A 57,671-nucleotide genomic window follows, 5' to 3' on the forward strand; every position below is an offset into this window, starting at 1 on the left:
GCCGAAATAAAGAAAAAGGACAGAATGTACCTCTAGCGGGGATACCTTATCACTCGTCAGCATCTTATATGGCTAAACTTGTAAGGAAGGGATACAAGGTCGCAGTATGCGAGCAGGTAGAAGATCCGAAGACTGCCAAGGGAATAGTAAAAAGAGAGGTAGTAAAGGTAATCACTCCGGGAACTGTAATTGATACTGATTATCTAGATGATAAGAGTAACAATTATTTGCTCTGTGTGTATATAAAAGGCGACAGAGCCGGGATAGCCTATGTGGATATAACCACGGGAGAATTTAAAACCACAGAATTGGAAGGGGACGATATAATATCTAAGGCACTTAATGAGGTGCATAAGATATCTCCCAACGAGATCATAGTAGAGGAAAAAAGCTATGAGAATTATGCTGATAAATTTAAAAATTACGCAGCTATCAGTGAACTGACTATGCAAAAAGTTTCTTTTGTAAAAAACAGTGAGGAGATATTAAAAGACTACTTTAGAGTGATATCTTTAGACAGCTATGGACTTCAGGGGAAGAAGGAAGCTGTGGCTGCAGGGGCTATGGCGCTAGAATATATCCTTGAATTACAAAAATGTAATGAGCTGCCTATAAATAAGATTTCCTATGAAAATAGTGAAGAACATATGGAGCTAAATCTGACTACCCAGAAAAATCTGGAGCTTATTCATAATCAGAGAGAAAAATCTAATCTGGGAACTCTTTTATGGGTGCTTGACAGCTGTAAGACCTCTATGGGAACGAGAATGCTTAAAAGTTATATAAAAAATCCCCTGCTCAAGGTCGAGGAGATTGAAAAAAGGCAGGAGGATATAGGGTATTTTATAGATGAGGTCCTTATCCGTGAAGAGATAAGAGAGATTCTGAAAAATATATATGATATAGAAAGACTCATCGGAAAGGTTATAATGGGGACGGAAAACGGACGTGACCTTATTGCTCTCAAGAAATCCATAAGGGGAGCATTGGAAATACTAAAAATACTTGGAAACAGACAGCTATTTGACAGTGACCTTGAAAAGCTGATAGAGGTGTATAACCTTATAGAAAAATCCATAAATGAGGAACCTCCTTTCTCTGTAAGAGAGGGTGGAATGATAAAAGGCGGATATAACTCCGAGCTAGATGATCTCCATGATATCTCTAAAAGCGGTAAAAATTATATATTGGATATAGAGACAAGAGAACGGGAGAAAACAGGGATAAAAAACCTCAAGGTGAAATACAACAAGGTATTTGGATATTTTATAGAGGTGACAAGAGCCAACTCAGCCCTTGTACCTGAGGAGTATATAAGAAAACAGACTCTGACAAATGCTGAAAGATATATAACACCAGAACTAAAAGACTATGAATCTAAGGTTTTAAATGCCAAGGAAAAGATAGAGGCCTTGGAATATCAGATTTTTAAAGATATATCTTCTGAAATAAAAGAGGAAAATAGAGTTTTTCAGGAGCTGGCACAAAATCTAGCTTATCTGGATGTGGTGACCTCACTCTCAGACGTAGCCATAAAAAATAATTATGTAAAACCTGAAGTTTTTGAAGGGTTTTCAATGGAGATAAAGGGCGGCAGACATCCTATAGTGGAAAAACTCGTAGGACCGGGAGAGTTTGTGAAAAATGATATACTGTTGGATGACGATAAGAGTATAATAATACTGACCGGGCCAAATATGGCTGGAAAATCAACTTATATGAAGCAGCTTGCCCTTATAATACTCATGGCACAAATAGGTTCTTATGTTCCGGCAGAATTTGCCAAGATAGGAATAGTGGATAAGATATTTACAAGGGTAGGAGCAAGTGACGACCTGGTAAGTGGACAGTCAACCTTTATGGTGGAGATGAGTGAAGTGGCAAATATAGTCAACAACGCCACAGAAAAATCCTTTGTGATTTTGGATGAGGTGGGAAGGGGTACTTCTACTTTTGACGGTATATCAATAGCCAGCTCAATAACAGAGTATATTCATGATAAGATAGGATCAAAAACTGTCTTTGCCACTCACTATCATGAACTTACTGAATTAGAGGGAAAACTGGAAAAAGCTGAAAACTACAGGATAGAGGTAAAAGAGACGGAAAATGATGTGGTCTTTTTGAGAGAGATAGTAAAAGGGGGGGCCGATAAGTCCTATGGAATAGAGGTAGCGAGGCTTGCAGGTCTTCCTAGGGAGATACTAAACAAGTCAAAGGCCACTCTAAAATCTCTCGAGGCCAAAAGGGCTTTGATTGAGAAAAAAATGAAGGGTGAGCAACTCTCTTTATTCGGGGGAGTGATAGAAGCTGAGGAGATCCCTTTAGAAGAGGAAAAAAGAGTGTTGACCTTAGAAGAGGAAAAAGCAATTGAGATCATATGTGATACAGATCTTAATTCCCTTACTCCCCTTGATGCCCTGGTAAAACTCAGTGAATTGAAAAAAATGTTGAAATAGGAGGCAGTTATGCTCAAGAAGGGTATCTACATTTTAGCGGGGATCCTCGTAATTGTTTTGGGATACTTGAACTATTTTAAAGAGGAAAAAGCCATCGAAGTAAAGACAGACAATAAGATAGAGACGTCAGATGTCAACTATGAATCTGAAGGATACCGTATAGAGGCCGGAACTCAGATAGATGATTTAGACACCAAGGAGACCAGTTTTAAACTGGCAAAAGCTTTTTTTGAAGATATGAGTCTCAAGGGAGACAATGTATTTATAGACAGCCTGAAAAACCTTGTCCTGAATGGAAATATAGAGGGAGTAAGTGTAAACGGATGGAAGTTTAACGCTGAAAATGCAAAATACAACAATGATCTTTCTAAGATACGTTCTGATACAGGTGTGACGGCATCTAATGATGAAAAAAAATAAAAGTTTCTGGGAAAACCTTTGAGACAGACATGAAAATGAGTTACGTAAATTTAGATGGCGATATACTGATGGAAAGTGAAAAAATAAAAGTAAGTGCAGACAAAATAAGATACAGTGATGATACCAAGATCGCAGACATAATAGGAAATATAAAGGTAAAGGGGGAAAATCTCAGTGAAGATACCCCGGGCTCTCTAGAAGGGAGTTTTAAAAATGCCAGATATAATTTGGAATCTAAGGTTTTAGAAGCCTGGGATCCCTTTGTAATAGATTACAACGGAATTAAATTATACGGAGACAAACTAATATATTATGAAGAAACAGGAAACTTTCTTGTCTCTGAAAATGTTCATGCTGAAAAAGACGGATTTACCCTTTATATGGATAGTATAGAGCATAAATCAGCTGAGAATACTGTAATTTTTCACTGTGAAATTCAAGGTGGAGACGATATATACTCCATAAAAGGAAAGAATGGATACTATGACACCTTAAAAAAACAGGTGGAACTAAAAGGAGACGTCGTTGTAAGCTCTAAAGACGGAAAAGAGCTAAAGGCTGACAGAGGAATCTACGAAACTGAGACAAAGGTCTTGTATGCCTACGGAGATACAAAAGATGTAATCTATAAATCTCCTGATGGCAAGGTAACTTCTAAAGAGATAGTATATAAAAGTGAAACAGAGGAACTTTTCCTAAATAAAAAATATACTTTTTCAAACCAGGAATATACCAGCAAGGGTGAGAAGTTTTATTATAATAATCTCACTGGAGCAGGAAAAGCTGAAAAGGGAGATATAAAAAGTAAAGAATTCTACGGAAAAGGGAATCTTTTGGAGTTCAACACCCAAGAAAAATATTATGAGGCTGTGGGAGATGCTTATTTTGAAAATTCAGATTATTCTGTAGAAAGCTCTAAGCTCACCTATGATCAGAACTCAGGTCAGGTCACAGTCCCAGGAAAATATACTGCCAGAGGGAAAAATAAAAATGAGATTTTTAAAGGACTTGAAGCTACCTACAACACCCAGTCTGGAGATTTTGTATCTCCTGGAAAGTTTTCTGGTGAAAACTCCGATTATAATTTTGAAGGTGTAGACCTCACATATAATAAAATCAGCGGAATAGGTAAGATAGACAGAGATATAATAATAACAGGGAAAAGAAATGGTACAAAGATCACAGGAGACAGAGGAAACTTCAAAAACGGTGAGTTTGCAGATATTATAGGAAATATAATAGTGGAAAGTAAAGATATCACAGCAACAGGAAACAAGGCCACATATAAGCAACAGGAAGACAAGGTTTACATTCCTGGAAATATAAAACTCAAGGGTAAAACATCAGACTTTAACGGAATTATGAGAGACGGAGTTTTCGATACAGAAAAATCTGTCTATACAGGAAAGGCCTTTGAGGGTAAGAGTGACACTGCCACAGCATCAGGAGATTTCATAAAATATTATACTGAAAAAGATTCCTTTGAACTTACTGGAAATGTAGTATTGAAAGATCCAGAAACAGAGATAAGAGGCTCACAGGCTGAGTATTTTATTGATTCAAACGAGATGCAGGCAAAACAGCCTTTCAAAGTATTTTATGACAACCTTGTCATAAACTCTGCAAAGGGTAAATTTAATATGGACAGCAAGTCTTTAGACGGAAATAAAGTAGTAATTACCTCAAACAACGATGAAAAACTTCAGGGAGATCATGTTTTTGGTTCTTTTGCAGATAAAAAAGTTGACTTTGTGGGAAATGTAAAGGCATCAATGTATCAAACTGATAAAAAGACCGGAAAAAAAGAACCTGTTAATTTTGAGGGAAACTCTGCAAGGGTTTACTTTATAGAGGATAACGGGTATAAGGCAAATAGAAGTGAGATAAAAGATAATGGAGTATTCAGATACAGCGGGATGACGCTGCATTCAGACTACCTGGAACTAGACCTAGTGAGAAATCTGGCCCTAGGAAGAGAGGGGAGCCGGTTAATCATGGAAAACGGAACTGAGGTGACATCTGATATAGTAGATGTAAATCTTACTACAGAGGTGGCAAATCTTATAAATAATGTGGAAATAACAAATTTCAGTCAGGAATCAGGATATACCAAGGCTACTGCAGACAAAGGTATAATCAGAAATAAAGAAAAAATTGCAGAACTTGAGGGAAATGTAAAGGCTGAGAGTGCTACTGCGACTATAGAGGCTGACAAGGGTATTTACGATATGAATACCAATAAATTTAAGGCAATAGGGAATGTATTTATAAATTATAAAACAAATTAAGGAGAGATCTCCATATGAAAAGTATAATAGCACAGGATTTGTGCAAAAGTTATAAAAAAAGAAGAGTAGTCAATGGAGTCAGTCTAGAGGTGAAAAAAGGTGAAATAGTAGGCCTTTTAGGGCCTAACGGTGCGGGAAAGACAACTACTTTCTATATGATGACAGGTATAGTGAAACCTGAATCTGGAAAGGTCTGGTGTAACGAGATGGATATAACAGGATTACCGATGTATAAAAGGGCAAATATGGGTATGGGGTATCTGGCTCAGGAACCTTCAGTGTTTCGAAACCTCACTGTAGAAGAAAATATCTATGCCATACTTGAGATGAGAAATATCTCTAAACCTGAGATGAAGGAAACTATGGAGAAATTACTAGAGGAATTTAAGCTGTCTCATGTGTCTAAATCTTTGGGATATTCATTATCCGGAGGTGAAAGGAGAAGGGTCGAGATAGCGAGAACCATAGCGAATAATCCGGATTTCATTCTTCTAGACGAACCCTTTGCAGGGGTTGATCCCATAGCAGTAGAGGATATACAACAGATAATAAGATATCTAAAGGAAAAGGGATTGGGGATACTGATAACCGACCACAGTGTAAGGGAAACACTAAGCATAACTGAAAAAGCCTATATAATGGCCCAAGGTCAGGTTCTTATAAGTGGTACACCTAAGGAGATCACAGAAAATGAAATGGCCAGAAAAATTTATCTAGGAGAAGGATTTAAACTAGATTAAGTTTTATTATATTGATAAGATGTAATTGGGTTAAAAATTCTTGTTACTTTTCTTTTGGAAGAAAAGCACTACAATAGTGTTTCTTTCCTATGTTCAGGGTATAACCAAAAGGTTAAGACTGTGAAAGTCAACTAAATAAATTCAGTAATTAAATTAAAACAATGGTAAAAATTGTTAGAAAGTTTTTAAAAATATAAATTTACTTTTGAAACGGAGGAAATATATGCTTACAGGTAATGAAATCAGGCAGAGATTCGTAGAATTTTTTAAAGAGAAAGAACACAAGCACTATGAAAGTGCATCTCTTATCCCTGATGACCCTACACTTCTTCTTACGGTTGCAGGAATGGTTCCTTTTAAACCTTTCTTTTTGGGGCAGAAGGAAGCACCAAATTCCAGAGTTGTTACTTATCAAAAATGTATAAGAACAAACGACCTTGAGAATGTAGGAAAAACAGCAAGGCACCATACTTTTTTTGAGATGCTTGGTAACTTTTCTTTTGGAGATTATTTCAAAGAGGAAGCTATAGCATGGTCTTGGGAGTTTATAACAGAGGTCCTAGGACTTGAAAAAGAGAAGATGTGGATATCAGTGTTTACAACTGATGATGAGGCAGAAAAAATATGGATTGAAAAGTGCAATATCCCAAAGGAAAGAATAGTAAGACTAGGAGAAGAGGACAACTGGTGGTCTGCAGGGCCTACAGGTTCTTGCGGTCCTTGTTCTGAAATCTATGTGGATATGGGAATAGAGTACGGGGGAGATGAAAATTCAAAACCTGGAGATCCTGAGGCAGACGACAGATTCCTAGAAATATGGAACCTTGTATTTACAGAGTGGAACAAAAAAGAGGACGGAACTTTAGAGCCACTTCCAAAGAAGAACATAGACACAGGAGCCGGTCTAGAGAGAATCGCCTCTGTAGTGCAGAAAAAAATAAACAACTATGAAACAGATTTAATCCTTCCTATTATAGAAGAGGCAGGGAGACTTACATCTTCTGAATACGGTAAAACAGAAAAAACAGATTTTTCCCTTAAGGTAATAGCAGATCATATAAGAGGAATAAGCTTCCTCATAAATGACGGTGTGCTTCCTTCTAATGAGGGAAGAGGGTATGTCCTGAGAAGAGTTTTAAGAAGAGCAGTGAGACATGGAAGACTTTTAGGGACATCAGAAAACTTCCTGTATAAACTAGTGGATAAAGTGGTGGAAATAATGAAAGGCGCCTACCCTGAAATCCTTGAAAATATGGAGCATATAAAGAAAATAATCAAAATCGAAGAGGAAAAATTTTCTCATACCCTAGGACAGGGGATGCAGATGGTAAATGATGAGATAGAAAAGGCAAAAGAATCAGGGGAAAATAAACTTTCTGGTGAGATAACCTTCAAACTATATGACACTTATGGTTTTCCTTATGAGCTGACTGAAGAGATATGTGAAGAAAAAGATGTGGAAGTATATCTAGAGGAATTTACAGCTAAGATGGAAGAGCAGAAAAAAAGAGCCCGTTCTGCAAGAGAAGTAGTAATGGAAAAGGGACAGGACAGCTTTGTAGAGGAGTTTTATGATAAATACGGGAAAACTGTATTTGAGGGATATGAAAAACTTCAAAATAAAAGCATAGTCTATCATGTAGAAAATATAGATGAGAATAAAGTGATGCTTATTTTTAATAAGACTCCACTTTATGCTGAATCTGGGGGACAGGCATCAGATCACGGAACTGTAACTGCTGACGGTCTAAAAGGAAAGATAATAGATGTGCAAAAACAAAAAGAGATATTTATGCACACAGTAGTTGTAGATGAGGGAATGGACCTTCTTAAAAAAGGACTAGAGGTAACCCTCACAGTGGATGATGAAAGAAGAAGAGATATAATGAGAAACCATACGGCGACTCACCTTTTGCATAAGGCTCTGAAAGATGTACTGGGAAGTCATGTACAGCAGGCAGGATCTCTAGTAGATGCAGACAGACTGAGGTTTGACTTTACTCATTATGAAGCTGTGACAAGAGATCAGCTAGAAGAAGTGGAAAAAATAGTAAACAGACAAATATTTAAAAATACATCTCTTAAGGTACAGCATATGACTCTAGATGAGGCCAAAGAAAGTGGATCTACTGCTTTGTTTGGGGATAAATACGGAGATCTGGTAAGAGTGGTAAATGTACCTGGATACTCATCTGAACTATGTGGAGGAATACATGTAGACAGAACAGGTGAGATAGGTCTTTTTAATATCTTGACTGAAACAGGTGTAGCAGCTGGAACCAGGAGAATAGAGGCTACAACAGGTGTAGCAAGCTATAAAACTGTAAATCAGATGGAAAGGCTTATACTATCTGTATCAGATGCCCTAAAGACTGATCCAAAACACCTCGAGGAAAAAATAGAGAAAACTATAGAGGCATTTAGAGAGACTAATAAAGAACTAGAGGCTTTGAAATCTAAGCTGGCTTCTTATGAGGCTAATTCACTCTTTGACAATATAGAGGAGATAAATAATGTCAAGGTTCTAATAAAGGCATTTGAAGGTAAGGAAGCAGGTTCCCTGAGAGAGATAGTGGATAAAGCCAAGGACAAGCTTGGAAGCTGTATAATTGTTTTGGGAACAGACAACGAAAAGGCAGTTTTTGCAGTAGGTGTAACAAAAGATCTAATGTCAAAGGTAAAGGCTGGAGATCTTGTAAAAGAGATAGCAAAAATAGCAGGTGGAAACGGGGGTGGAAGACCTGATTTTGCCCAGGCTGGTGGAAAAGACGGTAAAAAGGTTCCTGAAGCTCTAGACCACGCAAGAAAAATACTAACTGAAAAACTTTAACTATTTTGACGGGGAAACCCGTCTCTTGGTTTTATATAGTGATGTAAAAGAGAGGTATAAAATGTTTAAAAAATATCTCGCCCTTGATGTAGGCGATGTAAGAATAGGAGTTGCCAGATCTGATGCTATGGGAATGTTTGCCCATCCACTAGAGGTCATAGACCGAACGAAAACAAAGGCCGTAAAAAGAGTACAGGAACTATGCAGACAGGAAAATACCAAGAGTATAGTTGTGGGAATCCCAAAAAGCCTAGACGGTCAGGAGAAAAGACAGGCTGAAAAGGTAAGGGAGTTTATAGAAAAGCTTAATAAAAGTATAGAGGGCCTGGAAATAATAGAAATAGATGAAAGACTCTCTACGATTTCAGCAGAAAGAATGCTCAATGAAACAACTAACAAAGATGCCAGGGGAAAAAGAAAGGTAGTGGACAAGATAGCAGCTGCCATAATACTTCAGACATACCTTGACATGAAAAAATAGAAAACAGAAAGTGGGAGGACATATGAGAAAGGGAACGATTGTTAAACTGCTCTTTATACTGGCAATTCTCATTGGAGCAGGATGGTTGAGTTTTGTAAAGCCGACTAGACTAGGTCTAGATCTAAAAGGCGGAGTGTATGTGGTGCTAGAGGCCAAACCTGAAAAAGATCAGGTGATAGACGATGAAGCGATGACAAGGCTTATAGAGGTACTAGACAGAAGAATAAACGGTCTAGGTGTTGCAGAATCAGTGGTTCAAAGAGCCGGAGAAAAAAGAGTAATTGTAGAACTTCCAGGGATAACAAACAGTGAAGAAGCAGTGGACCTAATAGGTAAAACAGCACTTTTGGAGTTTAAAATAGTGCAGGAAGACGGTACCCTAGGAGAAACTCTCCTTACAGGAGGATCACTAAAAAAGGCGGCTGTATCCTATGACAAACTTGGAAGAGCAGAAATTCAGTTTGAAATGAATCAAGAAGGTGCAGTGAAATTTGCCGAGATAACAAGAAATAATATAGGGAAAAAACTTGCAGTGACCTTAGACGGAGAGGTCCAGACAGCACCGACTATCAATACAGAGATACCAAGTGGAAACGGTGTAATAACAGGAAGCTATACTGTAGACGAAGCAAAGGCTATGGCAACTCTTTTGAATGCCGGAGCACTTCCTGTGAGAGCCGAGATATTAGAGACAAGATCAGTAGGAGCATCTCTTGGAGATGAATCTATAGCCAAGAGTACAATGGCTGCAAAAGTTGCAGTGGCACTAATAGGAATATTTATGATTATTTTCTACAGACTGCCTGGACTTGTTGCAAATCTTGCCCTTGTGGTTTTCGGAATTATAGCATTTGGTACACTTAACTTTTTAGACGCAACTCTTACACTTCCTGGAATAGCAGGACTTATACTGTCTGCTGGAATGGCAGTAGATGCCAATGTTATTATTTTTGAGAGGATAAAAGAGGAGCTGTCATTTGGGAATACGATACTTTCCGCTATAGATGCGGGATTTAAAAAGGCTTTTGGAGCGATATTTGACTCTAACATAACGACTCTTATAATAACTATGATACTATTCACTTTAGGAACAGGACCTGTAAAAGGTTTTGCAATAACTCTGACAATAGGAATACTAGCTTCTATGTTTACAGCTATAACAATAACTAAGATACTTTTAAAAGGTTTCGTAGGTATATTTAAAATAAAAAGGCCGGAATTATTCGGGGTTAGGGGGAACTAATAGTGAAAATAGATATTATAAATCATACTACCAAATGGCTTGGTGTATCGGCCTTTGTTGTAATATTTGCCGTTGTTGGTCTTTTGTTCAAGGGATTAAATTTCGGAATAGACTTCTCAGGTGGAAATCTTTATCAATTTAAATTTGAAAAAAATGTAACACTGGGAGAGGTAAATAGTTTCTTTGATGAGGTATCTAAAGATTATCCTCAGTTAGATGGAAAAAGCAGAAAGGTACAGGTTTCAGGTGAAAATACAGTAATACTGAGAACATCTGAAATGGATGAAAATCAAAAAAATGATTTTTTAAATACTGTTGAAAATTTTGGGAAATACGACCTTCAGAAAGCTGATAAAGTAGGAGCTACCATAGGGGAAGAATTAAAAAGTTCTGCTTTTTACGCTTTGATTTTAGGGTGTATACTTATAGTTTTATACATCACAATAAGATTTGAGTTTAAGTTTGCCATGGCTGCTGTAATAGCTTTATTTCATGATGTTATTATCTCTGTAGGTGGAATCGCATTATTAGGATACGAGGTAAATACACCATTTATAGCCGCTGTGCTGACTATACTTGGGTATTCTATAAATGATACTATAGTTGTATTTGACAGAATAAGAGAGACTCTCAAAAGAAAGAAATCTCCAGAACTAGGGGAGGCTATCAATATAAGTATAAACCAGGTTATGACGAGATCTATAAATACATCTCTTACGACCTTTCTTGCAGTGATAGCTATACTCGTTTTCGGAGGAGAGAGTCTGAAGACATTTATAACAACTCTTCTTATAGGGGTAGTTGCAGGAACTTATTCATCGATCTTTGTAGCCAGTCCTTTGGTATATCTACTAGAAAAAAATAAAGATAAAGAAGCTATACTAGAAAAGTAAAGATAAGCCTTCCTGACTAGCTCAGGAAGGCTTAATATAAAAATATTTCTTAAAAATATTAAGGAATATTTTTGTATTAACACAAAGAGGAGTGAGGTTTTTGAGGGCATGGGCAGATATAAATCTTGATAATTTAATATATAATTTAAATATAATAAAAGAATTTGCTGGATCTAAAAAGATCATGTGTGTAATAAAGGCAGATGGCTATGGTATGGGTGCAGTGGAATGCGCTAGAATACTCTCTGAAAACGGAGTGGAAAACTTTGGAGTGGCTTGTTATGAGGAAGGATATGAGCTCTATAAGGCTGGTATAAAAGGTGAAATTTTACTTTTGGGTGCAACTCCCTTTGAAAACATAGCAGATGCAGTAAAATGCGGCTTTCAGATTACAATAAGTTCATTTGAACAGATAGATTTTCTACGAAGAAACAACCTGCATCCAGAGGTGCATATAAAGGTAGACACTGGAATGGGGAGACTTGGATTTTCTCATGAAGAGGCTCTAAAAGCCATAAAAATAATAAGAGATGAAAATATAGCAGATATAGTGGGAGTTTATTCCCATCTTTCTGTGGCAGATATGCCTGAAAAAGATCAATTTACACTGGATCAAATTGAAAAATTTAAAGTTTTTGAAAAGATGGAGTCTATTAAGTACAAACATATACTCAATAGTTCGGGACTGTTAAGGTTTGCAGATGCTACAGAGAGTAATTTGGTCAGGGTAGGAATAATTCTTCATGGTGTGGTTCCCTTTGAAAGTGAGCTTCAGAAAAAATTTAAACCAGTATTTTCATTTAAAACAAAGATAATTTTCTTGAATAAAATTACCGAAAAAACTTATGTATCTTATGGTAATACAGAGACTGCAGAACCTGGAGACTTAATTGCAACAATGGCGGTGGGATATGCCGACGGATTTGTAAGAGAATTTTCAAACGGAGGAATCGTAGAGATCGACGGGGTAGGATGTAGAGTAATAGGAAAAATATGCATGGATATGACCATGATAAAAATACCTGAAGAACTTAAGGATAAGGTGCAGGTAGGGACAGAGGTAACAATAATAGGCAAAGATATACTGAAAAAAGCAGAATGCATAGGGACTATCCCCTATGAAATAATGATAGGATTAGGGAGAAGAGTAGCCAGGTTTTATATAAAAAACGGAAAAGTATTAAAATTTAAATCTCTACAAGAGAGTGAAGCTAAAGAGTTTCAGAAAGGATAAATTGATGACAAGAGTTATACTGAAAAACGGAAAAGAGAAAAAAATAAGGAATTTTTATCCCAATGTCTTTAAGGATGAGATCCAGAGCATAATGGGAGAGGCGAAAACAGGTGATATAGTAGATGTATGTAAGGGAGACCTTACCTTTGTAGGAAGAGGCTATGTGACAGAGGGAACCTCTGCTTTTGTGAGGGTACTGACTACAAAAGAGGAACCTATAGATAAGAAGTTTATCTTGAATAAGATAAAAAAAGCCTATGATAAGAGAAAACACCTAGAAGAGGAAACCAACTGTACTAGAATATTTTTCTCAGAGGGAGACGGACTCCCGGGACTTATTATAGATAAATTTGACAAGTATCTTTCTATACAGTTTAGAAATTCTGGAATTGAAAAATTCAGACAAGAGATAATAAATGCAGTAAAGAAAGTGGTGAAGCCAAAGGGAATCTATGAAAGAAGTGATGTAGAGAACAGAACTCATGAAGGGGTAGAGCAAAAGACCGGTGTAATTTTCGGGGATATCCCAGAGAGAACCATAATGAAAGACAACGGGTTGAAATATGTGATAGACATAATTGACGGTCAAAAGACAGGGTTTTTCCTGGATCAGAGGGATTCTAGAAAATTCATAAGACCTTATCTCAGCCAAAATACAAGGTTTTTAGATGTTTTCTCTAGCAGCGGAGGATTCTCAGTAGCGGCACTTAAAGAAGGTTGTAAAAAAGTCGTGGCTATAGATAAAAACGCCCACGCTTTAAAACTATGTCATGAAAATTATGAATTAAATAATTTTGACGGAAACTTTGAAACTGTAGAGGGAGACGCCTTTATGCTCCTTAAGATAATGGCAGAAAGAGGTGACAAGTATGATGTCATAACCCTAGACCCACCATCCCTTATAAAGAAGAAAATTGATGTTAGAAGGGGAAGGGACTTTTTTTATGACCTCTGCGACCAAAGTTTTAAGATGCTAGAGAACGACGGGATACTAGGGATAATAACATGTGCATATCATATATCTCTTCAGGATCTTATAGAGGTGACAAGAATGGCGGCTTCGAATAACGGTAAAAGGTTGCAGGTGATGGGGATAAATTATCAGCCTGAAGATCATCCGTGGATTTTACATGTTCCGGAAACTTTATATTTGAAAGCTTTGTGGGTAAAGGTTCTAGAGGATTAACAGGGAGTGGTCAGTATGTATCTTGATATTTTGATAGCAGTAATACTTATAATGACAGTTATAAAAGGATATCTAAACGGCTTCTTTATAGAGGTTCTTTCTTTTTTCGGAATGTTAATAAACCTTATTTTTACTAAAACATTAACCCCTATACTCATACTAAATTTTGCCATCAAGCCTGAAAATCCATTTTACTCAGGAGTCTACGCAATTACTTTCCTTGTAGTCTACACGCTCATGGGAATGTTTATAATGTTTATAAAAAAAGCTCTTAAAAAAGCCTTTAAGGGGAAACTAAACACCTTAGCAGGGAGTATTTTAGGTTTATTTAAAGGACTGCTAATATCCTTTGTAATTATGGTATTTTACTCTCTTTTGAGTATGAATTTGGATTTTATACAAAAATACGGAGAGGGCAGCTATAGCCAAAAGGCCTTTATATCGTCACTTCCAGTTTTAAGGGAGTATTTTCCTGATGAGTACGGTGAAAGACTGCAAAATCTGGCACACAAGGAAAAAGTAGAAGAGTATCTGAATAATATATTAAAGGAGTAATAGATGAAGATAATACATAGGTATATATTAAAGGAGATGAGAATGCCGATAATTTTTGGTATCAGTCTCTTTACCTTTATTTTTCTCATAGATATTATGGTGCAGATGATGGAAAATATCATAGTAAAGGGAGTATCCCTCCTAGATGTAGTGAGGATTCTTTCTTTTTATCTTCCACCGATACTTTCCCAGACTATACCTATGGGATTTTTTTTAGGGGTTATGATAACTTACTCCAAGCTCACCAGCACCAGCGAGAGTACAGCTATGAATTCCATGGGGATGAGTCTAAACAGCATAATAAAACCTACTTTTATGTTGGCCTTAGGAATAACAGCCTTTGTATTTTTTCTCCAAGAGTCTATAATCCCAAACTCTTTTGTAAAACTGCAGCAGCTTACTCTAAAAATAGCCTACGAGAAACCTGCATTTCAGCTGAAAGAAAATATGTATATAGATGAGGTAGATGATTACAGCATCTATATAGATAAGGTGGGAGGCGACGGATCTGCCGAGAATATACTTATTTTCAAAAAAGAAAAAGATAACTCTTTTCCAACAGTCTTAACTGCAAAAAAAGCTATGTGGAAAGATGCAGCTATGATATTAGAAGACGCAGAATTTTATAACTTAAATCCTGACGGCAGTGAAAAACTCCGAGGGGAATTTTCCAGGCAGAAAATACCTATAAATTCTTTTTTTGAAAATGTAAAGATGAAGGTAAGTGAGATAGAGACCATGTCAGTGAGACAGTTATTGAAAGAATCAAAAGACAAAGATGATGAAGAAAAGCTGCCTTATATTGTGGAGATGAATAAAAAACTGGCTATTCCACTTTCGGCAATTATGCTAGGAATATTGGGAGTCTTATTTTCAGTAGGGCATCACAGAAGCGGAAAGGGAGTCAGCTACGGGATAAGTCTCGGGGTGATATTCCTTTATATAGCCTCTTTAAATGTGGGAGTGGTCATGGCAAACAGAGGTAAGATATCGCCCTTTATAGGGATTTGGACACCGAATTTTGTGCTGCTAGGACTGACAATATATATGTACCTTTTAAAAAAGAGGAGAGGTTAGATGAAAAAAATAGACAGATATATCACGATGAATTTTATAAAGTCTATTGTCCTCAGTCTTTTTGGGTTTATAAATATTTTTATACTGAGCCAGCTTTTCAAGGTGATAAGATATGTCACCGAAGGAAGATTCGGAGGAGTAGATGCCATATATTATATAATCAGTTTACTTCCTGATATCATAATAAAGGTAATGCCTCTAGCTGTACTCCTAGGTGGACTCATGACAATAAACAAAATGGCCAGCAGCCTTGAGATAATAGCCTTAAAGACATCTGGAATAAGTTTTAAGAGGATAATAACTTTTCCTATTTTAATAGCATTTATTATATCCTGTGGTGTCTATTATATGAATGACAAAATATACCCTGAATCTATAAAAAAATCCAGGGAGATCAAAAGAGGGGGCTATGAGGATATGGAGCTCCCTGAAAGCAGAAAAAAAGCCTTTCTCAGGGGAAAGGATAATTATGTATATTATGCAGAAAGTATAAACAGGATAACTTCTACTGCTGTAAATATAGAGATATTGGAATTAGATTCAGAATTTGAAAAACTGACCAAGATTATAACTGCAGAAAAGGGAATATACCACAGGGAAAATAAGCTGTGGAAGTTTGAAAATGTAACTGTAAATAATCTGGAAAAAAAGAGCAGCTATACTTTACCTGTGATGCAGGATGTCAGGTATGATGATGAACCTGAGAGATTCCTGGCTCCTAGTGTAAACCCGAAACTCCTCACTATAAAAGAGATGAGAAGCACCCTAGGTGCTATAAAGCAGACTGGGGGAAATTCCAGAGAGATACTGATGGAGCTAGGGGACAGGACATCTTTCTCCTTTGCCAGTTTCGTAGTTTCATTTCTAGGACTGTCTCTAGGAAGCAGATATGTGAGGGGAGCCTCGGCTGTGAGTGTGGCAATGAGTGTGGGCCTTGGCTATAGTTATTACATAGTGCAGGCATCTATGGAGGCAATAAGTATGGGAGGGGTGATTCATCCCTTTATAGGGGCATGGATACCCAATATTTTATTTTTGATACTAGGTATTTATGCCATGTATAAAGCCGAATATTAACAGAATGGGAGTTGACAACTTATGAAAATAGAGATACTAAAACTGAAAAACGGAATCCCGGTATTGATTGAGAATATAGAAAACCTCAATTCAGTGGCCCTTGGAATTTTCGTAAAAACCGGAGCTAAAAATGAACTCCCAGGAGAAGAAGGGGTATCCCATCTACTAGAGCATATGATGTTTAAGGGAACAAAAAACAAAAGCTCTAAAGAGATATCTGAGACTATAGACAATGAAGGCGGTATAATAAACGCTTATACAAGTAAAGAGATGACGGTATATTATGTACAGCTTCTTTCTCACAAGCTAAGGGTGGGGACAGATATTCTCACAGATATATTTTTGAACTCAACTTTTACAGAAGAAAGTCTAGAAAGAGAAAAAAATGTAGTTATAGAAGAGATAAAAATGTACGAAGATATTCCTGAGGAAAAGGTTCATGATGAAAATGTGAGGTTTGCAGTAAGTGGAAGCCAGTCAAATATAGTCCTAGGAAGCATGGAAAGTGTAAAAAATATAACAAGAGAAAAACTTGTTTCTTATTTTGAGGAAAGATATGTTCCTTCAAAAATGGTGATATCTGTGGCAGGGCGTGTAGATAAAGATGAAATAATGAACTTATTGAATGAAGGAATAGGAAATCTAGAAAGAGATGAATTTGAAAGAGAGTATGACGGAAAGATGTCTATAAACTCTGGGGAAAACATCATAAAAAGAGATACAAACCAGATGCATCTTTGCTTTAATACAAAGGGAGTGTCCACAACTGATAAAATCAGATACTCAGTTTCTATAATCTCAAATATACTAGGCGGAAACATGAGCTCGAGACTTTTTCAGAAAATAAGAGAAGAAAAAGGTCTGGCTTATTCTGTATACAGCTATAACTCATCTTTTGAAGAGGGGGGACTCTTTACAGTGTATGCAGGAACCACCAAGGAAAACTACAGAGAAGTCATTGATATGATCAAAGATGAATTTGAAGAGATCAAAAAAGACGGTATAACTGAGGAAGAGCTGAGAAAGGCTAAAAATCAGTTTTTGAGTATGCTTACCTTCGGACTTGAGACAAGTAAATCTAGAATGAACAGAATGGCCAGCTCTTATCTAATCTATGAAAGAGTAAGGGATCTAGATGAGATAATAAAAGAGATAGAAGGCATAAGCCTAGAAGATATAAAAAATGCTGCATCTAAAATTTTTGACGAAAAATACTACTCTTGGACAATATTGGGAGATCTATAGGAGGTATAAAATTTGGAAAAGATAGAAGTGAAAATTCTCAAAGAAAACGGGGTAACCCTTCCTAAATATATGACAGAGGGGGCATCTGGAATGGATGTCTGTGCTTATATGGATGAGCCTGTGACACTAAAACCCCTAGAAAGAGACCTTATACCTACAGGGATAAAGATGGAGATACCCTATGGTTATGAGGTACAGGTAAGGCCAAGGAGCGGACTTGCCATAAAACACGGAATAACCCTTTTGAATACCCCTGGGACTATAGATTCAGACTATAGGGGGGAGATAAAGGTAATAGTTGTAAACCTGAGCAACGAAGAGTATAAGATAGAGCCTGGAGAGAGAATAGGGCAGCTTGTTCTTCAAAAGGTATACCAGATGAAATTCAACCAAGTGGACAGTCTAGGAGAGACAGAAAGAAGCGGCGGCGGATTCGGCCACACAGGGAAAAAGTAGCGAAAAGAGAAAGAGGGAATCATGAAAAATAACAGAGATATAAGAGTTATACTCAAAAGAATGAAAAAAATGAATAAATCTCTTTTTATCAATACAATACTGATAGTTGCTGTCAGTCTTTTTTCTGTATTTAGTGCCACATATCAAAAGACCTATGGATTTTTTTATAGGGAACTTGTGTGGACAGGGATAGGTCTTGGGGTTTATCTTGTTTTTTCTTTTTTCAATTACAGAAATTATGCCAAGTATTCCAAGGTCATATATCTTTTTAATATAGTTTTGCTGGTCTCAGTATTTATATTTGGTGAGACCCGTCTAGGAGCCCAAAGATGGATACCTCTAGGACCTATAAATTTACAGCCGTCGGAATTTTCCAAGCTTTTTATAGTGCTGACTTTGTCAGAGCTACTGACAAACAAGTACAAGAATAATTTTCGTGGCATGAAACATATAGTTTTGAGCGGACTGCATATAGTACCTATATTTCTCTTGATAGCAAAGCAGCCTGACCTTGGAACTTCTCTGGTGCTTATATTTTTATACTGCATCCTTATATTTATCCACGGAATCGACTGGAAATCTATATTTATAATAGCCGGTGCCGGGGCAGCCTTTGTGCCTGTATCATATTTCTTTCTTTTGAAAGATTATCAAAAGCAGAGAATCCTGACTTTTTTGAATCCAGAGGCAGATATGTTAGGAAGCGGATGGAATGTAATCCAGTCAATGATAGCAGTGGGTTCAGGTGGAATGATGGGCAAGGGATTTTTTCAGGGGACACAGAGTAAGCTGAGGTTTTTACCTGAATCTCACACAGATTTTATAGGGGCTGTTTTCTTGGAAGAAACAGGTTTTATGGGAGGGTTGCTGCTTTTAGCTCTTTATCTGGCTCTTATTATACAGATAGCAAGAATTGGAAGTACTTCTAGTGACACCTATGGAAAGCTCGTGTGTTATGGAATTGCCTCGATAATATTTTTTCATGCAGTTGTAAATATCGGTATGATAATGGGAGTAATGCCTGTCACAGGGCTGCCTTTACTGCTCATGAGTTACGGGGGAAGTTCCTTTTTATTTACATTTATGATGTTAGGTATTGTGCAGAGTGTAAAGATATATAAAGATTAAGGAGAGAAAATGGAGCATAAGATAGATAAAAACTTTCATGACACGAGACTTGATAAATATATAAGGAAGAAGTACGAGGGGATAAACCTAACTGAGATCTTTAAACTTATAAGAAAAGGCCGAATAAAGGTCAACGGGAAAAAAGTAAAGCAGAATTACAGACTCCAGGATGGAGATATAGTAAAGGTCTTTTATATGGGGGGAGAGACTGCTGTAAAAAAATTCATAGATCTTTCCCCAAAAGAGACAGAGTATATAAAAAAAGGTATAGTCTATGAAGATGAGGATGTTCTTTTGTTTAATAAGTCTCCAAACATGGTTATGCACAAGGGAAGCGGTCATGACTATGGTCTCTCAGAGATGCTAAAATCTTACTATCAAAGAGAAGATTTTACATTTATTAATAGAATAGACAAGGCGACTTCCGGTCTCATAATAGGTGCAAAAAATCTCCCTATGACGAGAAAACTATCTGAAGATATGAGAGATGGGAATATAAACAAGAGATATTATATACTGGTAGAGGGAAGAGTAGACAGGGAAGAATTTCAGATAAAAAGCTACCTTAAAAAGACAGATACCCATGTGGTAGAGTTAGAAAAGTATGAAAAAGGTGCAAAAGAGAGTATAAGTTATTTTAAAGTAGTCCAAAGAGGAAAAAACAGAACCATATTAGAGGGGACACTTGGCACAGGAAGGACTCATCAACTGAGGGTGCACCTGGCCAACCTGGGACATCCTATCGTAGGAGATGCGAAATACGGGGAAAACACCAGAGGGGAGATGTGTTTGTTTTCTCATTATACTGAGATATTGTCTTTGGGTATAAAAGTAGATTTACCACTTCCTGAGGTTTTTAAAAACAAATTGACAAAGTAAAAGTGATTCTTATAAAAATAAACTGATTTTATTTAGGTACAGATTCTATTATGAATTTGTACCTTTTTTTAATTTGAGTTACTGAGAGTATGAGAAGATTAGAGTCAAAAGAATTTTTGTCACGAATGGACACAGATAAAAGATAAAAAAATTAACACGAATAAGGATAAAACCTTTTTTGGCCACAGAGGGCACGGAGGTAAAAAAAAGAGTTACACAGAGAAAGATTAAAAGATTTCGTCACGAATGGGCACTAATAAAAGATAGAAAAATTAACACTAATGGGGATAAAACCTTTTGTCCACAGAGTGCACGGAGGTAAAAAAGAGAGTTACACAGAGAAAGATTAAAAGCTTTTGTCACGGAATGGGCACTAATAAAAGATAAAAAAATTAACATGAATGGGGATAAAACCTTTTGTCCACAGAGTGCACGGAGGGTAGAGAGAGTTTCACGGAGTTGAGAAATATAAAGTCAAAAGATTTTTTGTCACGAATTACACGAATTGACGCAAATTCAAAGATAAATGAAAGAACCTTTTTTGTCCACAGAGTGCACGGAGGTAAAAAAAAGAGTTACACAGAGAAAGATTAAAAGCTTTTGTCACGGAATGGGCACTAATAAAAGATAAAAAAATTAACACGAATGGGGATAGGATCTATTTTTTAGGGGTGCCTTTTCTTTGGTTACTTTTGCCCTGACCAAAGGGAGGAAATGCCCTTGGGGTACTTTGGGCAAGCAAAGAAAGTAACAGAAGCTTTTGTAGAAACTCTATAATTTAATTTCAAATAAATGAAACTACTTGGATTAATTGATTAAAAAGAATTAATTTGACATATGTAGAACAAGCATATATACTTCTCACAAGTAATGTGCATATGCTTATTATGTTTTGTGAAGAGGAGAGTACAATGAAAACCAAAAACTTTAAATCCAGATTGATTTATTCTATAGAATATATTTTTTCAGAAAAACTCCTTGTTGTAGAGCTCAATAAAGGCGGTATTTATAAATATTTTGGTGTACCTTTTTCTGAATACTTAAAGTTGAGGTTTTCCAAATCTCCGGGCCATTATTATACAAATTTAATTAAAAACAACGGTAAGTATAGATTTGAAAAACATGATATAATACCTCTGAAAATAAGATAGTTTAGGTGAAATATTTAAAGTCTTTTTAGTCACCAATTACACGAATAGATAAATTAAAAAAGAGAGAAACTTTGGATAATCCAAAATTTCTCTCTTTTATTTTTGATAGATTTAGTTTTGGTAGCTATATGGAGTAAAAGGACCTGTCACCTGATTGGAAGCAGTAGAAGTCGCAATGGACGTTCCAGCTGCCAATGCACCGGCACTTGAATTACCAGATGAAGACTGGTTTCCGGAACCAGTAGATGTTGAAGAGTCAGAACTCATACCAAAGGCAGATGAAAAAGATGCTCCTAGTCCCCCACCACTACCAGTAGAAGTTCCTCCGGTAGAAGTAGATGGAGAACTAACTTCAGAATTACCGCCAGAACTAGAATCTCCACTAGAATCATTATCAGCAGCAATAGCTACAGTGCTAAGCATTAGAAAAATTCCAGATATTATTAAAAATATTTTTTTCTTATTTATAAATTGCATAAAAAACCTCCTTATAAAAATCTAGAATGTGAATCCAACTGCTAAAGACCCGATAAAACCTATGGCATCTTCGTCAGCTTCCTTGAAAAGATCTGTAAGGGCCAAGCCTAAAGTCACAGGATAGTCAGGAAAAGGCACAAGACTCGTACCAAAGGTGGTGATACCTGTGGTGTAGTCTAGGATGAGACTCATCTGAGGGTGAAGGTATACTGCACCAGAGATAAATGGGTCTATTTTGCTGTCTCTGTCATCATCGGTATTTATATCTACGAAACTTTCATTACCGAAACCTGCCGTTAATATCATAGGGGCTGTGTTATTTGGAAACAATTTTGTAGCAGCAGCATAAAAACTTTCATCTAGTTCATCTTCACTAGAATCGTGCCAGATATCAAAGTTTGACATTCCTACGGCAACTCCCACTCCATATTCTGGGAAAGTATGACCCACACTTAGATTAAGTGAACCTCTGTTGAAAGCACCTCCGTCAGAAGGATCGATACTTCCTATGGAAAGGGAAGCCGCTCCACCTAGTGATTCGAAGGGATCTCCGAAACCAAAACCAAATGCTGTAGCTCCGTCTGTGTCACTGTCTTTGTGAACACCAGATAATGCTGCAAATCCCACTCCCCATCCTGGAACTAAACCAGATGGAGCACCGAATGTGAATCCAGGAACAGTTTTCAACTGACTAAAATCGTCTACCAGATAAAAAAGTTTGTCAGATTCAGATTTTGTTTCTGTCATCTCTGCCTTTGATTTTAGCTCTGCCAATGCAGCGCTAGACCGAGAGAAATTATCTCCCTGGGCCATGGCCACAGAACTTATTATAAGTGTAGAGACTAAAGTGTTTCTTAGTAACTTCATAAGTATCCTCCTTAAAGTGTTAATTATAATTAAGTTATAGTACACATATTGAGTTTTCAATGCAAGAAAAAATAATTTTTTTGCGATTTTTTTGTATTTTTTGTGAGATGGTTGTGAACAATTGTATAGCTTAATGATAACTTTTGAAAATATACAATTTTTTTTGGAATATCCTTTATGAAAATTAAAAGATTGAAAATATTTCGTCACAAATTACACAAATTTAAAGATAAATAGTAGAACCTTTTTTTGGCCACAGAGGGCACGGAGGATAGGAGAGAGTTTCACAGAGAGGAAAAATATAGAATCAAAGGATTTTATCACGAATGGTCACTAATAAAAGAGAAGAAATATCAACACGAATAGGGATAAAACCTTTTTTGGCCACAGAGGGCACAGAGGATAGAGAGAGTTTCACGGAGAAATACTAAAAGACATTTATAAATTATGTCAATAAAAAGATTTTCTCTGTGCAGCTCATGTTTAAGACTCTGTGTAACTCTGTGAGCAAAAAATATATAAAAAAAGAAATCAAAAGATTCTGGCCACAGAGGGCACGGAGAATAGAGAGAGTTTCACGGAGAAATACTAAAAGACATTTATAAATTATGTCAATAAAAAGATTTTCTCTGTGCAGCTCATGTTTAAGACTCTGTGTAACTCTGTGGGCAAAAAATATATAAAAAAAGAAATCAAAAGATTCTGGCCACAGAGGGCACGGAGGGTAAGAGAGAGTTTCACGGAGAAATACTAAAAGACATTTATAAATTATGTCAATAAAAAGATTATCTCTGTGCAGCTCATGTTTAAGACTCTGTGTAACTCTGTGAGCAAAAAATATATAAAAAAAGAAATCAAAAGATTCTGGCCACAGAGGGCACGGAGGATAAGAGAGAGTTTCACGGAGAAATACTAAAAGACATTTATAAATTATGTCAATAAAAAGATTTTCTCTGTGCAGCTCATGTTTAAGACTCTGTGTAACTCTGTGAGCAAAAAATATATAAAAAAAGAAATCAAAAGATTCTGGCCACAGAGTGTCACAGAGGCTTTCTTGTGCAACTTGGATAGATTTTTTAAAAAAACTATACACTATTAAAAATTAGATAATTTTTTTTTAATAAAGTGATAAAATATTGTGCTAGAATAGTATTTTTGATATACTAATCGGGAACTGTGTTACATATAAAAGTGACAGAAATAGGGAAAATAGTTATATTTTTGGAAAAAACAATATCTAAAGAATAATAAAATAACATAAGCTGGAGGAAAAAATGTTTAAAAAATCACGTTATGAGGAAGATATAAATACACACTGGATGGAAGAAGACGATGAAATAGAGTTAATGGATCTGCTTTTTATTCTTATCAGAAGATGGAAAATGATAATTGCAATCGCTGTACCAGTAATAATAATAGGTCTGACATATGCTGTATTAAAACCGGCTATGTACAAAGCCGAGACTACTCTCATGGTATCTAGCGGTCAGATATACTCTGTGGAAAAGCTGGATAGTTCTGAAATATCAAAAAATCAAAAGCTTGTATCTTCATATACAGAAGTTGCCAGAAGTAAGAGTATCATGAAAAATGTAATAAAAAGACTAGGACTAGAAGCAGAGCCTGAGGAGATAGCAAAACTTGTAAAAGTGACTCCTGTAGATGAGACAGAATTTATAAAGATCAGCTATACAGATATAAATGCCCGTAAGGCTACTCTTATGGTAAATGAAGTATCAAAAGAGTTTATGCTTAAAATAAGAGATCTTATGAATTTTGAAAACTTGAAAATAGTGGAAAAGGCGGAAATACCAACAAAACCAGAATCTAGAAAAAGAGTACTGATAGTAGCCATATCTGGAGTTTTGGGGATTATGCTAGGAGTATTTGGAGCCTTTTTAGTGGAGTTTTTACACAGCAATATAAGAAAACCAGAGGACCTTCAAAATATAATGGGATGCAAAATTATAGCCAATGTCCCTGACTTTGAAAAAATAGAAGCAGAGGTGAAAAGATAATGACAGAAAGAAAACTGTATTTTAAATTAGATGGTCAAAGTCCAGTAGCAGAATCTCTGAGGGTACTGAGGACAAATATTCACTTTATAGATGAAAAAGAGAAAAAAACCGTAGTGGTAACAAGTGCAATCCCAAAAGAGGGAAAGAGTTTTATCGCAGCAAACTATGCCATGAGTGAGGCTATGGTTGGGAAAAAGGTATTATTGCTAGACTGTGACCTAAGAAGACCTAGGGCCCATTCTACTTTTGGAGTAGAAGGGAGACATGGATTATCTGAAGTTTTAATGGGTGAAAGAAATGTGGAAGAACTAATTGTAAAAGAGGTAGAGAAGAATCTAGACCTGCTTCCTACTAAGCCTATGGAGCAGAATGTTACAGAGTTGCTTCAGAGTAAAAAAATGGAGAGTTTAGTAGAAGAAGTTCAGGAAAAATATGATCTTGTAGTGATAGATACAGCACCTCTTATGGTTGCCACAGATGCGGCTATATTGTCAAAAATATCAGACGGAGTAATATTTGTAAATGGATATGATATGGTCTCAAAGAAAGAACTTTTATATGCAAAGGAGATACTCTCTAGTGCCGGAGCCAATATCTACGGAATGGTAGTAAACAAGATAGATAACAGTGGTTACGGATATGGGTATAAAAGTCACGGATATTACAACAATAACTATAGATACTATCAGGATTATATAAAGGAAGACAAGTAATGATAGACCTGCATTGCCATATAATTCCAGGAATAGATGACGGATCACATAATCTAGAAGAATCAATAGAGATGGCAAGATCAGCCTATAAACTGGGCTATAAGGAAATATGCTGTACTTCTCATTATGCCAATGGAAAGTATGAGAATATAGGTTATCAAGAAAAATTTTATGAGTTGTCAAAAGCCCTGGAAAAAGAAAAGATTCTGATAAAGATACACACTGGAAATGAACTTTATCTGGATCCTGAAGGATTGAAGGCAGTGGCAGAGGGAAAGGTAAATCCAATGGGGAACAGCAACTATCTCCTAGTGGAAGCCGCCGTAGGGATGACTTCTGAGTCGTTAATCAAGGCAATAGAAAAAATTATACAGCTGGGATACAAGCCTGTGCTGGCCCATGTTGAAAGATACTTCTTTCTCACAATAAATGATGTGAAAAAAATAGAAAAGCTGGGAGTTGTTCTACAGGTTAATCTCAGCTCATTCTCTAACTCACTGAAAAAAAGAACCAGAGCTCTTTTGGATAAAAACGTAATCCACATAGTGGCATCTGATTCTCACGGCAGTGTAAAAAGAAATTATGAAAATGCAGCGACAGGACTACATGAACTGGAGAAAATAGCAGGAAAAAATCGGACAAAGCTTCTGACAGAGATAAATCCCAAGAGGATATTAGAAGACTGTCAGATAGAAGGGGGAGGACATGAAAAGGAACAAGATATTAACAGCAGCTTTTTTAGCAGTTTCTTTGGTAAGTTTTTCAGAAGATAGAATGGATTTGGATGCAGTTCTACAAGAGATAGATAAAAATAACCCTGAAATGAGAATACAAAATCTGGAAACGAAGGTCACAGACCTAGAAAAAAAGAAGTTTTTAAAAGATTTGCTTCCAAAAGTTAACTTAAGTATTGATAAAGATTTTGTTGAAGACTCTGAAGATGAAAAAAACGAGTGGCATATGGAAGAGGGGTTAGGTCCTCAAAGCATAGGTGTTGAGATACCAATATATACAGGTGGTGAGCTCAGAGCCTACTATAATAAGGCAAAAATATCTCATGAAATTTCAAAAAAACAGCTAAATCTTGTGAAATATCAGATAGAAGAAGAGGCTATAAAAAAATATTTTCAGATCCTAAACCTCAGGAAGCAAAAAGAAATAGCCCAGATGGTTATTGATAACCTAAATAAACAGGGAGAGAGACTAGAGAAATTATTTAACAACGGAATGTTGGTACCTAAATCAGAAGTTTTGAAAGTAAAGTCCAACATCATATCCAATGAAGTTATAAAAATGAGGAGAGCGGAGGAACAGAGATCCGCCGAAGAAGAATTACTCTTATTATTGGGGAAATCAGTGGAAAGTCAGATAGAATTAGATGAATATTTATATGATGATATAAATATTGATATTTATAACCCAGAAAAAGATAGTCAAATTGCAATTGAAAGTGGTAGCGCAGCTATAAAAGAGGAACTTTTGGTAGACAGATCAAAAGCAGATTTGAAAATATCTAAATCAGAATACTTACCTAAAATCTACCTTGATTCTGAGTATAGATTGAAAAAAGATGATGATGAATATTCAGACTATCAAGTATCCTTGGTAGCTGATTGGGAAATATTTAACTGGGGTAGAACTGGAGATGATGTGCTTCAGAAATCTACTGTGTTAGAACAGGCAGAGATTCTACGTGACAGAAATTTGGAAGAGATAAAACTAAATATAAGAAATAAATACAGGGATATAAAGACCCTTTATGCAGAGGTGGACTCACAAAAGACAAAGCTTGATCTAGAAAAGGAAAACATGAGAATAGACAACCTCAGATATGTAAACGGAATGGTTAGTTCACTAGATTATCTAGACTCTGTAAACAGGCTAAAGAGTGCAGAAGAGGAGTATTATTCACTCCAAAGAGAACTAGTCCTTGCAGTGAGGGAGTACGAGAACCTGCTCAAATAAAAAATATATAAAAAAGAAATCAAAAGATTCTGGCCACAGAGTGTCACAGAGGAAAAGAGAGAGTTTCCCAGAGAAATACTAAAAGATATTTATAAATTATGTCAATAAAAAGATTTTCTCTGTGCAGCTCATGTTTAAGACTCTGTGTAACTCTGCGAGCTAAGGTTTTTTTAGGGAATATGAAGTTTTTGAAGATACTGGAATATTGGGAGTGAAAGATGAAGAAAAAGTTGATAATAGGAGGGGCTGTATTTTTGATGGTCCTGGGGGTAGCTGGATTTGCCCTAGATGGCAAGTCTGATGAAAAAAAAGTGAGGCTGGAAAAAATAGTCAAGGGAGATATGGAAGAGAGTCTTGTATTTGAAGGGATAGTAGAGCCAAAGGAGACTATGCCTATATATATAGAGGCCTCTGCTGTAGTGGACAAGATCCTAGTAGACGAGGGAAGTGAGGTCTCTGCAGGGGATTCGCTGCTAGAATTCAGTGCAGGGTCAAAATTAGAACTAGAGAGAGAACTGCAGATGCTAGACCTTGACATGAAAAGTGTGGAGATGCAGATAGAAGATCTAAACTCAGGGTCTACTAAGCTAGAACTTGATAATAAACAGCTAGAAATAAAGAGCCTAGAAGAAGAGATAAAAGGTATGAACAGAAATCTAAAGGTAGTGTCCTTTGAGGCACAGACTTTTCGTCAGCAGGCTGATGTAAAGATGGACCTACTGAAGCAGCAGGGAGTCTCCTCAGTAGAGGCAAATGAAGCCTTAAGTGATGCCAACAGAAAAGAGATGGAACTAGAAGATCTGAAAACCAGCCTAGATCTATCGAGACAAAAATATGAACTTATGGTTTTAAGTTATGATAGATTGAAAAGAGAGTTAAATTTACAGGAAAATAATATAAAAGGAAACTTAAAGAAGTTCGCCCTAAAAAGAGATGACCTGGCAGAGAAACTGGCCAAGGTGGGGGAACCATTGAAATCACCTATAGACGGGATAATAACTGGCATATACATAGAACAGGGAACACCAGTAAGGGCTGGATCCAGACTTATGGAGATATCCAAGATGGGTGAGAATAAGATAAAAATGGAGATACCTGTGTATCAGGCTAAATGGGTTATCCCAGGACAAAAGGCAACTATAACTATGAGGGAGTCTGCAGAAGATGTAACTTATGATGGGAAAGTAGAAAGTGTATCTAAGACTGCCAAGGTTGTAAAAACAGGAAATTATGAGGACAGGATTATAGAGGTGGAAGTATCTCTAGAAAATTCTCAAGGTCTAAAACCTGGATATGCAACTACTGTGGAGATAGCAGGAAACAGTAAGGACCAGGTAAAATTAGTGGACTCTATAGCGGTAATGGAAGAAAACGGAAAAAACTATGTCTATGTCTATGAGGGAGATACGGTAAAGAAGACCCTTGTAGAGATAGGAGCCAAAACTTTATCTAAGTATGAGGTGCTAAACCTTGCTGAAGGAACAGAGATAGTCTTAAACAGCTACCAGGTCCAAGACGGTGACAAGGTAGAAGTCTTACAAGATTAAAAAACTTTTTTGGTCACAGAGTTCCACAGAGGGAAAGAGAGAGGTTCACAGAGAAAAGATAATATAAGAGGTGGACTTATGGAATTAAATGAGCTGACACAAAAAATTATTGGTTGTGCAATAGAAGTCCATAAAACTTTAGGACCCGGGATGCTTGAAAGTACCTATGAGGAATGTCTGAAATTTGAACTGGAAAAAAAAGGTATAAAAGTTGAACAGCAAAAAGAATTGCCGTTAATTTATAAAGGACTGTTAATTGAAAATGCTTATAAGTTGGACCTGATAATTGAGGATAAGATAATATTGGAGTTAAAATCGGTTGAAAAAATTAAAGGTGTGCATAAGGCACAATTATTGACCTATCTTAAATTGTCAAATAAAGAGCTGGGGCTATTAATTAATTTCAACGTGGATCTATTGAAAGATGGAATAACAAGGTTAAAAAATAGGGGAAAATAGAATAATTTTTGCCACAGAGTTACGCAGAGGAAAAGAGAGAGTTACGCAGAGAAATACTAAAAGATATTTATAAATTATGTCAATAAAAAGATTTTCTCTGTGCAGCTTATGTTTAAGACTCTGTGTAGCTCTGTGAGCTAAAAAAGGTTTGGGGGTAGAGATGAGTTTCTGGATGGCTTGGAAGATGATATGGGAGAATAAAAAGCGGAGCCTTTTTTCCCTCTGTGGGGTGCTCATGGGGATAAGCTCTATAATAGTTATATTTTCCCTGGCTGAGGGTGGGAAGGACCTTATAAAAAGCGATCTTTCCAGCCTGGCTGAAAACAGGGTAATGATAGGGGGAGAAAACTTATCTGTAAGAGACGGAAACTTACTAGAAGATATTCCCTTTGTGAAATATGCCTTTTTTCCAGATGCCAAAAGGGATACAGGTGAACTTATCCTTACAGGCTACTCACAAAAATCCCTTTTAGCTATGGGATATCCCAGCAATCTAAAAGACAGAGAGATACTCCTCGAGGAAAATACTTCCAAGAAACTCTATGGTGATGCTGACCCAAGTGGTAAAGAGATAGAATTGGGTGAAAGAAAAGAAAAGTATATTATCCAAGGTGTCTATAGAGAAAAAAATCCTCTGGAATCTGTAAATGATAGGGAAACTGGAATAACCTCTCTCTCAAATTTAGCGAATATGACAGGCTTAAATAGGTTTTCTAAGGTTGTTGTGTCCTTTTATGAGGAAGAAGACGGAGAAAAACTGGCTCCCTTGATAATAGACAGGCTAAAAAATGTCCACGGAGGACGGGGAGACTATATTATCATGGAAAACTCAGGAAAGTATAAGAAGGTAGAGAAGATAAAAAATACTCTGAATATATTCCTAGCTGCCATAGGCTTGGTGGCTCTCATCATGGGTGGACTTGGAATAAGCAACCTCATGGCGGCCATGGTAAGGGAAAGGACTCCACATATAGGAATACTCCGTGCCATGGGGGCAGGGAAAAACTTCATCATGACCACTTTCCTTATAGAGGCTGCCTGTATATCAGTAACAGGGGGAATCATAGGGATAATAGCAGGGGTAAATGGATCAAAAGTCATCGGGAAGCTTATAGAGGTGCCTCCGATATTCATGGGGAAACATATTGTTATGACTCTTGTTGTGTCGGGTTTACTTGGGGTGGCCTTTGGGATATTGCCTGCCAAGAAAGCGGCTGACATGGATACTGTGGAGGCTCTGAGGGTATAAGAGATAAAAGACTTTGTCACGAATTAAAAGATGAGTAATAGAATCTTTTTTGGTCACAGAGTTTCACAGAGGAGAAGAGAGAGTTTCACGGAGAAAGATAAAGATAAAAAGATCTCGTCACGAATGTGCACGAATAAAAGATAAAGAAACTATGGTTTAGTCGCAGATTACACAAATTTTCACGAATTAAAAGATAAGTAATAGAATCTTTTTTGGTCACAGAGTTTCAGAGAGGAGAAGAGAGAGCTTCACAGAGAAAGATAAAGAATAGAATATTTTGATTAAATTTTTTTAATAATATTGTGATGATTTGGTGGAGATAGAGTGAGTTTTATGGGAGAGACAAAGATAAAGAGGTTTAGTCGCAAATTACGCAAATTAACACGAATTTAGAAGATGAAAAATTTTGCTTACAGAGTTATACTGGGGGTAAAAGTGAGTTTTATGGGAGAGACAAAGACAAAGATATTTAGTCACGAATTACACGAATTAACACTAATTTAGAAGATAAAGAAAATTTGCTTATAGAGTTTTGTGGAGATGAGAGTGGGTTTGATTTTAATATTCGTGAGATTGGTGTAATTCGTGACAAAAAAAGATCTTTTTTTAAAAATATTTAACATTACAGCATGTGGAACAGGACTTTAAATATGGAATTATTCTACATGTTTTAATTTTAAAACTTTGATCTGACACAAAAATGACATATTTTTGTGAAAACTTAGGTGAAAATTTGCCTTGTTTTTAGTGATGGGAATAACTATTTGAAATTATAAATTAAGGGTTATAAAAATAAAAAAACTTTTGAAGATTTTAGACAGAAGTTTGTTAATAATGAGTAAAAATTCTTGTACAATATGGCTGAACAGTGGTACTATAAGGAATATATTCTGTAGGCAACTTAAAAAGATACTGAATAAAAAATGTAAGGTGGGAAAAATAATGAGACATTTGAAAAATGCAGGGATGAGATCAGTCTATATATCAATTTTGTTTCTGATAAGCTTGATTTTATTTGATCATTACGGTCTTAAGCGTAATATTGTATTTTATGGAGGGTTTTTGTTGATCTCTATTTTTTACTATCTGTTTGATCTATTTAATTTTGATGTCCAGAAATATAGAGTTAGCAGTTTAATCACTTCTGGATTGATAAATATTCTTGGAATTATTATATCTTATATTTTTACAAAGAATCTTGGTTATATAAAGTTTTTTGTAAGTTTTTATTTTATTCACCATATTATCAGATATATTCTGCTTCTCGTTTTCACAAAAAAAATCCGAGTGGCAATAATCGGTAACAGAGACAAGACAGGAAGTATTATCGAATATCTAAGGATAAGTGATAAGTATAAATATATGGGTAGTTTTAATGTCGGTACTGAAACAGGTGAAGGCACAACCTACTGGGATATAAAAAATCTAAATAAAATTGTAAAAGAAGAAAAAATAAATAAAATAATAGTTGCTGATACCAGGCATGATAAAGAAATTTCAAAACAATTATTAAAAATCAAATTAAACGGAGTAAAGGTAGTCGACCACCTAACCTTTAACCAAGAGGTAAAAGGGAAAATAGAGATAGAACATGTGGATGATAATTGGCTTTTATATGACTACGGATTCCATATATTTCATAATAATATTCAGAAGAGAGTGAAGAGACTTTTTGATATTATATTTACCATTATAATCTTTATACCTGCTTTTCCAATAATGGTTATGTCAGCCTTGATTATAAAATATGAAAGCCCAGGTCCAATATTTTTTAAACAAAAGAGGATAGGCTTGGGAAATGAACCTTTTGAAATGCTTAAATTCAGATCGATGAAACTGCATGACCCAAATGAACATTCTAAGTATGCAGGGGAAAATGATGATAGGATCACTAAGTACGGGAAGTTTATGAGAAAAATGAGAATAGACGAACTTCCTCAACTGTGGAATGTGATAAGAGGAGATATGAGCTTCGTAGGTCCAAGGGCAGAATGGGATGAACTTTGCTATGCTTACATGGAGAAAATACCTTATTATAATGTAAGGCACTCTGTGCAGCCGGGACTCACAGGATGGGCACAGGTAATGTACCCATATGGAGCAGGTATAGAGGATGCAAAGAGAAAGTTTGAGTATGATCTCTACTATATAAAGCATCAGAGTTTTATAACCGATCTACTGATATTTTTTAAGACCATTAAAACAGTTGTGTTTGGGAGAGGAAGATAGGTAAGTTATGATTAAAGTTGGGAGAGAATATAATTGAAAAAATTAATGTTTGTTGCGAATACATCATGGTATCTTTATAATTTTCGACATGGAATTCTAGAGAGATTGATAAAGGATGGTTATACTGTCCAGATACTAGCTCCAGAGGACAAATACAGCAAAAATCTTGTTGAGATGGGTTGTGAGTTTTATCATATTGATACAGATGGCAAAACAAAAAATCCATTAAAGGATTTGGGACTTCTCATAAATTATTATAAGATGTTAAAAAAATTAAAACCGGATATGATATTTAACAGCACAATAAAGCCGAATATATATGCCAGCATGGCTGCGTCAATACTTAAAATAGACGTGATAAATAACGTCAGTGGTCTGGGGAATATTTTTATAAACAATAACCTGACGACAAAATTGGTAAAGATACTATACAGAATTGCATTCAGGAATTCTAAAAAGGTTTTTTTCCAGAATGATGACGATATGAAGTTATTCTTAGATAATAAACTTGTGACAGAAGATTTTTGTGGAAGGCTACCTGGATCAGGAGTAAACACAGAAAAATTTAAGCCTATGGAAAAAAAACCTAGTGATAAAATCAAGTTTATTTTGATTGCAAGAATGCTTTGGGACAAAGGTATAGGGGAATATGTAGAGACGGCAAGGGTTTTGAATAAGAAATACAATAATCTTGAGTTTCAGCTTTTGGGGCACCTTAATTTCGACAATCCCACGGCAATAAGTAAGGAACAGATGGATAAATGGGTTGAAGAAGGGATAGTTAGCTATCTGGGCCTTTCTGACGATGTGAGGGAGCAGATAAAGGAAGCAGACTGTGTAGTCCTTCCATCTAAATATAGAGAGGGAGTCCCGAAAACTCTTATAGAGGCAGCTGCAATGGAGAAACCTATTATAACAACTGATAATGTAGGATGCAGGGATATAGTAGAGGATGGTCATAATGGGTTTCTATGTAAACCTAAAAGTGTAGAGAGTTTAGTTAGAAAAATAGAATACTTTCTTAAACTAAGCGAAGAAAATAGAGATGTTTTGGGTAAGAATGGAAGGATAAAAGTAGAAAGAGAATTTGATGAAAAGATAGTGATAGAAAAATATTTTGAAGAAATAAATAGGGGATAATATGAGATTAAAAAGAATGTTAAAGAATGTTATAAGAGACAGTTTGAGGATGGTTATGCCAAAATTATGGTATCTAAAGTTAAGGTTTTATTTAACCCATGGATATAGACTAAACTTAAAAAAATCTAAGACATGGAATGAAAAAATTCAATATAGAAAACTAAATTGTGATTCAGAATTTTTATCAAATTTTACAGATAAAATAGTAGTAAGAGATTATGTAAAAGAAATAATAGGAGAAGAGTATTTAATTCCACTTTTAGGTTATTATGAAAAAATTACTCCTAAAGATATAGAAAATCTTCCAAAAAGTTTTGTTATAAAAACAAGTAATGGTTCAGGAGGCGAAAATATAAAAGTAATATGGGATAAAAATAAAGAAGATATTATTAAGTTATGTAAACAATTTAATAAGTATTTAGATATGAAAATTGGTCATAAAATAGATGAATTATACTATGATGTAAAGAGACCAAGAATTTTAGTAGAAAAACTAATGTTAGATGAAAATGGTAATATTCCAATGGACCTTAAATTTCATACGTTTGTAAATGGGGGAAAACCATCTTACATTATACAGGTTGATTTATCAAGATTTGAAGATCATAGTAGAGATTGGTATGGTGAAAATTGGGAGCTTTTAGACTTGAAGCAAACTTACAAAAGGTCTAATGAAATTTTATCGGAACCTAAAAAATTTAATCAGATGAAAGAAATAGCTCATAAATTAGTTAAAAATTTTAATTACTGCAGAGTAGATTTATATAATTTAGATGGAGAAATTTATTTTGGAGAATTAACTTTTTGCCATGGAAGTGGATGGGAAAAAATAGAACCTCGAGAATGGGATTATAAAATGGGAGAAATGTGGTATGAAGATAGATAATAATTTCATACTATATTTAGTCATATTTTTAGTCTTCTATATGTTCACAGTTTTTAAAGAAAGATATCCAATAAAAATATCAATATTAAAATTTTTTAATTTTCTTATTTTAATTCTTTTATTTGGTTTTACACATGAGATGGGAACAGATAATACATTGTATGAAAGACATTATTATTCTGCTAATTATCAGGATTTATTTAACTTAGGAAGATCAGGTTTAGGGTTAAAAATTTTAAATTTATTAGCAAACTCGTTAAAAATAGAATATGAGTTATTTAAAGCATTTACGACGACATCAATACTAATATTATTTTTTAAAAGTTTTAATTTTTTTTTCAAAAAACAATATTTTTATGCTGTTTTTATGTTTTTGGGTATAGGTATGACGCAATTAACACAAAACATAATAAAGCAAGGAATTGCGGCAAGTATATTAGCACTTTCAATGATATATATTTTAAAGAAAAAGCCCAAAAAATATATTGGATTAATTTGTCTTGCCAGTGTATTTCATAATACGGTTATTTTATTTCTTCCTTTTTATAAAATTTTGAAAAATCCATTAAAACTAAAAACAAAAAAAAAGTTATTTGTTTTTAGTTTAGTGGTAGGTCTGTTTTTAGGAAATGTATTTCTAACTAAAGTTATAAGTTATCTACCTGAAAGTGACTATTATATGATGTATCTTAGACAAGATGAACTATTAGGAATAAAGTTTAATATCCTAAATTTTATTGAATATTATGTACCATTCATTGTAGTTATTTTAAATAGGAAAAAATTTAATAGGCTGGATAAATTTATTTTTGAATATTATTTTTATTTGATATTATTAACTAATTTATTATTAAACTACAAGTATATTTTTGTTAGAATAACACCTTATTTTGTAATTCCAATTATATGGAGTTATATATTTATAACGTTTAAAAGTATCAAAATGAAGAAAGTTTGTAAGTTAATAATGATAATGTTTATATTTGTTATTTATGCATTGAGAACTATAAATAATAGTGCACTAGAATATTCTAATTATATATTAGAAGTTTTATTTTAAAGGAGTTAAAGATGGAATTAGTTTCGGTAGTGATGGCAGTATTTAATGGAGAAAAGTATCTAAAAGAAGCTTTAGAAAGCATATTAAGACAAAGTTATAAAAATTTTGAATTTGTAATAATAGATGACGGGTCAACAGATGACAGCGTAAAAATAATAGAAAGCTATAATGAAAAAAGAATAATTTTAATAAAAAACAACAAAAATTTAGGTCTACCAACATCATTAAATAAAGGGATAGAGGCTGCAAAAGGAAAATATATTGCAAGAATGGATGCAGATGATATTTGTAAAAAAGACAGACTAAAACTTCAAGTAGAATTTTTAGAAAAAAATGAAGATATAGATGTTTTAGCAGGTGGAGTGGAAATATTTGTAGGGGGAAATAAATGGGTTAAAAAGAAACTTTATCCACCAGAGTGTCACAAAGAAATTGAGAAAAGATTACTTTATGAAAATTGTTTAACTCATCCTACAATAATGATGAGGAAGTCTTTTCTTTTAAAAAACAACTTAAAATACAATGTAGAATGCAAATTTGCTCAAGACTGGGCTTTGTGGCTTGAGGCAACAAGGTATGGAAAATTTTATGGTCTGAACAAAGTTTTATTAGAGTACAGAATACATAAAAAAAGTATAACATCAAATACTAACAACAAATATGTAGAAAGAATAAAAGTTTTAAGTGTGGTCTTAAAGAGAGAACTTGAAGCAAGAGGGTTTTATTTTTCAGAGGAAGAAATAGAAGGAATCAAGGAGTTTGGTTCAATTTCAGCTTTAAAAGGAAAAACCTTTAAATCAAAAACATTTATAGAAAATACAGTTAAAAAGTTGCACCTTGAGAACGATAGCAAAGGTTACTTTGATAAAAGAATATTTAAAAATATCACAAAAGAAAAATATATAAAGTATTTATCTTTCACTGGAGATTTTAAAGACTATAAAGAAAGTATTTTTTATGAAGGAGAATCTTCTTTTTTATTTTATAAATTTTTTTATAAAGCTAAATTAAAATATATTATAAAAAATAAAATATGGGTAAGGCATAAATCAAAATAAGCAATTTTAAGAAGAGAAATTTCTAATTCAAAAACGAAGCAGAAGGCTATAAAACACAAAAAATAGATATATTCATGTAAATTTTATTGGCAATAAAATTATAAAAAATTAAAGACGAGGAGAGCTAGGATGCTTAAAAAAAAAATAAAGTTGATACTTAGAAAAAATTTATCTGATGAAATTTTTATAAAAATTTCAGGATTATACCATTTAGGATACTTAATGAATTTGAAAAAACCAAAAACTTTTAATGAAAAGATACAATATAGAAAATTATATGATAAAAATCCTTTATATTCTCTGTGCTCAGATAAGTATAGAGCAAGAGAGTATGTGAAGGAAAAGATAGGAGAGGATTACCTTATTCCGCTTCATTTAGTGACTAAAAAATTAACAGAAAAACAATGGAACAATCTCCCAAATAAATTTGTAGCAAAAGCAAATCATAATAGCGGACCAGTTCAGATAGTAAAAGATAAATCTAAAACTTATTATGAGAATGTTGCAAAAGAATTGCACAGGCAGCTCAATGAAAAATTTGGAATTTTAACAATAGAGTACTATTATGAGGAAATAAAACCATTAATTATTATAGAGGATCTTTTAATGACAAAAAAAGGGTTAGTGGACGACTATAAATTTCACTGCTTTAATTCAAAGGGGGAGTTTAAATGTATTTTCATGTATGATTATGGAAAAGAAAATGATATGAAAGACTATCCTAGGCAAATGTTTGATGAAAATTTTAATAAATTACCTTTTGAGCTTAGCAGAAGAGACGATGGGAAAGAGTTAGAAAAACCTAAAAATTTTGATAAAATGATAAGCTTAGCTAAAAAATTATCTAAAGATTTTGATTATGTCAGAGTAGATTTTTTCGAAGTGGATGACAATATTTATTTTAACGAACTAACTTTTTGTCATGCATGTGGGTTTCAAAGCTTTAATCCACGCGAATGGGACTATAAGCTGGGTAGTTATTGGGATCAAAAAATTAATAATGATAATTAAGAGCAAAGTTTTTAGTATAAAGGAGAATGATTATGAGGTTAATGTTATTAACAATTAGAGAACATCCGGGAACTCAGGGAGGAATACAAACATTTTTAAGAACTTTAAAAAAATATTTTAACGAGGATGCTTTTTTTGTAACTACTGTGATACCTAAAAAAGAAGATATTCTCTTTAATATTATAGACTTAAAAAATATTTCAGCATTTCAAAATAATAAATACTTTCATTTAATTGGAAGAACTTTTTCAAAGATATCTAGAGAGGCATTTAAAAAGGATGTTTTAAATTTAATCTATAAAAAACAGTTAAAGTCATTTGATGGGATATCTATATTAGCCTCTCCAAAAGATATTAAAATTGTTAATAAAAAGTGTAAAAAAATTCTTGTTCAGCATACCAATGTCAGTAACTTAATAAAAAGTAAGTCCAACTTTTTTAATAGCAATAAATTAATAGAAAAAGCTGAAAAAGAATTAGATGTATTTGTTGCTCTTTCTCCAAAAGATAAGGAGCTTATTGAAAATACATTTAAATTAGAAAAAGGAAAAGTTGTTTGTATAAGACATAGCTGCGAACTTCCTTTATTAGAAGAAAAAAAAGAAAAAAGTAAGAACTTAATTATGATTTCTAGGCTAGACAATACTTCTAAAAGATTTGACTTAGCAATGAAGGCTATGAAAAAGTTACCAAATTATAATCTTAATATTTATGGGGATGGAAAAGATAGAAAGATACTCGAAACACTCAGAGCTAAACTAGCTTTAAAAAATGTTATTTTTCATGGAAAGACTAACAAAGTTAAAGAAAAGCTAGATGAGAACGGAATATTTATTATGACTAGTGATTATGAAGGATATGGAATTACAAATATAGAAGCAATGAGAAGAGGATTGCCGATAATTCTTAGAGATACATATGAAGCTGCTAGTGATATTGTTCAGGGAAATGGTGTTTTATTAGAGAAGGAATGGAATGAGGATAAATTTGTAAAAGCTGTATATGAGGTATATAAAAACTATGAAGAATATTCATTAAAAAGTATTGAACTAGGAAAAAGGCATAATCCAAAGACCATAAAAGTCCATTGGGAAAAATTGTTTGAAGAATTGACGAATAGTTTTAGAGAGTGTCAAGGCGAAGAAGGAGTAATCTAATTTATGAAAATATTATTTTTAATGGATATAACACATCCATCAGTGCAAGGAGGAATAGAGAGTTTTGGAAGATTTCTAAAATCATGTTTTCCTTCAAAATTGACTTTTGTATGTCATGATAAATCACATAAAAAAAATGAATTATTTAGAGTTGAAGATGTTATAACAGTTTTTGGTTTTTCAAATATTATTTTTATAAAACTAAGAAGTAGATTATTTAAATATATTAAACTTTTATTTAAAATTGATTTAACAATGAAAATTTATAGAAATAAAATATCTAAATTGGATAAAGATATATGTATATTGAAAACACCACAAAGTTTGAAAGTTTTAGAAGGCGGTTGTAAAAAAATATTAGTTCAACACACTCAAATAGATGAATGGATAAAATGTAAGGGTTATTTTAACAATGAAAGAAACCTGATTGATAATTTAGAATTTACTGTTGACAAAGTTGTTGCTCTTTCCCCTGAGAATAAAAAAAAAATTCAAAACAAACTTAATTTATCTGAAAAAAAAGTAGTTTGCATAAGACATAGCTCTGAATTACCATTGTTAGAGGAAGAAAAAGAAAAAAAGAAAAATTTAATAATGATTGCAAGAGTAGAAAATGATTCAAAGAGGTTTGATCTAGCAATTAATGCAATGAAAAAATTACCTGAATACACTCTTAATATTTATGGAGATGGTAAAGATAGAAAGGTGCTTGAAGCACTCAGAGCGGGACTCGGCTTACAGAATGTAATTTTTCATGGGAAAACTAACCAAGTTAAAGAAAAGCTAGATGAGAGTGGAATTTTTATTATGACAAGCGATTTCGAAGGATACCCTATATCTAGTATTGAGGCAATGAGAAGAGGTTTACCGATAATTCTGAGAGATACATATGAAGCTGCTAGTGATATTGTTCAAGGAAATGGTGTTTTATTAGAGAAGGAATGGAATGAGGATAAATTTGTAGAGGCTGTGCATGGTGTCTATAAAAATTATGAAGAGTATTCTTTAAAAAGTATTGAACTAGGAAAAAGGCATAATTCAGAAGTAATAAAAAAACAATGGGAAAAATTATTAGAAAAATTATATAAGAGTAAAAAATTGGAGGAATATAATGTTATTGAGAATAATTAAAATAGATAGCTTTTTATACAAAAAAAATAAAAATATTACCAGGAATAATTAAAAGGTTGATTCGTATTATATACTCGTGTGAAATTTCTGGGCAAACAAAAATTGGAAAGGGATTTATATTAATGCATAAAGGAATAGGAGTAGTGATTAATAAGGACTCTAAAATAGGGGATTATGTAACGATAGCTCAAGGGTGTACGATAGGAGGAAAAAGTGGAGAAAACCCTCCTCAACTTTTAAATAATGTATTTATAGGTCCAGGGGCTAAGGTTTTAGGAAATGTGAAAGTCGGTCCAAATTCTATAGTAGGATCTAATGCGGTCGTTGTTAAAGATGTGCCACCATTTACTATCGTGGGTGGAATTCCTGCAAAAAAAATAGGGGAAATAAACTGTGAAAACTATGAACAGTATAAGGATTACTTTTCTAACCCTAACATTAAAGAGATTCTTCTTAACCAAAAGTAAATATTTGACTTTATGAAAAGTGTTACACTTATATTTTGACAAGTAGATATTAAAATCGATAAAAACAAAGAATACATTTTAAAAATGAGGTGGAACAATAACTATGCAAGATATAAAAATAAGTGTAATAATTCCAGTATATAATACAGAAAGGTATTTAAAAAAATGTTTAGATAGCCTTATTGGCCAAAGTTTAAAAGAGGTAGAGATTATAATTATAAATGATGGTTCACCAGATAATAGTCAAGAGATAATAAAAGAGTATGCTCAAATAGATGATAGAATAGTTAGTGTTGAAAAAGAAAATGGTGGCCTATCTTCAGCTAGAAATACCGGAATAAAAATAGCTAAAGGAGAATATATTTTACATATTGACAGTGATGATTGGGTAGAGGGAGAGTATCTAAAGGATTTATACGAAGAGGCAAAAAAGAATAGTCTAGATATAGTTATTACAGATTTTTATTGTGATTATAATGGAAAGAGCATAATCTATACGGATGAAATAAACATTAATGAAGAAGAAGTTTTAACTGGTAAAAAATATTTAGAAAACTATCTTTTTAAAGAGAAAGGTTATTTTGCAGTTTGGAATAAGATGTTTAAGACCTCATTATATCATGAAAATGATATTTTCCATCCAGAAAAACTAACTTTAGGAGAGGACTTAGCAACTGTTGCACAGCTGGCGTTTTATGGAAAACGTATAGGGAAAATTAATAAAGCATACGTCCATTATATGCAAAGAGATGACAGCATAACTGGAAGTATTAACCTTAAAAAAGCAAATGATTTATATTTAGTTTATGAAGAATTAAATAACTTTTATTCTAATAAAGACATAAATGTTGAGCTTAAGCTATTAATAGCTAAACAATTATCTTTCTTGTTCTTAACTTCTAAATATAAAATTAGTGAATACAATAAAGAGGTATTAAGGTATTTAAATTTTCTAAAGAAAACAAAATTTAAATTTAAATTGAACAGGCATTCAAGTTATTTAATTATCTTGCAATCTTCAAATAACTTACTAACAACTAAATTAATCCAAAAATATGATAAATTTTATATGCTTTTAAAAAGGTTATTAAAAAACTTGATAACTTGATTGTGTATAGAACTTGGACAATTTGACAATAATATGAGAATTAAGTAAGGAGGGATAAAGGTCTGAAAACTTTGAAAAACATTTACATAAATCTTTTTTTTACTTTAGTGATAGGAGTGTTTCAATTTGTAATAAATAAATATTTTGTGAAATACTTAGGGATGGAAACTCTTGGATTAATGAGGTTTTTTAATCAAATGGTTGCATATTTGAACTTGGCAGATTTAGGTATTGCTTCTGCATCAGCTTATGCATTGTACGGACCTTTAGCTGAGAAAGACACTACTCAGATCAGTATAGTGATGAATACTTTAAAGAGTTTTTACAAGAAAATTTCTTTAATAATATTGATTCTTGGAGCAGCATCTTTTTTTCTAATTCCACACCTGTTAGAAAACTCAAATTTTGGATTTTGGACATATATATATTGGTCGATATATATAATTAATTTAGCTTTGAATTATAGATTTGCAAAGTATAGTATTTTATTTACTGCTGATCAAAATTACTCCTATGTAAGAAGAGTTCAAGGAAGTTGTAAATTACTTGTAAAAGTAGCACAATTATTAATATTAATTTATTTTAAATCTTTCTTTTGGTTTTTATTTGTAATAACACTTGAAAATATTTTAAGTGGGATTTTTTATGTTAGAAAGTATAAAAGAAATTATGTATATATTAAAAAAGTTAATTTAATTGAAAAACAGATTTTTAAAGATATGAAAAATTTGTTTTGGCATAAAATTGGGTCAGTAGTTGTTTTTAATACTGATTTTATAGTTCTTACAAAATTCACTTCGCTTAATACAGTTGCCGTATACTCAACATATCTAATAGTTTATACTATGGTAGTAACAGTAACCGGAGTGATAAGCCCAGCAATAAGTCCTGGTATAGGAAAATATATTGCAGAAAGTACAAATGATAAAATATATATAAAATGGGAAAAAGTTTATCAGGGATATGTGCTTGTATCAAGTGTAATAGTTTCATGTTGTTATATATTATTCCAACCATTTATTAGATTATGGATGGGAGATGAATTTTTACTTCCAGGACTAACATTATCTCTTATATTGATAAACTTATTTATTCAAATGACTAGACAGCCAATTGAAATTTTTAAAAATAATTCAGGGTTTTATGACGATATATATGTCCCAATACTCGAATCATTTATTAATTTGTTTCTATCGTTAATTTTAGTTCAGAAACTTGGTTTAAACGGTGTTATAATAGGAACACTAATATCTAATTTAATAATAATTTTATTATTAAAACCAATATTAGTATTTAAAAGATGTTTTGCTAAAGGAGCCATAGAGTATCTGAAGGTATTTATAATTAATGTATTAAGATCAGTATTAATTTTTATTTTGATAGTAACTGTAGATAATAAGTTATGTTTTGCTGTTAATTTTTGGAGTGACTTTATTTTTAAAGGTTTCTACTTAAGTGTAGTAGGTTTAACTATAGCATTGTTAGTATTTCAATCAAGTAGTAGTTTTAGAAGTATTCAGATTCAATTATTAAGAAAGTTGAATATCATAAAATAACTTTTGGTGGTATTATAAATTAAGGGCTACAGTGATTTAAGCACATTTAAAGTTAACAGAAACATTTATTATATCTAGAGGTAAAAGTAAAATCATAAATATTATTAAACGGAATGGATAGGCTACAATAGAGTGCAAATAAATAACCTTAAAAAAATTGTCTAAAAAAAGGTTGCCATTCCAATTTAAATAAATTTGATTCATAATTCTACATTTTATAATCAAAGGGGAAGATAGTAATGAAAACATATTTAATGACAGGAGCTTCTGGCTTCATTGGTTCACACCTAGTAGAAAAATTACTAAAAGAAGGAAATAGAGTAATATGTGTCGATAATTTTAATGACTACTATGATTTGTCTATCAAGGTAGAAAATACTTTGGAGAGCACAGGGAATGTACAATGTACAATTGACAATGTACAGTTAGAAAAAGTAAAAAGATTGAAAGGACTAAAAGAAACAGTTGACTCTGAAAACTATATCCTTGAGGTTGTGGATATTAGAGATCTAGAATCTCTTGAAAAAATCTTCTCCGAAAATAAGATAGACACAGTTGTTCATTTGGCTGCTAGAGCTGGAGTAAGACCTTCTATTGAAGATCCTATTTTATATCAAGAAGTAAATGGAAGAGGAACACAAAATATTTTGGAATGCTGTAGAAAATATGGGGTTAAAAATATAGTTGCAGCTTCTAGTTCATCTGTATACGGAAACAATAAGGTAGTTCCGTTTAAAGAGACGGATGTAGTGGATTATGCAATATCTCCATATGCAGCAACTAAAAAATCTAATGAAGTAATGGGTCATGTATACCATTCTCTTTACAAGATAAATATGGCATTTTTAAGATTTTTTACTGTATATGGACCTAGACAGAGACCGGACCTGGCTATCAATAAGTTTACAAGCTTGATTCTAGCTGGAGAGGAAATCCCGGTATATGGTGATGGAAGTACATCAAGGGATTATACTTATATAGCTGACATCGTAGATGGTATATGCAGATCTATAGATTATGTAGAAAATAATGAGAATGTATATGAGATATTTAATATAGGAAGCAACAGTCCTGTTTCTCTAGCTGAAATGATAAAAACTATAGAAAAAGTTGTGGGAATAAAAGCAAAGATAAACAGATTACCTATGCAGCCAGGAGATGTTGACAGAACCTATGCAGATGTGACTAAGCTAAAAGAAATGACAGGATATAATCCATCTCTTACTTTTGAGGAAGGTATTAGAAAGTTTGTAGATTGGTACAAGAAGAGCAGTTTAGAGATGATAGAGCATAGAGAACAGAGTAAAAAATCTATTCACTGTTCTCTATTAATTATTAATTAAAATAATGGGGGATAAAAAAATGAAAATATGTGTAGCTGGAACTGGATATGTAGGATTGTCAAATGCAGTGTTATTAGCTCAAAATAACGAGGTAGTGGCATTGGATGTGATACAGGAAAAGGTGGATATGATAAATAACAGAAAATCCCCTATAGCAGATAATGAGATAGAAGATTTTCTTGCAAATAAAGAGTTAAATCTTATAGCTACTACAGATGCCTACAAGGCCTATGAAAATGCAGAATATGTTATCATATCTACTCCTACTAACTACGATCCAGATAAAAACTACTTTAACACAAGAACAGTAGAAGCTGTAATAGCCAATGTACTGGCCATCAATCCAGAAGCAACTATGATTGTGAAATCTACGGTGTCAGTAGGATATACAGAAAAAGTAAGGGAGATGTTTGATACAGACAACATTATTTTCTCACCTGAATTCTTGAGGGAAGGGAAGGCGCTTTATGACAACTTATATCCGTCAAGAATAATAGTAGGGGAAAAATCAGAGAGAGCCGAAAAGTTTGCCAATCTTTTGGCAGAGGGAGCTATAAAAGAAAATATCGATATTCTATTTACCAACTCAACCGAGGCAGAGGCGGTAAAGTTATTTTCAAATACTTATTTAGCTCTCAGAGTTGCTTATTTCAATGAACTTGATACCTATGCAGAGCATAGAGGTCTAGATGCTAAGCAAATTATAGAAGGGGTTGGATTTGATCCAAGAATAGGAAACCATTATAACAATCCATCTTTTGGTTACGGAGGGTATTGCTTGCCTAAGGATACAAAGCAGCTTAGAGCAAACTATGACCAGGTGCCTAATAATATAATTGGTGCAATAGTAGACGCCAACACAACTAGAAAAGATCATATAGCCGAGATGATATTAAAGAGAGAACCTAAAACTGTGGGGATATACAGGCTTACTATGAAAACAGATTCTGATAACTTCAGGGATTCTGCTGTGCAGGGTATAATGAAAAGAATCAAGGCCAAGGGTGTTGAAGTGGTTGTATATGAGCCTGCACTTAAAGAGGAGAGTTTCTTTAAGTCTAGAGTTATTAATGATTTGGATGAGTTTAAGACTATGTCAGATGTTATAGTAACAAATAGACTTTCAGATGATCTTGTAGATGTAGAAGAGAAGATCTATACAAGGGATCTTTATAAAAGAGACTAAAAAAATAGTTAATAGATTATAGATAATAGTTAATAGTGAACAGAGAATAGATTATAGATAAAGGATTGAATATTATGAAGAGAAGTATTGCTTATGATAAAGCTTTTAAATTTTCTACGAGGATAGTGAAGCTGTATAAATATTTATGCTCTGAAAAGAAAGAGTTTGTCTTGTCAAAGCAAATACTACGAAGTGGGACTAGTATAGGAGCCAACTTAAAAGAAGGACTCTATGGACAAAGTAAAAAAGATTTTATTTCAAAACTATCGATTTCTTTAAAAGAAGCAGCAGAAACAGAGTACTGGATAGATCTATTGTTTGAAACAGATTATATTGAAGAAAGAATGGCGATATCATTAAAAAATGATTTGGTAGAAATAATCAAGATTTTAACTAGCAGTCTTAAAACTAGCAAAAATAATTTAGAGAATAGTTGATAGAGAATAGAGAATAGTTGATAGAGAATAGATAATAGTTAATAGATAAAAGATGTAGATCTTTTTTGTTGGAGCTCCTTCTGAGAGACTAAACTTGTGTACAGAGAGAAAAGAGAGAGTTATAGTGAGAATTAATATAGATTTCTAAGACTATAGATCTTTTATTATAAATGTTTTCTCTGTGTAACATATGTTTTATGATGCTCAGTGCCAAGTTTATTTTTGAATAGAGCAGTGGTGAAATTATCATTTAAGATTTATTCGTGTTCATTCGTGGTATGGTTTTTCTGCTGAATCTGTGAAAGTCGGCGACAAAGAAAAAAATATTATAGTCGCAGATTACGCAAATTGACTCAGATTTTAATCTGCTGAATCTGTGCAACATCTATTTTTTGTTGATCAGCGACTAAAAAAAGATTTTTCAAAGGCTTTCTCTGTGCAACTTATTTTTTAACTCTGTGCAACTCTGTGAGCCAATTTTTTTTAGGTCTTTTAAGGTTTTATTCGTCATATTTGTGTAATTCGTGACAAAAGATAAGTTTTTTTTAGGAGTTTAAGGGAGAAAAAATGAAAAAGTATTTTTCTGTAATTATATCTGTTTTGATTATGATAATTATATTTAAATTTTCCAGTGAAGATATAGGTAGATCCTTAAAGCACTCAGATGCTGTCTCAAGGATCATAGACTATATTTTTGACGGCGGGATGCTTCTTTCTGTGAGAAAATTGGCTCACTTTATTATTTATTTTTTTCTAGCTTTTTTCTTACAATTCATTTTTCCAGATAATTCCATAAGCTCAAAAAATAAAAAAATTGTACTTTTAATAGTATTTATATATGCCTGTTCTGACGAATTTCATCAGATATTTGTATCAGGGAGGGGAGCTCATTTCAGGGATGTGATCATAGATACCAGTGGAGGTATGACAGCTATTTTTATGACTCATCTTTGGAGAAAAACATACAAGAAGATTAACATAAGAGCAAGAATAAGCTAGAGATAAAAAAATTACCACGAATACACACGAATAGGGGGCCTATAGATAATAAAAGATAAATTTTTGACGCCGATTATGCAAATTATAACAGATTATCCAAGTTCTTTATTGGTGTTTATTCGTGGTAAAATTTTAAAGATTTTTATAACTGGACATCTATGAACTCGTCGCTGTCATCTAAGATGGGAGAGTTTTCTTCTAGGATAATATCTGTCTCGATATCGTTGGAATCTGTAGTTTCAGTAAAAGTCTCACCCTCTACAGGGATGCTTTGGATTTTTTCTCGGACTTGTTTTAATTTTGCCTGGATGCTGTCGATATGAGTTATGAAGGTTTCTTTTGTTTTTACAGGAACGGCATCTTTATCAACAGATAACACCATGTACATTTTATTATTTTCACTCCACGATGTTTTTTCTTCTGCTTCAAATAAGATACCTTCGGCTACATACTCTCCTAGATCCTTTAATACCTGGTCAGATATTTTTCTGCTATAAAAGTTTATCTCTAAAAGGTAGGCCTTTAGGATGGTCTCACTTTCTCTATAGATTTTCTTTCTTAGTTTTTCTCTGGCATCTTGTTTTGCCCTCATTTTGGCCACACCTTTTCCGCTCTCCTCTATACGGGCATCTCCACTTGCGAAGATCTCCTGGTTTATATCTACGGCAGAAGCTATATTCTCCTGGGTTGTGGCAGATTTAGAAGTTGATGTCATATTTTTTAGATTGGTACATCCCTGGGCAAAAATCATGGAAGCTGTGAGACATAAAATAAATATTTTTTTCTTCATTTGTGTTTTCCTCCTTGAAATTGATGTTGAATTTTAAATACCGTTACTTTTCCTTGATGAAAAGTAACCAAAAATCAAGGCCTGTGAAAAATAAGCTAAATGCCTTCGGAAATCTAAGTAAAAATCAAAACTCGCTTCGCTCAGACAGTTGATTTTTTCTAGAGATTTCTATCAGTTATTCTTAACGCTTATTTTGTCAATGGCCAAAAAATTCAAAAAATCTTTTATTCTTATTCGTGTAAATATTTTATCTTTTATTCGTGACATTCGTGACGAAATCTTTTGATTTTATATAGTTCTTCTCTGTGAACCTCTCATTTTATCTCCGATCTCTCTGTGGCCAAAGTCTTTTATCTTTATTTCTTTGTTTTTATCGGTGTTCATTCGTGATGAAATCTTTTGACTCTAATAATGATTTTAACATAAATATAATCAGGTTGAAAGAGAGATTATTTATAATTTCTGTAAAAAGATATATATACTTAAACATAGAACTTATGTTTTACCTTTTTATCAGAGAGGGTGAAGATAGGGTTTTTATAGGGATGATTGAGGTCAGGGCAAATTCTCATTGAAATATAATGTAAAATTGTGTAAAATGTGAGTTGTGATAAAAAACGGGCGTTATTATTATATCCGGAAGGAGTGATAAAATTGGGAATTTTTTCAAGAAGTAAAAAGAAGTATGCAACCATAAGTGTAGATAGAAGTGTAAAAACAAAACCAAAGCAAGAAAAGATATCGGGACTGTGGGTGAAGTGTCCTAGTTGCAATGAAATTCTTTATAAGAGTGACATTGAGAACAACTTAAAAAAATGTACCAACTGTGATCATTATTTTGTAATGAGTTCTAAAGAGAGGATAGATCTTCTCATAGACCAGGGAACATTTGTAGAGTATGACAAAGATATGATATCTGTAGATCCATTGGGATTCCCGGGATATGCAGAGAGATATGTCCAGACCCAGGAAAAGGTTGGGATGAAAGACGGTGTATTATCTGGTACTGGAACGATGAACGGTATTGCAGTCAGTATCGCTGTAATGGAATTTAACTTTCTAGGAGGAAGTATGGGTTCTGTTGTGGGAGAAAAGATAACCAGAGCAATCGAAAGAGGAATAGATGAAAACTTACCTGTAATAGTCGTATCTACATCAGGAGGGGCTAGAATGCACGAGGGGATATTATCTCTTATGCAGATGGCCAAGACATCGGCAGCCTTAGAAAGACTGAGAGGAAAGGGTCTTCCATTTATATCAATACCTGTAAATCCAACTACCGGAGGAGTTACAGCTTCCTTTGCAATGTTAGGAGATGTCAACATCAGTGAACCTGATGCCCTTATTGGATTTGCCGGACCTAGAGTTATCGAGCAGACAATAAAACAAAAGCTCCCTGAAGGGTTTCAAAAGAGTGAATTCCTTTTGAAGTACGGAATGCTTGATGTTGTGGCAAAAAGAGAGGAATTAAAAGACACAGTTGCAAGAATCCTCGGAAATCTTTTGTAGGAAAACAGTTGGAGGAGGTATAAAATGGAGTTTGAAAAGGATATACTTGAATTAGAGAAAAAAATAGTAGAATTAAAAGAATTTTCTGAGGCTAAAAATATAGACCTTTCAGGAGAGATAGATAAACTTAAAAATGAGTACAATGAAAAGATGAAGGAAATATACTCAGAACTTGGTCCGTGGGACAGGGTACAGGTGGCCAGACATCCAAAAAGACCCTATACACTAGACTATGTAGAGCATATAACAACTGACTTTGTGGAACTCCACGGAGACAGACTATATAAAGATGACCCTGCAGTAGTTGCCGGTATATGTAAAATAGACGGTAAAAAAGTGATGATCATAGGTCATCAAAAGGGACGTGAAGTAGAGGAAAAAATCCACAGAAATTTTGGGATGGCAAACCCGGAAGGGTACAGAAAGGCTCTTAGACTAATGAAGATGGCTGAGAGATTTAATATGCCTGTAATAACCCTCATAGACACACCTGGAGCCTATCCTGGAATCGAGGCTGAAAAGCACGGACAGGGAGAAGCTATTGCCAGAAATCTACTGGAGATGGCCGGACTAAAGGTTCCTATAACTGCCATTGTAATCGGAGAAGGTGGAAGTGGAGGAGCCCTTGCCTTTGGAGTGGCGGATAAAGTATATATGTGTGAAAACTCAATATATTCTGTAATATCCCCAGAGGGCTGTGCAGCGATATTGTTTAAGGATGCTGCCAAGGCACCTGAGGCAGCAGAAAGTCTAAGAGTATCTGCAGACAGTGTGTTAGAGCTAGGAATAATAGATGGCATCATCCTAGAACCTGTAGGAGGCGCCCACAGGAATTATAATGAGATGACAGAAAATGTAAAAAAACAAATTTTAGGTGCAATCTCTGAATTAGAGGAAAAAAGTACAGAAGAACTTCTTCAGGATAGATATGATAAATTCAGAAAAATGGGTGCATTTTCTGAGTAATGAGATTTGTTGATAACATTATCAAATAAAAATGGTAGCTGCAGGGAATACTTTCTGCAGTTTTCTTATTTTAGACATTGACAAAAGATCGCTAGTGAAATAAGCTTATAATATAGAAAAGAGGTATTGGGGGGATAATATGCAGCATAGATTTTTTATAGCACCTATGAGTCTAATGGGGGCAGGATGTTTGAAACAGGCAGGTAAAGAGATAAAAAAACTCAACCTGAAAAAGGCAATAGTTGTTACTTGCAAATCTATATTAGAAAGTGAGATTATTACTCAGTTGAAAGATATGCTAGATGACAATGAAATAGATTATGTGATTTATGATAAAACCAAAGCCCGTCCTGATATGAGTGACGTTGTCACAGGGGTGGATATGCTAAAAAAAGAAAACTGTGATTTTATAATCTCCTTTGGGGGAAACTCCACAAGAAACTGTGCCAAGGGAATGTCTCTCATGATCCGTTCTAAAGACGGAATATCCAAAAGTGACGAGAGTCTACCCCTAGTGGCTATAAATGTAACTTCTTTTATGACAGGAGAGGTACCTATATTTACTCAAAAGAACAAAAATAAAGATGAAAAAATTCTTATAGACAGAAGTACGACTCCTATTATAACAGTGACAGATTCTGATCTTTTAAAGGGGATTTCCAATAAGATAATGGGGGCAATCGGTATAGATGCATTGAGGCATGCAGTAGAAGCCTATCTTTCTGATGCTGCTACGCCTATGACAGATGCCTGTGCTTTTCAAGCCATTAAAATATTATTTTCCAACCTTGAGAATGTAATCGATAAAGACATTATAGATGATGATGTGAGAGAGCAGATAACCTATGGAAATTATATGGCAGGAATCTCTTATAACAACACTGTTTTGGGTCATATATACTCTATGGAGGAGAAAAATTATCACGAGGAGAATATTCAGCAGGAAAAAAACAGTGCCTTTATATCTGAAGCTCAGGGATTTTCTTCAGATAAAATTTTTAAAAAGATGACGGAAGTTGCCTTTGCAATGGGAAGTGATATAAAAGATATTAATGAAGATACTGCCATGGGATTTGTGATGGATGAGATAAAAAGACTCTCTGACAAGGTTGGTATACCTTGTGGAATGAGTAAGGACGAGAGAGTGATATTTGGTAAGGGAAGACTATAGAATAAAAAATAGCTGACATAGTCAGCTATTTTTTATTCTTCAAATTCTTTTAAAAATTCTCCATAGCCTTCTTCTTCCATCTTTTCTTTTGGGATAAAACGAAGTGATGCAGAGTTTAGGCAATAACGTAGATTTGTAGGAGGGGGACCGTCTTTGAATACATGTCCTAGATGGGAATCTCCATATTTGCTCCGAACCTCTGTTCTTATCATGAAAAGAGAAAAATCTTTCTTTGTGACTACATTTTCATCTACAAGAGGTTTCGTAAAGCTAGGCCATCCTGTACCTGACTTGTATTTATCCTTAGAAGAAAAAAGAGGTTCTCCTGAAATAAGGTCTACATAGATACCTTCTTTTTTGTTGTCCCAGTATTCATTATCAAAGGGTCTTTCTGTTCCCTTTTTCTGTGTGACCTTATACTGTAAGTCAGTTAAGGTTTTTTTTAGTTCTGAGTCTGTCGGCTTCTCAAAAGATGAAAAATCCATTGAAAAAGCAAGAGTTGAAAAAATAAGAAATAAAAGAGTAAATAAGTGATTCATAAGATCGCCTCCTAAGTATAACATACGAAAAAAGGGAGGAAACTCCTCCCTTTAACTGTCTGCTATTTTATACTATTTTTTCTTGGAAACAAAGTAAACTGCAACTGCAGCTACTAAAGCACCAAATCCAAATAATAAACCTTTAGAGGATTTTTCTTCGGCAGGAACAGCCGGTACTTCTTCCATAACTACCTCTTCAACAGCTTTTGAAGTAGCTTCGTCTTCCATGATCTGTTCGTCTACTGTCTCGTCTACCATTTCATCGATACTGTCAGCGGTAGGTTCAACTGCAGTCATCTTTGTCATTTCATCGGCAGCATCATCCATCTTGGCAGCAGCAGCGGCTTCCATCTCAGCAGCCTCCATTTCGGCAGCTTTGATTTTTTCAGCTTCCATTTCGGCAGCCTTTATCCTAGCGGCTTCCATCTCAGCGGCCTTTATCTTCTCTGCTTCGATTTTGGCAGCCTCAATTCTGGCGGCCTCTATACGCGCGGCTTCCATCCGAGCAGCTTCTATCTTCTCTGCTTCTAGAGCCGAGATATCCTCCTGGACTATAGCGGTCTCAGTCTTGGCAATCATATCCTCTTTAGGATCGGCTTTTGAACATCCAATTATTAAAACAGACAGTGTTAAAAGCAAGGCAATTTTTTTCATCATTAGCATCCTCCCTTAAAAAATTTTCTCTAAATAATTACTATAGAGGCTTCTACTATCTATATTATCATAAATAGAATGAAATCCTTTTGATTTTGTTTTCTTTCTTATTTTTTTATTACATTGATTAAATAAAAAAAGAATATTTAGTTAGAAAATATTAATATAATGCGTTATAATATACCAAAGATAAACGAGGATCCTTTTAATTTATTTTAAAAATAAGATAGATAAGTTTTTTTGTTTAGAGGAGGAAATCAATGGCTACTAAATCCCTTGAAAGATTGATAGATGAATTTAATAAACTCCCTGGAATAGGAAGAAAAAGTGCAACTAGGCTCGCTTTTCATGTATTAGAGATGGATGATATGGAGGTAAATATTTTTGCAGAGGCGATAAAAAATGTAAAGTCCTCTGTGAAAAAATGTGTGATCTGTGGAAATTTTGGAGAAGAGGAAACATGTGATGTGTGCCGAGATGAGTATAGGACCAATGAGATAATCTGTGTGGTAGAGGACACCAGAGATATAGTTTCCTTTGAGAAGGCGAAAAAGTATAGGGGAAGATATCATGTCTTAAACGGAAAAATAGACCCTCTAAACGGTATGACTCCAGATAAGCTCAATATAAAATCTCTAGTAGAGAGAGTAGCAGCTGAGGATGTAAAGGAGGTCATACTTGCCATGAACCCAGATCTCGAGGGGGAGACTACGGCAATGTATCTGACCAATCTTTTAAAGCCCTTTGGAATCAAGGTCACTAAAATAGCCAGTGGGATCCCTATGGGTGGAAATATAGAGTTTTCAGATATAGCCACAATATCAAAGGCACTAGAGGGAAGAAGAGAACTTTAAAATATAGAAGGAATATGAAAAGACCACTCATACAAAAGAGCGGTCTTTTTAAATTAAAGCAAAAGCTTTATTACTTTCTTTTCTTGATAAAAGAAAGTAACCAAAGAAAATCAAGAATTTTCAAATGTCTAGGAAGTATATATTTCTTTTATCGCCTTTGAGAGCTACAGTCCTCGGTACCCTGCGGAACTTATTCTGTAGTACGGCTGAGTGCAGGTTCTTTCCTGTATAAGCCCTGCGACTTGAAAATTCAAAAATAAGAATGATATAAACTTTAATAAAAAAATATGCACAGTTATTTCTTAAATTTCGACTATTCTTAATTCTGATTTTGTCAATGGCAGGGGAAGAAAATAAAAAACCATTCAAAAAGAAAGTACTCATGTTTTAAGTTCTTCTCTGTGTAACTCTTTTCTTGTCTCTGTGTCCTCTGTGGCCAAAATCTTTTGTCCTTATTCGTGTTAAATTTTTCTGTCTTTTATCGGTTTTCATTCGTGACAAAATCTTTTGACTCTATTATCGATTTTCTCTGTGCAACTCTATTCTTAATCTCTGTGAACTCTGTGACCAAAAGGTCTTGACCTTATTCGTGTTAATATTTTTAGTCTTTTATCAGTGCTCATTCGTGACAAAATATTTTTTTATTAACTAGGTTATTTACATACATCTTCTAAAGGGGTGTAGTGAAGGTCTAGATCTTTTGCCACCTGTTCATAGACGAGTTTTCCGTCGATTACATTGATTCCGTTGATTAATTCAGGATATTTTTTACATGCCTTGTGTATATCCATACCTGCTAGGGCTCTGGCATACTTCAGAGTTGCATTATTAAGTGCATAGGTAGAAGTTCTGGCAAAGGCACCTGGCATGTTTGCCACACAGTAGTGAAGGACATCGTCAACAAAGAAGATAGGTTCTGTATGTGTTGTGGCTTTAGAGGTCTCAAAACACCCTCCCTGGTCAATGGCCACATCAACTAAGACTGTTCCAGGCTGCATTTTTTTGATATGCTCTCTGGTCACAAGTTTTGGAGCCTTGGCTCCTGGTACGAGGACAGTTCCTATAACAAGGTCGGCATTTACTACAGCTTCCTCAATATTATGAGAGTTGGAATAGATGGTTTTTATCTTGTTTCCGTAAATATCGTCTAAATATCTTAATTTGTGAATATCAAGGTCTATGATAGTGCAGTCAGCCCCTAAACCTACTGCCATTTGAAGGGCATTTTGTCCTGCCACCCCAGCCCCTATAATGACACATTTTGCTCTTTTGGTACCTGGTACCCCACCTATAAGGACTCCTTTTCCACCTTGGTTTTCCTGAAGATAAAATGCTCCCATCTGAGTTGCCATTCTTCCTGCCACTTCAGACATAGGTGCAAGAAGGGGAATAGACTTGTCTTCTAAAACTATAGTTTCATAGGCGATACATGTGGCTCCTGAGGCCATGAGTCCCTCTGTCTGAGGTTTGTCTGCAGCTAGGTGAAGGTAAGTATATAAAAGGTGGTGCGGCTTTAGACAGGCGATCTCCCTAGGCTGGGGTTCCTTTACCTTTATGATCATATCTGCAGCTTCAAATACATCTTCTAAAGAGTCTAGGATCTTTGCTCCTGCCTTAATATAATCTTCATCAGATATCCCAACCCCTATACCTGCTTTGGTTTCAACAAATAACTGATGACCGTCAGCTACAAGCTGAGCCACAGAAGCCGGAATAAGACCTACTCTGTTTTCGTTGTTTTTAATCTCCTTAGGTACACCTATTTTCATTTTAATACCCCCTTCAACATTATTATCCTATTATTTTATGTATACAACTATGTTCTATTAAAATCAACATTATAAATAATAAATATTTTTTTAACTAAAATAGTATTTTTTTAGTAAACAATTTGTCCAAAGTATAGGTACTTTATCTGAATTTATGATAGACAGTATTAAAATTTATTTTTTATTAAGAAGACGCTTTTATTTGTGAGAAGAATGGTAAAATGATATAATCGATCTAGTTGGTATTTGAGATAAATATAAAAATTATTGAATATATCAGAATATTAGAGTCAAAAGATTTCGTCACGAATGAAATTCAATAAAAGATAAGAAATATTAACACGAATAAGAATAAAAGATTTTTACCACAGAGTATCATAGAAGTGTATGTTGCACAGAGATAAAAATAGAGTTTTATAGAGAAGAGCTTTTGAATTTTCAATTTTTTAGGGGTGCCTTTTCTTTGGTTACTTTTGCCATGACCAAAGGGAGGAAATGCCCTTGGGGTACTTTAGGCAAGCAAAGAAAGTAACGGAGCTTTTAAATTAAAATAGATTAAATTTTATAAAAATAATAATGAGGTGATTCTATGCTGGACAAGATAATTGTAAGAGGTGCAAGAGAACACAATCTTAAAAATATAAATGTAGAAATACCAAAAAATAAATTTGTAGTGATAACTGGTGTCAGCGGAAGTGGGAAATCCTCTTTAGCCTTTGATACAATATACTCTGAAGGACAGCGAAGATATGTAGAGAGTCTTTCTGCCTATGCCAGACAGTTTATCGGTCAGATGCAAAAACCAGATATGGACAGTATAGAGGGGCTTTCTCCTGCCATATCCATCGAACAAAAGACAACTAATAAGAATCCGAGATCAATAGTGGGGACAATGACAGAGGTCTATGATTATATGAGGCTTTTATTTGCCCATGTTGGAACGGCTCATTGTCCTATCTGCGGAGAAAAAGTTGAAAAGCAGAGTATAGAGGAGATGGTAGACAGCATCTTATTGAGGTTTGAGGAAAAAACAAAGATAATACTCATGTCACCTCTTGTAAAGGAGAAAAAAGGAACTCATAAGAATCTTTTTATCAACCTGCAGAAAAAGGGATTTGTGAGAGTCAGAGTAGACGGAGAAGTACTGCATCTAGAGGACGAGATAGAATTAGATAAGAATAAAAAGCACACCATAGAGGTGGTGGTAGACAGAGTCGTCCTCAAAAAACAGGACAAGGACTTCATAAGCAGATTCACTCAGTCAGTAGAGGCATCTACGGAACTTTCCGGAGGAAGGGTGGTACTCAGTATAGAGGGGGAAGATTACAGCTATAGTGAAAATTTTGTATGCCCAAACCATGAGGAGGTAAGTATACCAGATATAAATCCGAGACTTTTTTCCTTTAATGCCCCCTATGGAGCCTGTCCTGAATGCAATGGTCTTGGTAAAAAACTAGAGGTAGATGAAAACAGGCTCATTGAAGATGAAAATCTTTCTCTAAATAACGGGGGGATATATATTCCAGGAGCGGCATCTAGAAAAGGTTATAGCTGGGCTGTTTTTCAGTCTATGGCAAGAGCTTTTGATATAGACCTTGATAAACCTGTGAAAGAACTTTCCAAAAGGGAACTGGATATAGTATTTTACGGTGTAGTGGGAAAGAGTTTCAGGGTAGATTATAAGGGCAGAGATTTTCAGTATCACGGAATGAAAGAGTATGAAGGAGCAATAAAAAATCTAGAGAGAAGATATTATGAGACAGCCTCTGATTCTATGAAGGACGAGATAGAAAATAAGTACATGATAGAAAAAATCTGTAAGGTGTGCAACGGAAAAAGACTTAAGCCTGAAGTCTTGGGAGTTACAATAAATGAAAAAAATATTATGGAAATATGTTTTGTAAGTGTAAAGGAAGCCCTAGAGTTTTTTCAGAATCTCAAGCTAAGTCCAAAAGAGGAAATGATAGCCAAGGAGATACTAAAAGAGATCAGAGAGAGGCTGTCATTTATGATA

The 57,671-nt window shown here is 34.3% G+C and carries 51 protein-coding genes (2 of these 51 only partly in view); 45 read left to right on the forward strand and 6 right to left on the reverse strand.

Annotation, left to right across the window (positions count from 1 at the left end):
• The 18 genes from mutS to ILYOP_RS01965 all read left to right on the forward strand — a co-directional run.
• A protein-coding gene (gene mutS, locus ILYOP_RS01885; RefSeq protein ID WP_013386815.1) for a DNA mismatch repair protein MutS crosses the window boundary here: on the forward strand, positions 1-2,459 show its 3' portion. 151 nt of this gene lie to the left of the window's left edge; 2,459 of the gene's 2,610 nt are visible here — the last part of the coding sequence; the start codon falls outside the window, past its left edge; it ends in the stop codon at positions 2,457-2,459.
• Positions 2,460-2,468: 9 nt separating this feature from the next.
• Entirely contained in the window at positions 2,469-2,879 is a 411-nt protein-coding gene (locus tag ILYOP_RS15050; protein WP_013386816.1) for a hypothetical protein, read from the forward strand.
• 29 nt (positions 2,880-2,908) lie between these two features.
• Positions 2,909-5,167, forward strand: a complete 2,259-nt coding sequence (locus tag ILYOP_RS01890; protein ID WP_013386817.1) for an LptA/OstA family protein — start codon at positions 2,909-2,911, stop codon at positions 5,165-5,167.
• Positions 5,168-5,181: 14 nt separating this feature from the next.
• Positions 5,182-5,907, forward strand: a complete 726-nt coding sequence (gene lptB / locus ILYOP_RS01895) for an LPS export ABC transporter ATP-binding protein (protein ID WP_013386818.1) — start codon at positions 5,182-5,184, stop codon at positions 5,905-5,907.
• 223 nt (positions 5,908-6,130) lie between these two features.
• The gene (gene alaS / locus ILYOP_RS01900; protein ID WP_013386819.1) at positions 6,131-8,737 is read left to right on the forward strand and encodes an alanine--tRNA ligase; all 2,607 of its coding nucleotides are present in this window, start codon (positions 6,131-6,133) and stop codon (positions 8,735-8,737) included.
• 61 nt (positions 8,738-8,798) lie between these two features.
• Positions 8,799-9,218, forward strand: a complete 420-nt coding sequence (gene ruvX / locus ILYOP_RS01905) for a Holliday junction resolvase RuvX (protein WP_013386820.1) — start codon at positions 8,799-8,801, stop codon at positions 9,216-9,218.
• A 22-nt stretch (positions 9,219-9,240) separates the two neighbouring features.
• Positions 9,241-10,461, forward strand: a complete 1,221-nt coding sequence (secD, locus tag ILYOP_RS01910; RefSeq protein WP_013386821.1) for a protein translocase subunit SecD — start codon at positions 9,241-9,243, stop codon at positions 10,459-10,461.
• 2 nt (positions 10,462-10,463) lie between these two features.
• Positions 10,464-11,354, forward strand: coding sequence for a protein translocase subunit SecF (gene secF / locus ILYOP_RS01915; RefSeq protein ID WP_013386822.1), 891 nt, complete (start codon positions 10,464-10,466; stop codon positions 11,352-11,354).
• Between the two features lie 100 nt (positions 11,355-11,454).
• Positions 11,455-12,588 (forward strand): alanine racemase, encoded by a 1,134-nt coding sequence (gene alr, locus ILYOP_RS01920; protein ID WP_013386823.1) that lies wholly within the window; start codon positions 11,455-11,457, stop codon positions 12,586-12,588.
• A 4-nt stretch (positions 12,589-12,592) separates the two neighbouring features.
• Positions 12,593-13,774: a class I SAM-dependent rRNA methyltransferase gene (locus tag ILYOP_RS01925; protein ID WP_013386824.1), complete on the forward strand. Its 1,182-nt coding sequence runs from the start codon at positions 12,593-12,595 to the stop codon at positions 13,772-13,774.
• 15 nt (positions 13,775-13,789) lie between these two features.
• Positions 13,790-14,329, forward strand: a complete 540-nt coding sequence (locus ILYOP_RS01930) for a CvpA family protein (RefSeq protein WP_013386825.1) — start codon at positions 13,790-13,792, stop codon at positions 14,327-14,329.
• Positions 14,330-14,332: 3 nt separating this feature from the next.
• Positions 14,333-15,406 (forward strand): LptF/LptG family permease, encoded by a 1,074-nt coding sequence (locus tag ILYOP_RS01935; protein ID WP_013386826.1) that lies wholly within the window; start codon positions 14,333-14,335, stop codon positions 15,404-15,406.
• Positions 15,407-16,483 carry an LptF/LptG family permease gene (locus ILYOP_RS01940; RefSeq protein ID WP_013386827.1) on the forward strand — a complete coding sequence of 359 codons (1,077 nt, stop codon included), beginning with the start codon at positions 15,407-15,409 and terminating at the stop codon, positions 16,481-16,483. It begins immediately after the preceding gene.
• A 21-nt stretch (positions 16,484-16,504) separates the two neighbouring features.
• Positions 16,505-17,728 (forward strand): M16 family metallopeptidase, encoded by a 1,224-nt coding sequence (locus ILYOP_RS01945; protein ID WP_013386828.1) that lies wholly within the window; start codon positions 16,505-16,507, stop codon positions 17,726-17,728.
• A 12-nt stretch (positions 17,729-17,740) separates the two neighbouring features.
• Positions 17,741-18,184: a dUTP diphosphatase gene (gene dut / locus ILYOP_RS01950; protein ID WP_013386829.1), complete on the forward strand. Its 444-nt coding sequence runs from the start codon at positions 17,741-17,743 to the stop codon at positions 18,182-18,184.
• Between the two features lie 21 nt (positions 18,185-18,205).
• Positions 18,206-19,312, forward strand: a complete 1,107-nt coding sequence (rodA, locus tag ILYOP_RS01955; protein ID WP_013386830.1) for a rod shape-determining protein RodA — start codon at positions 18,206-18,208, stop codon at positions 19,310-19,312.
• A gap of 9 nt (positions 19,313-19,321) precedes the next feature.
• Positions 19,322-20,191 (forward strand): RluA family pseudouridine synthase, encoded by an 870-nt coding sequence (locus tag ILYOP_RS01960; RefSeq protein WP_013386831.1) that lies wholly within the window; start codon positions 19,322-19,324, stop codon positions 20,189-20,191.
• Positions 20,192-21,102: 911 nt separating this feature from the next.
• The gene (locus ILYOP_RS01965) at positions 21,103-21,342 is read left to right on the forward strand and encodes a KTSC domain-containing protein (protein ID WP_013386832.1); all 240 of its coding nucleotides are present in this window, start codon (positions 21,103-21,105) and stop codon (positions 21,340-21,342) included.
• A 111-nt stretch (positions 21,343-21,453) separates the two neighbouring features.
• Here the strand turns inward: ILYOP_RS01965 and ILYOP_RS15620 are convergent, their stop codons facing one another.
• Both ILYOP_RS15620 and ILYOP_RS01975 read right to left on the reverse strand, forming a co-directional pair.
• Positions 21,454-21,819, reverse strand: coding sequence for a hypothetical protein (locus ILYOP_RS15620; protein ID WP_013386833.1), 366 nt, complete (start codon positions 21,817-21,819; stop codon positions 21,454-21,456).
• Between the two features lie 21 nt (positions 21,820-21,840).
• Positions 21,841-22,686: a hypothetical protein gene (locus tag ILYOP_RS01975; protein ID WP_013386834.1), complete on the reverse strand. Its 846-nt coding sequence runs from the start codon at positions 22,684-22,686 to the stop codon at positions 21,841-21,843.
• Between the two features lie 1,274 nt (positions 22,687-23,960).
• On the opposite strand from ILYOP_RS01975, the gene ILYOP_RS01985 reads away from it, so the two are divergent.
• The 22 genes from ILYOP_RS01985 (at position 23,961) to ILYOP_RS15055 (ending at position 47,405) form a co-directional block, all read left to right on the forward strand.
• Entirely contained in the window at positions 23,961-24,704 is a 744-nt protein-coding gene (locus ILYOP_RS01985) for a YveK family protein (protein WP_013386836.1), read from the forward strand.
• Positions 24,704-25,417 (forward strand): CpsD/CapB family tyrosine-protein kinase, encoded by a 714-nt coding sequence (locus ILYOP_RS01990; protein WP_013386837.1) that lies wholly within the window; start codon positions 24,704-24,706, stop codon positions 25,415-25,417. Before ILYOP_RS01985 ends, ILYOP_RS01990 begins: the two co-directional genes overlap by 1 nt.
• Positions 25,417-26,190, forward strand: coding sequence for a tyrosine-protein phosphatase (locus ILYOP_RS01995; RefSeq protein WP_013386838.1), 774 nt, complete (start codon positions 25,417-25,419; stop codon positions 26,188-26,190). The genes ILYOP_RS01990 and ILYOP_RS01995 overlap by 1 nt, the downstream gene beginning before the upstream one ends.
• Entirely contained in the window at positions 26,123-27,382 is a 1,260-nt protein-coding gene (locus tag ILYOP_RS02000) for a TolC family protein (protein ID WP_041920982.1), read from the forward strand. Before ILYOP_RS01995 ends, ILYOP_RS02000 begins: the two co-directional genes overlap by 68 nt.
• A gap of 218 nt (positions 27,383-27,600) precedes the next feature.
• Positions 27,601-28,929 (forward strand): efflux RND transporter periplasmic adaptor subunit, encoded by a 1,329-nt coding sequence (locus ILYOP_RS02005; protein WP_013386840.1) that lies wholly within the window; start codon positions 27,601-27,603, stop codon positions 28,927-28,929.
• Positions 28,930-29,007: 78 nt separating this feature from the next.
• Positions 29,008-29,388 (forward strand): GxxExxY protein, encoded by a 381-nt coding sequence (locus ILYOP_RS02010; RefSeq protein ID WP_013386841.1) that lies wholly within the window; start codon positions 29,008-29,010, stop codon positions 29,386-29,388.
• Positions 29,389-29,548: 160 nt separating this feature from the next.
• Positions 29,549-30,637 (forward strand): ABC transporter permease, encoded by a 1,089-nt coding sequence (locus tag ILYOP_RS02015; protein ID WP_013386842.1) that lies wholly within the window; start codon positions 29,549-29,551, stop codon positions 30,635-30,637.
• Positions 30,638-31,579: 942 nt separating this feature from the next.
• Positions 31,580-32,866, forward strand: coding sequence for an exopolysaccharide biosynthesis polyprenyl glycosylphosphotransferase (locus ILYOP_RS02020; protein WP_013386843.1), 1,287 nt, complete (start codon positions 31,580-31,582; stop codon positions 32,864-32,866).
• A gap of 33 nt (positions 32,867-32,899) precedes the next feature.
• Positions 32,900-34,006: a glycosyltransferase family 4 protein gene (locus ILYOP_RS02025; protein WP_013386844.1), complete on the forward strand. Its 1,107-nt coding sequence runs from the start codon at positions 32,900-32,902 to the stop codon at positions 34,004-34,006.
• A 1-nt stretch (position 34,007) separates the two neighbouring features.
• Positions 34,008-34,892: an ATP-grasp fold amidoligase family protein gene (locus tag ILYOP_RS02030; RefSeq protein ID WP_013386845.1), complete on the forward strand. Its 885-nt coding sequence runs from the start codon at positions 34,008-34,010 to the stop codon at positions 34,890-34,892.
• Positions 34,879-35,952, forward strand: a complete 1,074-nt coding sequence (locus tag ILYOP_RS02035) for an EpsG family protein (RefSeq protein ID WP_013386846.1) — start codon at positions 34,879-34,881, stop codon at positions 35,950-35,952. Before ILYOP_RS02030 ends, ILYOP_RS02035 begins: the two co-directional genes overlap by 14 nt.
• A gap of 11 nt (positions 35,953-35,963) precedes the next feature.
• Positions 35,964-37,010: a glycosyltransferase gene (locus ILYOP_RS02040; protein WP_013386847.1), complete on the forward strand. Its 1,047-nt coding sequence runs from the start codon at positions 35,964-35,966 to the stop codon at positions 37,008-37,010.
• A 129-nt stretch (positions 37,011-37,139) separates the two neighbouring features.
• Positions 37,140-38,021 carry an ATP-grasp fold amidoligase family protein gene (locus tag ILYOP_RS02045; RefSeq protein ID WP_013386848.1) on the forward strand — a complete coding sequence of 294 codons (882 nt, stop codon included), beginning with the start codon at positions 37,140-37,142 and terminating at the stop codon, positions 38,019-38,021.
• 32 nt (positions 38,022-38,053) lie between these two features.
• Positions 38,054-39,178, forward strand: a complete 1,125-nt coding sequence (locus ILYOP_RS02050) for a glycosyltransferase (protein ID WP_013386849.1) — start codon at positions 38,054-38,056, stop codon at positions 39,176-39,178.
• A 3-nt stretch (positions 39,179-39,181) separates the two neighbouring features.
• On the forward strand, positions 39,182-40,309 hold the full coding sequence (locus tag ILYOP_RS02055) for a glycosyltransferase (RefSeq protein ID WP_013386850.1): 1,128 nt from the start codon (positions 39,182-39,184) through the stop codon (positions 40,307-40,309).
• Between the two features lie 122 nt (positions 40,310-40,431).
• Positions 40,432-40,776 (forward strand): hypothetical protein, encoded by a 345-nt coding sequence (locus tag ILYOP_RS02060; RefSeq protein WP_049774843.1) that lies wholly within the window; start codon positions 40,432-40,434, stop codon positions 40,774-40,776.
• 103 nt (positions 40,777-40,879) lie between these two features.
• The gene (locus tag ILYOP_RS02065) at positions 40,880-41,884 is read left to right on the forward strand and encodes a glycosyltransferase family 2 protein (RefSeq protein ID WP_013386852.1); all 1,005 of its coding nucleotides are present in this window, start codon (positions 40,880-40,882) and stop codon (positions 41,882-41,884) included.
• A gap of 146 nt (positions 41,885-42,030) precedes the next feature.
• Positions 42,031-43,440, forward strand: a complete 1,410-nt coding sequence (locus ILYOP_RS02070) for a lipopolysaccharide biosynthesis protein (protein WP_222838865.1) — start codon at positions 42,031-42,033, stop codon at positions 43,438-43,440.
• 239 nt (positions 43,441-43,679) lie between these two features.
• Positions 43,680-44,783 carry a GDP-mannose 4,6-dehydratase gene (locus tag ILYOP_RS02075; RefSeq protein WP_013386854.1) on the forward strand — a complete coding sequence of 368 codons (1,104 nt, stop codon included), beginning with the start codon at positions 43,680-43,682 and terminating at the stop codon, positions 44,781-44,783.
• A gap of 19 nt (positions 44,784-44,802) precedes the next feature.
• Positions 44,803-45,969, forward strand: coding sequence for a nucleotide sugar dehydrogenase (locus ILYOP_RS02080; protein WP_013386855.1), 1,167 nt, complete (start codon positions 44,803-44,805; stop codon positions 45,967-45,969).
• A gap of 74 nt (positions 45,970-46,043) precedes the next feature.
• Positions 46,044-46,406: a four helix bundle protein gene (locus ILYOP_RS02085; RefSeq protein WP_013386856.1), complete on the forward strand. Its 363-nt coding sequence runs from the start codon at positions 46,044-46,046 to the stop codon at positions 46,404-46,406.
• 567 nt (positions 46,407-46,973) lie between these two features.
• Positions 46,974-47,405 (forward strand): VanZ family protein, encoded by a 432-nt coding sequence (locus tag ILYOP_RS15055; protein WP_013386857.1) that lies wholly within the window; start codon positions 46,974-46,976, stop codon positions 47,403-47,405.
• 142 nt (positions 47,406-47,547) lie between these two features.
• Here the strand turns inward: ILYOP_RS15055 and ILYOP_RS02095 are convergent, their stop codons facing one another.
• Positions 47,548-48,195, reverse strand: coding sequence for a hypothetical protein (locus ILYOP_RS02095; protein WP_013386858.1), 648 nt, complete (start codon positions 48,193-48,195; stop codon positions 47,548-47,550).
• A 654-nt stretch (positions 48,196-48,849) separates the two neighbouring features.
• On the opposite strand from ILYOP_RS02095, the gene accD reads away from it, so the two are divergent.
• From accD to ILYOP_RS02115, 3 genes are all read left to right on the forward strand, one after another.
• A complete protein-coding gene (gene accD, locus ILYOP_RS02105; RefSeq protein WP_013386859.1) occupies positions 48,850-49,704 on the forward strand; it encodes an acetyl-CoA carboxylase, carboxyltransferase subunit beta in 855 nt (284 codons plus the stop codon).
• Positions 49,705-49,728: 24 nt separating this feature from the next.
• The gene (locus ILYOP_RS02110; RefSeq protein ID WP_013386860.1) at positions 49,729-50,670 is read left to right on the forward strand and encodes an acetyl-CoA carboxylase carboxyltransferase subunit alpha; all 942 of its coding nucleotides are present in this window, start codon (positions 49,729-49,731) and stop codon (positions 50,668-50,670) included.
• Between the two features lie 139 nt (positions 50,671-50,809).
• Positions 50,810-51,841, forward strand: a complete 1,032-nt coding sequence (locus ILYOP_RS02115) for an iron-containing alcohol dehydrogenase (RefSeq protein ID WP_013386861.1) — start codon at positions 50,810-50,812, stop codon at positions 51,839-51,841.
• Positions 51,842-51,873: 32 nt separating this feature from the next.
• On the opposite strand, the gene msrB is transcribed toward ILYOP_RS02115, so the two are convergent.
• Positions 51,874-52,380, reverse strand: a complete 507-nt coding sequence (gene msrB / locus ILYOP_RS02120; protein ID WP_013386862.1) for a peptide-methionine (R)-S-oxide reductase MsrB — start codon at positions 52,378-52,380, stop codon at positions 51,874-51,876.
• 72 nt (positions 52,381-52,452) lie between these two features.
• Complete coding sequence (locus tag ILYOP_RS02125) at positions 52,453-53,037, reverse strand: hypothetical protein (RefSeq protein WP_041920985.1); 585 nt, start codon at positions 53,035-53,037, stop codon at positions 52,453-52,455.
• Between the two features lie 257 nt (positions 53,038-53,294).
• On the opposite strand from ILYOP_RS02125, the gene recR reads away from it, so the two are divergent.
• The gene (gene recR / locus ILYOP_RS02130; RefSeq protein ID WP_013386864.1) at positions 53,295-53,888 is read left to right on the forward strand and encodes a recombination mediator RecR; all 594 of its coding nucleotides are present in this window, start codon (positions 53,295-53,297) and stop codon (positions 53,886-53,888) included.
• Between the two features lie 653 nt (positions 53,889-54,541).
• On the opposite strand, the gene ald is transcribed toward recR, so the two are convergent.
• Positions 54,542-55,657: an alanine dehydrogenase gene (ald, locus tag ILYOP_RS02135; protein WP_013386865.1), complete on the reverse strand. Its 1,116-nt coding sequence runs from the start codon at positions 55,655-55,657 to the stop codon at positions 54,542-54,544.
• A gap of 589 nt (positions 55,658-56,246) precedes the next feature.
• Between ald and uvrA the strand changes: the two genes are divergently transcribed.
• Positions 56,247-57,671, forward strand: the 5' portion of a protein-coding gene (gene uvrA, locus ILYOP_RS02140) for an excinuclease ABC subunit UvrA (RefSeq protein WP_013386866.1). The gene runs 1,404 nt beyond the window's last position; only the first 1,425 of its 2,829 coding nucleotides appear in the window; the start codon lies at positions 56,247-56,249; the stop codon falls past the right edge of the window.

The sequence above is a fragment of the Ilyobacter polytropus DSM 2926 genome (assembly GCF_000165505.1).
Taxonomy (GTDB): domain Bacteria; phylum Fusobacteriota; class Fusobacteriia; order Fusobacteriales; family Fusobacteriaceae; genus Ilyobacter; species Ilyobacter polytropus.

What these genes read in the sequence shown, in the direction of transcription:
- ILYOP_RS15050 (WP_013386816.1), top strand. Translation starts at nt 2,469, where the DNA reads ATGCTCAAGAAGGGTATCTACATTTTAGCGGGGATCCTCGTAATTGTT.
- ILYOP_RS01890 (WP_013386817.1), top strand. Translation starts at nt 2,909, where the DNA reads ATGAAAATGAGTTACGTAAATTTAGATGGCGATATACTGATGGAAAGT.
- lptB (WP_013386818.1), top strand. Translation starts at nt 5,182, where the DNA reads ATGAAAAGTATAATAGCACAGGATTTGTGCAAAAGTTATAAAAAAAGA.
- alaS (WP_013386819.1), top strand. Translation starts at nt 6,131, where the DNA reads ATGCTTACAGGTAATGAAATCAGGCAGAGATTCGTAGAATTTTTTAAA.
- ruvX (WP_013386820.1), top strand. Translation starts at nt 8,799, where the DNA reads ATGTTTAAAAAATATCTCGCCCTTGATGTAGGCGATGTAAGAATAGGA.
- secD (WP_013386821.1), top strand. Translation starts at nt 9,241, where the DNA reads ATGAGAAAGGGAACGATTGTTAAACTGCTCTTTATACTGGCAATTCTC.
- ILYOP_RS01925 (WP_013386824.1), top strand. Translation starts at nt 12,593, where the DNA reads ATGACAAGAGTTATACTGAAAAACGGAAAAGAGAAAAAAATAAGGAAT.
- ILYOP_RS01930 (WP_013386825.1), top strand. Translation starts at nt 13,790, where the DNA reads ATGTATCTTGATATTTTGATAGCAGTAATACTTATAATGACAGTTATA.
- ILYOP_RS01935 (WP_013386826.1), top strand. Translation starts at nt 14,333, where the DNA reads ATGAAGATAATACATAGGTATATATTAAAGGAGATGAGAATGCCGATA.
- ILYOP_RS01940 (WP_013386827.1), top strand. Translation starts at nt 15,407, where the DNA reads ATGAAAAAAATAGACAGATATATCACGATGAATTTTATAAAGTCTATT.
- ILYOP_RS01945 (WP_013386828.1), top strand. Translation starts at nt 16,505, where the DNA reads ATGAAAATAGAGATACTAAAACTGAAAAACGGAATCCCGGTATTGATT.
- rodA (WP_013386830.1), top strand. Translation starts at nt 18,206, where the DNA reads ATGAAAAATAACAGAGATATAAGAGTTATACTCAAAAGAATGAAAAAA.
- ILYOP_RS01960 (WP_013386831.1), top strand. Translation starts at nt 19,322, where the DNA reads ATGGAGCATAAGATAGATAAAAACTTTCATGACACGAGACTTGATAAA.
- ILYOP_RS01965 (WP_013386832.1), top strand. Translation starts at nt 21,103, where the DNA reads ATGAAAACCAAAAACTTTAAATCCAGATTGATTTATTCTATAGAATAT.
- ILYOP_RS15620 (WP_013386833.1), bottom strand. Translation starts at nt 21,819, where the DNA reads ATGCAATTTATAAATAAGAAAAAAATATTTTTAATAATATCTGGAATT.
- ILYOP_RS01975 (WP_013386834.1), bottom strand. Translation starts at nt 22,686, where the DNA reads ATGAAGTTACTAAGAAACACTTTAGTCTCTACACTTATAATAAGTTCT.
- ILYOP_RS01985 (WP_013386836.1), top strand. Translation starts at nt 23,961, where the DNA reads ATGTTTAAAAAATCACGTTATGAGGAAGATATAAATACACACTGGATG.
- ILYOP_RS01990 (WP_013386837.1), top strand. Translation starts at nt 24,704, where the DNA reads ATGACAGAAAGAAAACTGTATTTTAAATTAGATGGTCAAAGTCCAGTA.
- ILYOP_RS01995 (WP_013386838.1), top strand. Translation starts at nt 25,417, where the DNA reads ATGATAGACCTGCATTGCCATATAATTCCAGGAATAGATGACGGATCA.
- ILYOP_RS02000 (WP_041920982.1), top strand. Translation starts at nt 26,123, where the DNA reads ATGAAAAGGAACAAGATATTAACAGCAGCTTTTTTAGCAGTTTCTTTG.
- ILYOP_RS02005 (WP_013386840.1), top strand. Translation starts at nt 27,601, where the DNA reads ATGAAGAAAAAGTTGATAATAGGAGGGGCTGTATTTTTGATGGTCCTG.
- ILYOP_RS02010 (WP_013386841.1), top strand. Translation starts at nt 29,008, where the DNA reads ATGGAATTAAATGAGCTGACACAAAAAATTATTGGTTGTGCAATAGAA.
- ILYOP_RS02015 (WP_013386842.1), top strand. Translation starts at nt 29,549, where the DNA reads ATGAGTTTCTGGATGGCTTGGAAGATGATATGGGAGAATAAAAAGCGG.
- ILYOP_RS02020 (WP_013386843.1), top strand. Translation starts at nt 31,580, where the DNA reads ATGAGACATTTGAAAAATGCAGGGATGAGATCAGTCTATATATCAATT.
- ILYOP_RS02030 (WP_013386845.1), top strand. Translation starts at nt 34,008, where the DNA reads ATGAGATTAAAAAGAATGTTAAAGAATGTTATAAGAGACAGTTTGAGG.
- ILYOP_RS02035 (WP_013386846.1), top strand. Translation starts at nt 34,879, where the DNA reads ATGAAGATAGATAATAATTTCATACTATATTTAGTCATATTTTTAGTC.
- ILYOP_RS02040 (WP_013386847.1), top strand. Translation starts at nt 35,964, where the DNA reads ATGGAATTAGTTTCGGTAGTGATGGCAGTATTTAATGGAGAAAAGTAT.
- ILYOP_RS02045 (WP_013386848.1), top strand. Translation starts at nt 37,140, where the DNA reads ATGCTTAAAAAAAAAATAAAGTTGATACTTAGAAAAAATTTATCTGAT.
- ILYOP_RS02050 (WP_013386849.1), top strand. Translation starts at nt 38,054, where the DNA reads ATGAGGTTAATGTTATTAACAATTAGAGAACATCCGGGAACTCAGGGA.
- ILYOP_RS02055 (WP_013386850.1), top strand. Translation starts at nt 39,182, where the DNA reads ATGAAAATATTATTTTTAATGGATATAACACATCCATCAGTGCAAGGA.
- ILYOP_RS02060 (WP_049774843.1), top strand. Translation starts at nt 40,432, where the DNA reads ATGCATAAAGGAATAGGAGTAGTGATTAATAAGGACTCTAAAATAGGG.
- ILYOP_RS02065 (WP_013386852.1), top strand. Translation starts at nt 40,880, where the DNA reads ATGCAAGATATAAAAATAAGTGTAATAATTCCAGTATATAATACAGAA.
- ILYOP_RS02075 (WP_013386854.1), top strand. Translation starts at nt 43,680, where the DNA reads ATGAAAACATATTTAATGACAGGAGCTTCTGGCTTCATTGGTTCACAC.
- ILYOP_RS02080 (WP_013386855.1), top strand. Translation starts at nt 44,803, where the DNA reads ATGAAAATATGTGTAGCTGGAACTGGATATGTAGGATTGTCAAATGCA.
- ILYOP_RS02085 (WP_013386856.1), top strand. Translation starts at nt 46,044, where the DNA reads ATGAAGAGAAGTATTGCTTATGATAAAGCTTTTAAATTTTCTACGAGG.
- ILYOP_RS15055 (WP_013386857.1), top strand. Translation starts at nt 46,974, where the DNA reads ATGAAAAAGTATTTTTCTGTAATTATATCTGTTTTGATTATGATAATT.
- ILYOP_RS02095 (WP_013386858.1), bottom strand. Translation starts at nt 48,195, where the DNA reads ATGAAGAAAAAAATATTTATTTTATGTCTCACAGCTTCCATGATTTTT.
- ILYOP_RS02110 (WP_013386860.1), top strand. Translation starts at nt 49,729, where the DNA reads ATGGAGTTTGAAAAGGATATACTTGAATTAGAGAAAAAAATAGTAGAA.
- ILYOP_RS02115 (WP_013386861.1), top strand. Translation starts at nt 50,810, where the DNA reads ATGCAGCATAGATTTTTTATAGCACCTATGAGTCTAATGGGGGCAGGA.
- msrB (WP_013386862.1), bottom strand. Translation starts at nt 52,380, where the DNA reads ATGAATCACTTATTTACTCTTTTATTTCTTATTTTTTCAACTCTTGCT.
- ILYOP_RS02125 (WP_041920985.1), bottom strand. Translation starts at nt 53,037, where the DNA reads ATGATGAAAAAAATTGCCTTGCTTTTAACACTGTCTGTTTTAATAATT.
- recR (WP_013386864.1), top strand. Translation starts at nt 53,295, where the DNA reads ATGGCTACTAAATCCCTTGAAAGATTGATAGATGAATTTAATAAACTC.
- ald (WP_013386865.1), bottom strand. Translation starts at nt 55,657, where the DNA reads ATGAAAATAGGTGTACCTAAGGAGATTAAAAACAACGAAAACAGAGTA.